The sequence below is a fragment of the Mycobacterium sp. NPDC003323 genome (genome assembly GCF_053589535.1).
This window is the reverse complement of record NZ_JBSFSB010000003.1, coordinates 449,378-505,349: the sequence shown is the minus strand read 5'-3', so window position 1 is coordinate 505,349 and position 55,972 is coordinate 449,378. Positions and strand designations below refer to the sequence as shown.

Annotated in this window: 55 protein-coding genes, 2 tRNA genes and 1 other RNA gene (2 of these 58 cut by a window edge); 36 read left to right on the top strand and 22 right to left on the bottom strand. The window is 67.8% G+C overall.

All coding sequences use genetic code 11. From position 1 onward, the window contains the following. Positions 1 to 2,292, bottom strand: the 5' portion of a protein-coding gene (locus tag ACWDUN_RS12060; RefSeq protein ID WP_449928752.1) for a putative bifunctional diguanylate cyclase/phosphodiesterase. Its footprint begins 42 nt before the window's first position; only the first 2,292 of its 2,334 coding nucleotides appear in the window; its start codon is at positions 2,290 to 2,292; its stop codon lies off the left edge, out of view. 99 nt (positions 2,293 to 2,391) lie between these two features. On the opposite strand from ACWDUN_RS12060, the gene ACWDUN_RS12055 reads away from it, so the two are divergent. Then, positions 2,392 to 2,898, top strand: a complete 507-nt coding sequence (locus tag ACWDUN_RS12055; RefSeq protein WP_449928750.1) for a metallophosphoesterase family protein — start codon at positions 2,392 to 2,394, stop codon at positions 2,896 to 2,898. Here ACWDUN_RS12055 and ACWDUN_RS12050 read toward each other — a convergent pair. Continuing rightward, positions 2,895 to 3,233, bottom strand: coding sequence for a winged helix-turn-helix transcriptional regulator (locus tag ACWDUN_RS12050; RefSeq protein ID WP_449928748.1), 339 nt, complete (start codon positions 3,231 to 3,233; stop codon positions 2,895 to 2,897). The genes ACWDUN_RS12055 and ACWDUN_RS12050 overlap by 4 nt on opposite strands. Before the next feature lie 100 nt (positions 3,234 to 3,333). Between ACWDUN_RS12050 and ACWDUN_RS12045 the strand changes: the two genes are divergently transcribed. From ACWDUN_RS12045 to ACWDUN_RS12035, 3 genes are read left to right on the top strand one after another with little or no spacing between them, the layout of a single operon-like run. Further along, a complete protein-coding gene (locus ACWDUN_RS12045) occupies positions 3,334 to 4,176 on the top strand; it encodes an NAD(P)-dependent oxidoreductase (RefSeq protein WP_449928746.1) in 843 nt (280 codons plus the stop codon). Continuing rightward, positions 4,173 to 5,015: an NAD(P)-dependent oxidoreductase gene (locus ACWDUN_RS12040; protein WP_449928744.1), complete on the top strand. Its 843-nt coding sequence runs from the start codon at positions 4,173 to 4,175 to the stop codon at positions 5,013 to 5,015. Before ACWDUN_RS12045 ends, ACWDUN_RS12040 begins: the two co-directional genes overlap by 4 nt. A gap of 35 nt (positions 5,016 to 5,050) precedes the next feature. Continuing rightward, the gene (locus ACWDUN_RS12035; protein WP_449928742.1) at positions 5,051 to 6,934 is read left to right on the top strand and encodes an alkyl/aryl-sulfatase; all 1,884 of its coding nucleotides are present in this window, start codon (positions 5,051 to 5,053) and stop codon (positions 6,932 to 6,934) included. On the opposite strand, the gene ACWDUN_RS12030 is transcribed toward ACWDUN_RS12035, so the two are convergent. After that, positions 6,931 to 7,740 (bottom strand): SDR family NAD(P)-dependent oxidoreductase, encoded by an 810-nt coding sequence (locus tag ACWDUN_RS12030; RefSeq protein ID WP_449928740.1) that lies wholly within the window; start codon positions 7,738 to 7,740, stop codon positions 6,931 to 6,933. The genes ACWDUN_RS12035 and ACWDUN_RS12030 overlap by 4 nt on opposite strands. Here ACWDUN_RS12030 and ACWDUN_RS12025 point away from each other — a divergent pair. Further along, on the top strand, positions 7,717 to 8,316 hold the full coding sequence (locus ACWDUN_RS12025; RefSeq protein WP_449928739.1) for a histidine phosphatase family protein: 600 nt from the start codon (positions 7,717 to 7,719) through the stop codon (positions 8,314 to 8,316). The two genes, ACWDUN_RS12030 and ACWDUN_RS12025, sit on opposite strands and share 24 nt — an antisense overlap. 21 nt (positions 8,317 to 8,337) lie before the next feature. Then, the gene (locus tag ACWDUN_RS12020; RefSeq protein WP_449928844.1) at positions 8,338 to 9,351 is read left to right on the top strand and encodes a phosphotransferase family protein; all 1,014 of its coding nucleotides are present in this window, start codon (positions 8,338 to 8,340) and stop codon (positions 9,349 to 9,351) included. Here ACWDUN_RS12020 and ACWDUN_RS12015 read toward each other — a convergent pair. Next, on the bottom strand, positions 9,348 to 9,710 hold the full coding sequence (locus tag ACWDUN_RS12015; RefSeq protein ID WP_449928737.1) for a lipopolysaccharide assembly protein LapA domain-containing protein: 363 nt from the start codon (positions 9,708 to 9,710) through the stop codon (positions 9,348 to 9,350). The genes ACWDUN_RS12020 and ACWDUN_RS12015 overlap by 4 nt on opposite strands. A 132-nt stretch (positions 9,711 to 9,842) precedes the next feature. Here ACWDUN_RS12015 and ACWDUN_RS12010 point away from each other — a divergent pair, with 132 nt between their 5' ends. From ACWDUN_RS12010 to ACWDUN_RS11990, 5 genes are read left to right on the top strand one after another with little or no spacing between them, the layout of a single operon-like run. After that, complete coding sequence (locus tag ACWDUN_RS12010) at positions 9,843 to 10,784, top strand: ABC transporter substrate-binding protein (RefSeq protein ID WP_449928735.1); 942 nt, start codon at positions 9,843 to 9,845, stop codon at positions 10,782 to 10,784. A gap of 8 nt (positions 10,785 to 10,792) precedes the next feature. Next, positions 10,793 to 11,899 (top strand): ABC transporter ATP-binding protein, encoded by a 1,107-nt coding sequence (locus ACWDUN_RS12005; protein ID WP_449928733.1) that lies wholly within the window; start codon positions 10,793 to 10,795, stop codon positions 11,897 to 11,899. Beyond that, positions 11,900 to 12,547 (top strand): ABC transporter permease, encoded by a 648-nt coding sequence (locus ACWDUN_RS12000; RefSeq protein WP_449928731.1) that lies wholly within the window; start codon positions 11,900 to 11,902, stop codon positions 12,545 to 12,547. Beyond that, a complete protein-coding gene (locus ACWDUN_RS11995; RefSeq protein WP_449928729.1) occupies positions 12,544 to 13,302 on the top strand; it encodes an ABC transporter permease in 759 nt (252 codons plus the stop codon). The genes ACWDUN_RS12000 and ACWDUN_RS11995 overlap by 4 nt, the downstream gene beginning before the upstream one ends. A 4-nt stretch (positions 13,303 to 13,306) precedes the next feature. Further along, positions 13,307 to 13,891 (top strand): putative glycolipid-binding domain-containing protein, encoded by a 585-nt coding sequence (locus ACWDUN_RS11990; RefSeq protein ID WP_449928727.1) that lies wholly within the window; start codon positions 13,307 to 13,309, stop codon positions 13,889 to 13,891. On the opposite strand, the gene ACWDUN_RS11985 is transcribed toward ACWDUN_RS11990, so the two are convergent. Continuing rightward, a complete protein-coding gene (locus ACWDUN_RS11985; protein ID WP_449928842.1) occupies positions 13,854 to 14,798 on the bottom strand; it encodes a prephenate dehydrogenase in 945 nt (314 codons plus the stop codon). The genes ACWDUN_RS11990 and ACWDUN_RS11985 overlap by 38 nt on opposite strands. A gap of 92 nt (positions 14,799 to 14,890) precedes the next feature. On the opposite strand from ACWDUN_RS11985, the gene ACWDUN_RS11980 reads away from it, so the two are divergent. The 3 genes from ACWDUN_RS11980 to ACWDUN_RS11970 all read left to right on the top strand — a co-directional run bounded on the left by ACWDUN_RS11980 (position 14,891) and on the right by ACWDUN_RS11970 (position 15,991). Further along, positions 14,891 to 15,409 carry a tRNA adenosine deaminase-associated protein gene (locus tag ACWDUN_RS11980; RefSeq protein WP_449928725.1) on the top strand — a complete coding sequence of 173 codons (519 nt, stop codon included), beginning with the start codon at positions 14,891 to 14,893 and terminating at the stop codon, positions 15,407 to 15,409. After that, positions 15,406 to 15,858 carry a nucleoside deaminase gene (locus ACWDUN_RS11975; protein ID WP_449928723.1) on the top strand — a complete coding sequence of 151 codons (453 nt, stop codon included), beginning with the start codon at positions 15,406 to 15,408 and terminating at the stop codon, positions 15,856 to 15,858. The genes ACWDUN_RS11980 and ACWDUN_RS11975 overlap by 4 nt, the downstream gene beginning before the upstream one ends. Positions 15,859 to 15,900: 42 nt before the next feature. Further along, positions 15,901 to 15,991: transfer RNA gene (locus ACWDUN_RS11970), tRNA-Ser, on the top strand. 124 nt (positions 15,992 to 16,115) lie between these two features. On the opposite strand, the gene ACWDUN_RS11965 is transcribed toward ACWDUN_RS11970, so the two are convergent. Next, positions 16,116 to 17,720 (bottom strand): alpha/beta hydrolase, encoded by a 1,605-nt coding sequence (locus ACWDUN_RS11965; RefSeq protein ID WP_449928721.1) that lies wholly within the window; start codon positions 17,718 to 17,720, stop codon positions 16,116 to 16,118. A gap of 113 nt (positions 17,721 to 17,833) precedes the next feature. Here ACWDUN_RS11965 and ACWDUN_RS11960 point away from each other — a divergent pair, with 113 nt between their 5' ends. Then, positions 17,834 to 18,997, top strand: a complete 1,164-nt coding sequence (locus tag ACWDUN_RS11960; protein ID WP_449928719.1) for a zinc-binding dehydrogenase — start codon at positions 17,834 to 17,836, stop codon at positions 18,995 to 18,997. 189 nt (positions 18,998 to 19,186) lie between these two features. On the opposite strand, the gene ACWDUN_RS11955 is transcribed toward ACWDUN_RS11960, so the two are convergent. Next, on the bottom strand, positions 19,187 to 20,554 hold the full coding sequence (locus tag ACWDUN_RS11955) for a PE-PPE domain-containing protein (RefSeq protein ID WP_449928717.1): 1,368 nt from the start codon (positions 20,552 to 20,554) through the stop codon (positions 19,187 to 19,189). Positions 20,555 to 20,667: 113 nt separating this feature from the next. Between ACWDUN_RS11955 and ACWDUN_RS11950 the strand changes: the two genes are divergently transcribed. Then, positions 20,668 to 21,006, top strand: a complete 339-nt coding sequence (locus ACWDUN_RS11950) for a DUF732 domain-containing protein (protein ID WP_449928840.1) — start codon at positions 20,668 to 20,670, stop codon at positions 21,004 to 21,006. 63 nt (positions 21,007 to 21,069) lie between these two features. On the opposite strand, the gene ACWDUN_RS11945 is transcribed toward ACWDUN_RS11950, so the two are convergent. Both ACWDUN_RS11945 and ACWDUN_RS11940 read right to left on the bottom strand, forming a co-directional pair. Continuing rightward, complete coding sequence (locus ACWDUN_RS11945) at positions 21,070 to 21,591, bottom strand: lipoprotein LpqH (protein WP_449928715.1); 522 nt, start codon at positions 21,589 to 21,591, stop codon at positions 21,070 to 21,072. A 119-nt stretch (positions 21,592 to 21,710) separates the two neighbouring features. After that, complete coding sequence (locus ACWDUN_RS11940) at positions 21,711 to 22,148, bottom strand: lipoprotein LpqH (protein ID WP_449928713.1); 438 nt, start codon at positions 22,146 to 22,148, stop codon at positions 21,711 to 21,713. Between the two features lie 60 nt (positions 22,149 to 22,208). On the opposite strand from ACWDUN_RS11940, the gene tgt reads away from it, so the two are divergent. From tgt to ACWDUN_RS11910, 6 genes are all read left to right on the top strand, one after another. Beyond that, positions 22,209 to 23,447 carry a tRNA guanosine(34) transglycosylase Tgt gene (gene tgt, locus ACWDUN_RS11935; RefSeq protein ID WP_449928711.1) on the top strand — a complete coding sequence of 413 codons (1,239 nt, stop codon included), beginning with the start codon at positions 22,209 to 22,211 and terminating at the stop codon, positions 23,445 to 23,447. A 19-nt stretch (positions 23,448 to 23,466) separates the two neighbouring features. Further along, positions 23,467 to 24,684 (top strand): cytochrome P450, encoded by a 1,218-nt coding sequence (locus tag ACWDUN_RS11930; RefSeq protein WP_449928709.1) that lies wholly within the window; start codon positions 23,467 to 23,469, stop codon positions 24,682 to 24,684. 79 nt (positions 24,685 to 24,763) lie between these two features. Continuing rightward, positions 24,764 to 25,969: a saccharopine dehydrogenase family protein gene (locus ACWDUN_RS11925; protein WP_449928707.1), complete on the top strand. Its 1,206-nt coding sequence runs from the start codon at positions 24,764 to 24,766 to the stop codon at positions 25,967 to 25,969. A 102-nt stretch (positions 25,970 to 26,071) separates the two neighbouring features. Continuing rightward, positions 26,072 to 27,403: an acetyl-CoA hydrolase/transferase family protein gene (locus ACWDUN_RS11920; protein ID WP_449928705.1), complete on the top strand. Its 1,332-nt coding sequence runs from the start codon at positions 26,072 to 26,074 to the stop codon at positions 27,401 to 27,403. A gap of 41 nt (positions 27,404 to 27,444) precedes the next feature. Next, entirely contained in the window at positions 27,445 to 28,806 is a 1,362-nt protein-coding gene (gene hpnE / locus ACWDUN_RS11915) for a hydroxysqualene dehydroxylase HpnE (protein ID WP_449928703.1), read from the top strand. Beyond that, the gene (locus ACWDUN_RS11910; protein ID WP_449928701.1) at positions 28,803 to 29,408 is read left to right on the top strand and encodes a TetR/AcrR family transcriptional regulator; all 606 of its coding nucleotides are present in this window, start codon (positions 28,803 to 28,805) and stop codon (positions 29,406 to 29,408) included. The genes hpnE and ACWDUN_RS11910 overlap by 4 nt, the downstream gene beginning before the upstream one ends. Here the strand turns inward: ACWDUN_RS11910 and ACWDUN_RS11905 are convergent. The 4 genes from ACWDUN_RS11905 to ACWDUN_RS11890 are packed head-to-tail and all read right to left on the bottom strand — an operon-like array spanning position 29,344 to position 33,162. Beyond that, on the bottom strand, positions 29,344 to 30,111 hold the full coding sequence (locus ACWDUN_RS11905; RefSeq protein WP_449928699.1) for an amino acid ABC transporter ATP-binding protein: 768 nt from the start codon (positions 30,109 to 30,111) through the stop codon (positions 29,344 to 29,346). The genes ACWDUN_RS11910 and ACWDUN_RS11905 overlap by 65 nt on opposite strands. After that, positions 30,108 to 31,610: an ABC transporter permease subunit gene (locus ACWDUN_RS11900; protein ID WP_449928697.1), complete on the bottom strand. Its 1,503-nt coding sequence runs from the start codon at positions 31,608 to 31,610 to the stop codon at positions 30,108 to 30,110. The genes ACWDUN_RS11905 and ACWDUN_RS11900 overlap by 4 nt, the downstream gene beginning before the upstream one ends. A gap of 44 nt (positions 31,611 to 31,654) precedes the next feature. Then, positions 31,655 to 32,521, bottom strand: coding sequence for a tRNA glutamyl-Q(34) synthetase GluQRS (gene gluQRS, locus ACWDUN_RS11895; RefSeq protein ID WP_449928695.1), 867 nt, complete (start codon positions 32,519 to 32,521; stop codon positions 31,655 to 31,657). Continuing rightward, on the bottom strand, positions 32,518 to 33,162 hold the full coding sequence (locus ACWDUN_RS11890; protein WP_449928693.1) for an MBL fold metallo-hydrolase: 645 nt from the start codon (positions 33,160 to 33,162) through the stop codon (positions 32,518 to 32,520). Before ACWDUN_RS11890 ends, gluQRS begins: the two co-directional genes overlap by 4 nt. 115 nt (positions 33,163 to 33,277) lie before the next feature. Between ACWDUN_RS11890 and ACWDUN_RS11885 the strand changes: the two genes are divergently transcribed. Further along, positions 33,278 to 35,479: a molybdopterin-containing oxidoreductase family protein gene (locus ACWDUN_RS11885; protein WP_449928691.1), complete on the top strand. Its 2,202-nt coding sequence runs from the start codon at positions 33,278 to 33,280 to the stop codon at positions 35,477 to 35,479. On the opposite strand, the gene ACWDUN_RS11880 is transcribed toward ACWDUN_RS11885, so the two are convergent. Continuing rightward, positions 35,466 to 36,542: an ATP-dependent DNA ligase gene (locus ACWDUN_RS11880; protein WP_449928689.1), complete on the bottom strand. Its 1,077-nt coding sequence runs from the start codon at positions 36,540 to 36,542 to the stop codon at positions 35,466 to 35,468. The genes ACWDUN_RS11885 and ACWDUN_RS11880 overlap by 14 nt on opposite strands. A 19-nt stretch (positions 36,543 to 36,561) precedes the next feature. On the opposite strand from ACWDUN_RS11880, the gene ACWDUN_RS11875 reads away from it, so the two are divergent. Beyond that, positions 36,562 to 37,875, top strand: coding sequence for an aspartate aminotransferase family protein (locus tag ACWDUN_RS11875; protein WP_449928687.1), 1,314 nt, complete (start codon positions 36,562 to 36,564; stop codon positions 37,873 to 37,875). On the opposite strand, the gene ACWDUN_RS11870 is transcribed toward ACWDUN_RS11875, so the two are convergent. Both ACWDUN_RS11870 and ACWDUN_RS11865 read right to left on the bottom strand, forming a co-directional pair. After that, entirely contained in the window at positions 37,864 to 38,934 is a 1,071-nt protein-coding gene (locus ACWDUN_RS11870) for a threonine aldolase family protein (RefSeq protein ID WP_449928685.1), read from the bottom strand. The two genes, ACWDUN_RS11875 and ACWDUN_RS11870, sit on opposite strands and share 12 nt — an antisense overlap. A gap of 29 nt (positions 38,935 to 38,963) precedes the next feature. Continuing rightward, entirely contained in the window at positions 38,964 to 40,316 is a 1,353-nt protein-coding gene (locus ACWDUN_RS11865; RefSeq protein WP_449928683.1) for an MFS transporter, read from the bottom strand. 218 nt (positions 40,317 to 40,534) lie between these two features. On the opposite strand from ACWDUN_RS11865, the gene ACWDUN_RS11860 reads away from it, so the two are divergent. Both ACWDUN_RS11860 and ACWDUN_RS11855 read left to right on the top strand, forming a co-directional pair. Further along, entirely contained in the window at positions 40,535 to 41,689 is a 1,155-nt protein-coding gene (locus tag ACWDUN_RS11860) for an acyl-CoA dehydrogenase family protein (protein WP_449928681.1), read from the top strand. Positions 41,690 to 41,722: 33 nt separating this feature from the next. Continuing rightward, positions 41,723 to 42,577 (top strand): MaoC/PaaZ C-terminal domain-containing protein, encoded by an 855-nt coding sequence (locus ACWDUN_RS11855; RefSeq protein ID WP_449928679.1) that lies wholly within the window; start codon positions 41,723 to 41,725, stop codon positions 42,575 to 42,577. Here the strand turns inward: ACWDUN_RS11855 and ACWDUN_RS11850 are convergent. Continuing rightward, the gene (locus ACWDUN_RS11850; RefSeq protein ID WP_449928677.1) at positions 42,572 to 43,240 is read right to left on the bottom strand and encodes an alpha/beta fold hydrolase; all 669 of its coding nucleotides are present in this window, start codon (positions 43,238 to 43,240) and stop codon (positions 42,572 to 42,574) included. The two genes, ACWDUN_RS11855 and ACWDUN_RS11850, sit on opposite strands and share 6 nt — an antisense overlap. 31 nt (positions 43,241 to 43,271) lie before the next feature. After that, positions 43,272 to 43,997 (bottom strand): GntR family transcriptional regulator, encoded by a 726-nt coding sequence (locus ACWDUN_RS11845; RefSeq protein WP_449928675.1) that lies wholly within the window; start codon positions 43,995 to 43,997, stop codon positions 43,272 to 43,274. A gap of 94 nt (positions 43,998 to 44,091) precedes the next feature. On the opposite strand from ACWDUN_RS11845, the gene ACWDUN_RS11840 reads away from it, so the two are divergent. From ACWDUN_RS11840 to ligD, 7 genes are all read left to right on the top strand, one after another. Next, a complete protein-coding gene (locus ACWDUN_RS11840; RefSeq protein WP_449928673.1) occupies positions 44,092 to 44,874 on the top strand; it encodes an HpcH/HpaI aldolase family protein in 783 nt (260 codons plus the stop codon). Further along, positions 44,871 to 45,668, top strand: coding sequence for a carbon-nitrogen hydrolase family protein (locus ACWDUN_RS11835; RefSeq protein WP_449928671.1), 798 nt, complete (start codon positions 44,871 to 44,873; stop codon positions 45,666 to 45,668). Before ACWDUN_RS11840 ends, ACWDUN_RS11835 begins: the two co-directional genes overlap by 4 nt. A gap of 10 nt (positions 45,669 to 45,678) precedes the next feature. Then, complete coding sequence (locus ACWDUN_RS11830; protein WP_449928669.1) at positions 45,679 to 46,749, top strand: C4-dicarboxylate TRAP transporter substrate-binding protein; 1,071 nt, start codon at positions 45,679 to 45,681, stop codon at positions 46,747 to 46,749. Further along, on the top strand, positions 46,746 to 47,264 hold the full coding sequence (locus tag ACWDUN_RS11825; RefSeq protein WP_449928667.1) for a TRAP transporter small permease subunit: 519 nt from the start codon (positions 46,746 to 46,748) through the stop codon (positions 47,262 to 47,264). The genes ACWDUN_RS11830 and ACWDUN_RS11825 overlap by 4 nt, the downstream gene beginning before the upstream one ends. Then, positions 47,261 to 48,628 carry a TRAP transporter large permease gene (locus tag ACWDUN_RS11820; RefSeq protein ID WP_449928665.1) on the top strand — a complete coding sequence of 456 codons (1,368 nt, stop codon included), beginning with the start codon at positions 47,261 to 47,263 and terminating at the stop codon, positions 48,626 to 48,628. Before ACWDUN_RS11825 ends, ACWDUN_RS11820 begins: the two co-directional genes overlap by 4 nt. Positions 48,629 to 48,689: 61 nt before the next feature. Beyond that, on the top strand, positions 48,690 to 49,742 hold the full coding sequence (locus tag ACWDUN_RS11815) for an ATP-dependent DNA ligase (protein ID WP_449928838.1): 1,053 nt from the start codon (positions 48,690 to 48,692) through the stop codon (positions 49,740 to 49,742). Continuing rightward, positions 49,742 to 50,794 (top strand): non-homologous end-joining DNA ligase, encoded by a 1,053-nt coding sequence (gene ligD, locus ACWDUN_RS11810; protein WP_449928663.1) that lies wholly within the window; start codon positions 49,742 to 49,744, stop codon positions 50,792 to 50,794. The genes ACWDUN_RS11815 and ligD overlap by 1 nt, the downstream gene beginning before the upstream one ends. On the opposite strand, the gene ACWDUN_RS11805 is transcribed toward ligD, so the two are convergent. The 4 genes from ACWDUN_RS11805 to ACWDUN_RS11790 form a co-directional block, all read right to left on the bottom strand. Continuing rightward, positions 50,791 to 51,054, bottom strand: coding sequence for a hypothetical protein (locus ACWDUN_RS11805; protein WP_449928662.1), 264 nt, complete (start codon positions 51,052 to 51,054; stop codon positions 50,791 to 50,793). The genes ligD and ACWDUN_RS11805 overlap by 4 nt on opposite strands. Before the next feature lie 769 nt (positions 51,055 to 51,823). Further along, a complete protein-coding gene (locus ACWDUN_RS11800) occupies positions 51,824 to 52,846 on the bottom strand; it encodes a S1C family serine protease (RefSeq protein WP_449928660.1) in 1,023 nt (340 codons plus the stop codon). Positions 52,847 to 52,931: 85 nt separating this feature from the next. Next, complete coding sequence (locus ACWDUN_RS11795; protein WP_449928658.1) at positions 52,932 to 53,678, bottom strand: hypothetical protein; 747 nt, start codon at positions 53,676 to 53,678, stop codon at positions 52,932 to 52,934. An 85-nt stretch (positions 53,679 to 53,763) separates the two neighbouring features. Next, positions 53,764 to 53,849: transfer RNA gene (locus ACWDUN_RS11790), tRNA-Ser, on the bottom strand. An 81-nt stretch (positions 53,850 to 53,930) separates the two neighbouring features. On the opposite strand from ACWDUN_RS11790, the gene ffs reads away from it, so the two are divergent. The 3 genes from ffs to ACWDUN_RS11775 all read left to right on the top strand — a co-directional run. Continuing rightward, an RNA gene (ffs, locus tag ACWDUN_RS11785) (signal recognition particle sRNA small type) lies at positions 53,931 to 54,025 on the top strand. A 43-nt stretch (positions 54,026 to 54,068) separates the two neighbouring features. Continuing rightward, positions 54,069 to 55,349: an aminotransferase class I/II-fold pyridoxal phosphate-dependent enzyme gene (locus tag ACWDUN_RS11780; RefSeq protein ID WP_449928656.1), complete on the top strand. Its 1,281-nt coding sequence runs from the start codon at positions 54,069 to 54,071 to the stop codon at positions 55,347 to 55,349. Positions 55,350 to 55,377: 28 nt separating this feature from the next. After that, on the top strand, positions 55,378 to 55,972 hold the beginning of the coding sequence (locus tag ACWDUN_RS11775; protein ID WP_449928654.1) for a DNA polymerase III subunits gamma/tau. It continues 1,349 nt past the right edge of the window; the window shows 595 of its 1,944 coding nt (coding positions 1–595); it begins with the start codon at positions 55,378 to 55,380; the stop codon falls past the right edge of the window.

Genomic DNA, 55,972 nt, shown 5'->3' with positions numbered 1-55,972 from the left:
GGTGCCGGTGAAGCTCAGCTCATCGGCGAAGACCGGCTCACCGAAATAGTTGCCCTGGGCCACCGAGCACCCGTACCCGCGCAGCAGTTCCGCGGTGTCGGCGTCCTCGACGCCCTCGGCGACGCTGGTGACGCCCAGCGTGTGGGCCAGCTTGATGACCGCGTGCACGATGGCCGCCGCGCGCGGATCGGTCAACATCGGCGCCACGAAATGCCGGTCGAGTTTCAACTCGTCGATCGGCAGATCGCGCAGATAGCTCATGGTCGCGTAACCGCTGCCGAAATCGTCGATGGATACCCGGAATCCGGCCGCGCGCAACTGTTCGATGACTTGGCGGGCCTGCAGCACGTTGGCCAGCAGATAGTGCTCGGTGATCTCGATGGTGACCGCGGTCGGGGGCAGCCCGTGATCGGCCAGCACCGCACCGATGCGTGCGGGCAGCGTCGCATCGTTGAAGGACGGCGCGAAAAGGTTGATGGCGACCGGGATCTCCCGGCCGCCGCGCCGGTACCAGGTGGCCGCGTCGCGCACCGCCTGCTCGACCACCAGATCGGTGACGGCCCCCATCAACCCGCTGCGCCGGATCAACGGCAGGAACTGGTTCGGCGTCAGCACACCCAGTTCGGGGTGCGGCCAGCGCACCAGCGCCTCGACGCCGACCACCTCGCCGGTGGCCAGCGAAATCTGCGGTTGATAGGCCAGCCGGAGGTCCCCGCCGTCGACGACGCGTCGCAGCTGGCCCAGCAGCTTGATCTCCGGTACCGGCGCGACGGGTGCCGCGCCGTCGTCCCACACCGTATCGGTGTCGCCGATCTGCATGCCGGGCGCGAAGACCTGCACGCCACCGGTGTCGGACCGCTTGGCCACGTACATCGCGACATCGGCGTGCTTGAGCAGCTCCTCGGTGCCGATCGGGGCGCCCCACGGCCCGGGCGCGATGGCCAGCCCGATGCTGGGGCGGATGTAGACGTCCTCGCCGTCGAGGATGAACGCCTCGTCGAAGGCGCGGACGACCCGTTCGGCGATGTCCTCGGGCGGCTCGATACCGGACTCGATGATAATCGCGAATTCGTCGCCGCCCAGACGCGCAACGGTGTGACCGGCCGGCACGGTGTGCACCAACCGGGCTGCGATATCGCGCAGCAGTTCGTCACCCCAGTGGTGACCGAGGTTGTCGTTGACCAGCTTGAAATCGTTGAGGTCCAACGAGAGCACCGCCAACGGCCGGCCGTCGCGGTGCTGCAGCTCGATGGCGTGCTCGAGGCGGTCGGTGAACAGCAGCCGGTTGGCCAGCCCGGTCAGGGAATCCTGGAAGGCGTGCGCGGCCACCTCGTCGAGCAGGCGCCGGTTCTCCACCAACACCGTGAGCTGGCGGATCAAGGCGGCGATCACCAGGGTCGCGGCGCCCACCAGCACCGGTCGGATGTCCACGTCCGACCACAGATGCGCCACCGACGCGATGACCGCCAAGGGCATCGGCGTGTACGGCAGCCACATGATGGTGGTCGGTAGCGGTCGATCGTCCTCGGTGCCCGCGGTACGCATGATCCTGGACAACTGCGCGCCGGCAGCGATCATCACCAGCCCGGTGACCTTGGCGATGACGGGGAAGGGGCTGGCCGCCCAGTCGTCGTGCAGCTGGACGTACACGGCCGCCACATCGCCCATCGCGATGGCGGTCAGGCCCGCGGTGACCAGCCCCAGGATCGGTCGCCGCCCCGGCGGCACCATGGTCAGGACCAGCGTCGACATCGTCACCATGGCCAGTGCGGTGATGGGGTAGAGCGCGGTCAGTGCCGCGGTCTGCGGGTCGTGACCGTTGTCGAAGAAGAGGTCGTCGAGCACGGCGGCCCAGACCAACAGAAACAGCGCCGAGGCGATCACCAGGCCGTCCATCAGCTGCCGGAATCCCGACAGCCTGCCGGTTGCGGTGCGCATCACCCAGACCGCGGTGACCGCCGCAGGCAGCGCCAGATAGCCGATATCGGCGACGGAGAACAACGGCGGCGCGGACTGTCGGATCACCGCGTGGTAGGCCGAGATCGCGCTGCCGGCCACCCAGCCGAAGAAGCCGACCGCCAGCGCGCTCCAGCCGATGCGGATGCTGCCGCGTGCGGCCACGGCGGCGGCAACCGCGCACGCGCACGCGCCCGCGCTGAACGCAACGAAGCCGACCGATCCGACGATCGTCGTCACCTGCGTGCCACCCCAGCCGAAGATCAACCAGCAAACGAACAGCAGGTAAACCGCCATGCCGGTGGCATAGCTGACGTTCGGCCTGATCATGCGCATCACATGCAGCTTAGTGGGCGTGTCCGACGCGGCAACAGCGAATGCGCCCAGTCCATCCAGCAACGCCCGTCACAGAAGGCTGCGATAACCTTGTCTGCGATGCGTCTGCTGTTGATCTCCGATACCCATCTGCCGACCCGGGCGCGGGACATGCCTGCGCAGGTGTGGGCGGCCGTGGAGGCGGCCGATGTGGTGGTGCACGCCGGTGATTGGGTGCACGTCGATCTGCTGGACCGCCTGGAGCAGCGGGCGCACCGGCTGATCGCGTGCTGGGGCAACAACGACGGTGACGATCTGCGGGCGCGACTGCCCGAACGCGCCGACGTCGCCCTGGAGGGCCTGCGATTCACCGTCACCCACGAGACCGGCGCGGCCGCCGGACGCGACGAGCGGATGGCCCGGCTGTACCCGGACACCGATGTCCTGGTCTTCGGGCACAGTCACATCCCGTGGGACGCCACCGCCTCGACCGGACTGCGGCTGCTCAATCCCGGCTCGCCGACCGACCGCCGGCGGCAGCCGCACTGCACCTACATGACGACCGAGGTGGCCGACGGCGCATTGAGTCCGGTGCAACTGCACCGGATCCCGCGGGCAGGGGTCTAACCCGCCTTGTCGGCGCAGATCTGGTCGATGTGCTGTTCGGCCCAATCGCTCAACGGTTCCAGCGCCTGCAGCAGTTTCACACCCGCCGGGGTCATCGAGTATTCGACCCGGGGCGGCACCTCGTGGTAGCTCTCGCGATGCACCACTCCGTGGCTCTGCAATTCCTTGAGGTGCTGGGTCAGCATCTTCTGGGAAACGCCGGGCAGGCTGCGGTGCAGGGCGTTGAAGCGTTTGGCACCGCCCTGTAACTCCCACAGGATCAACGGTTTCCATTTACCGTCCACGACGGCGAAGGCGGCATCCAGTCCGCAGGTGAACCCTCCCAACCCGGTCACGGCATCCCTCCTGTTCGACGGCATTACTTACCAAAAAGTGCGTACCGCACTTCAAAGTGGGTACTTGTCCAGAACTCCGCGTCGCACCAACGATGGTGCCATGAACATCAGCTTTCTGGGACTGGGAGAAATGGGTTCGGTGCTGGCCCGGACCGCCGCCGACGCCGGCCACCGCGTCACCGTATGGAACCGCAACGCAGCCAGGACGGCCGGATTCGAGCGGGTGGCCGGCACCGTCGGCGATGCCCTCGAGGCGGATCTGGTGGTGGTGTGCCTGTTCGACCACCGCTCGGTGCACGAGGTGCTGGATCCGGTGGCCGAGCACCTGGCCGGCGTGCGGATGCTCAATCTGACCACCACCTCGCCGGCCGGTGCACGCGAATTGGCGGACTGGGCGGCCGACCTCGGTGCGGTCTACCTCGACGGCGGCATCCTGGCGACCCCCGAGATGATCGGCACCCCGCATTCCCGGATTTTCTACAGCGGTGCCGGGCAGGTGCTCGACGATCACCGGCAGCTACTCGAACTTTGGGGTGCGGCAGAGTATTTCGGCCCCGACGCGGGAATGGCCTCGTTGTACGACCTGGCGCTGCTGTCGGCCATGTACGTGATGTTCGCCGGTTTCTTCCACGGCGCGGCGATGCTGAGTCGGGTGGGGGTGGGTGCACAAGAGTTCGCCGCCATGGCCGTGCCCTGGCTGCAGGCGACCGCCGCGGCGCTACCGGAGTTCGCCACCGTGATCGACGGCGGTGACTACGCGGCCCCCGGCCAGCAGAGCCTGCTGTTCTCCGATATCAGCGAGATCGTGGAGGCAAGCCGCGAACTGGGCGTCAGCACCGAGATCGTCGACGTGGTGCAGCGACTGATCCACCGCCAGATCGACGCCGGCCACGGCAGTGAGGGATTCGCCCGGATCATCGAGGGTCTGAAGGTGGCGGCATGAACGTCTCGGTGCTCGGGCTCGGCCCGATGGGACAGGCGCTTTCCGGGGCCTTGCTCGATGCCGGGTATCCCGTCACGGTGTGGAACCGCACCGCAGGCCGGGGTGAGGCATTGGCGGCCCGCGGTGCGGTGGTGGCCCCCGACCCGGCCACGGCCGCGGCGGCAGCCGACCTGGTGCTGGTCAACGTCGTCGACCATGACGCGGTCGACGCGGTGCTCACCGCCGCCGGTGCCGCCATCGCCGCAAAGTGCGTGGTGGGTCTGAGTTCGGACACTCCCGAACGTGCCCGCCGGACCGCCGCGCTGGTCGACGGACTGGGTGGGCGCTACCTCGACGGCGCCATCATGACGCCGACGACGACCATCGGAACGCCGGACGCCCGCATCCTCTTCGCCGGACCGCGCGGCGTCTTCGACGCCGGCCGTGCGGTGTTCGAGGCGCTGGGCGCGCCGACCTGGCTGGGCGCCGACCACGGCCGCGCCGCGGCCCATGACATGGCGCTGCTCGACCTGTTCTGGAGTTCTGTCGCGGGTTTCCTGCACGCCGCCGGGATCGCCGAGGCGCACGGTATCGGGATCGCGGAGTTGCTGCCGCATGCCACCGGCATCGTCGACATCCTCACCCCGGTCCTCACCGAGATCGTCGAACGGGTTGAGACCGGCCGGCACGATGACGCCGGCGCACCGGTGTCATCGGTGGCGACGTCGCTGCGACACCTGATCGCCACATCGCGGGACGCAGGCCTGGATACCGGTGCGCTTGAGGCCTTTGCGCGCACGGTCGATGAGGCGATCGCCGCCGGACACGGTGCGCGGGAGATCAGTGTGCTGGCACCGTGATACCGCTGCGCTGATCGGCTCCCCGTGGCAGGGTCGTGGGTATGGAGCAGAAGCAGCCCACCGCCACCATCGCCGCCGCCAACCGGGCTCACCGCAACGCGCTGCCGTTCGAGGACACCCGGGATTTCGCCGATGCCGACCGCGGTTTCCTCGGCGCTCTGGATCCCTGCGTGGTGACCGCTGCCGATGGAAGGACGGTGTGGGACAACGATTCCTATGCGTTCCTGGCCGCCGAAGCGCCCGACAGCGTCCACCCCAGCCTGTGGCGGCAGTCCCAGCTGAGCGCGAAACAGGGCCTCTACGAGGTGGTCCAGGGTATCTACCAGGTGCGCGGCCTGGACCTGTCCAACATCAGCTTCATCGAGGGGGACACCGGGATCATCGTCATCGACCCGCTGGTGTCCACCGAGACGGCCGCTGCGGCGCTCGCGTTGTACCGCGCGCACCGCGGCGACCGGCCCGTCGCCGCCGTCATCTACACCCACAGCCATGTCGATCACTTCGGCGGCGTGCTCGGGGTGACCTCGCAGGAGGAGGTCGACGCCGGCACGGTGGCCGTCATCGCCCCCGAGGGCTTCACCGAGCATGCCGTGCAGGAGAACGTCTACGCCGGCACCGCGATGGCCCGCCGGGCCGCCTACATGTACGGCGCGGTGCTGGCCCGTGGACCGCAGGGACAGGTGGGTTGTGGCCTGGGACAGTCGCCCTCACTCGGCGAGGTGGCGCTGATCGTGCCGACCATCGATGTGCGCAGCACCGGTGAGACGCACACCATCGACGGCGTCGAGATCGAGTTCCAGATGGCGCCGGGCACCGAGGCGCCTGCCGAGATGCATTTCTATTTCCCGAAGTTCAAGGCGCTGTGCATGGCCGAGAACGCCACGCACAATCTGCACAACCTGTTGACGTTGCGCGGGGCGCTGGTCCGCGATCCGCACGGCTGGGCCGGTTACCTCACCGAAGCCATCGACGCGTTCGCCGACCGCACCGACGTGGTGTTCGCCTCGCACCACTGGCCGACGTGGGGCCGCGACAACATCGTCGAATACCTGTCGGTGCAACGGGATCTGTACGCCTATCTGCACGACCAGACCCTGCGTCTGCTCAACCAGGGTTACACCGGGATCGAGATCGCCGAGAACTTCGCGATGCCGCCTGCGCTGGAGAAGGCCTGGCATACCCACGGCTACTACGGTTCGGTCAGCCACAACGTCAAGGCCGTGTACCAGCGCTACATGGGCTGGTTCGACGGAAATCCCGGCCGGCTGTGGCAGCATCCGCCGGAGGCCATCGGGCCGCGGTACGTCGCGGCGATGGGTGGGCCGGACAAGGTCGTGGCGCTGGCTCGCAGTGCCTTCGACGACGGTGATTACCGCTGGGCGGCAACGCTGCTGGACCATGTGATCTTCACCGATGAGAACCATGGCGGCGCCCGCGAACTCTATGCCGACACCCTCGAGCAGTTGGCCTACGGCGCCGAGAACGCGGTGTGGCGCAACTTCTTCCTGTCCGGCGCCACCGAACTGCGCGACGGCAAATTCGGCACTCCGACCCAGACCGCGTCGCCGACGATGCTGGCCCAGCTGACCCCCGAGCAGATGTTCGACACCTTCGCCATCAGCATCGACGGCCCGGCCGCCTGGGATCTGGACCTGACCATCGACGTCACCTTCGTCGACGTGGGGGCCGACTACCGGCTGACCCTGCGCAACGGAGTGCTGGTGCACCGCAAGGTGGCGGCGGATCCGGCGACCGCGACGGCGACGGTCACCTTCGCGACCAAGGCACGGCTGCTGGCGTTCGCCACCGGTGACCGCGACTCGCCGGGGGTCGAGTTCACCGGCGACTCGGGTGCCCTGGCCACCCTGCTCGGGGCGCTCGACCGGCCCGACCCCGACTTCGCCATCGTCACTCCCTAAGGCAGGCCGCCGTCGGCGCGGATGATGGACCCGGTGGTGAAGCTCGACGCATCCGACATCAGAAAGAGTGCGGCGCCGACGATTTCGGGTGGATCGCCGGCCCGCTGCAGCGGGAAGTGGGCAAACGGGTTCGCCTCGGCGAAGTTCCAGGCCTTGCTGATATCGGTGAGGAACGGCCCGGCCATCAGGGTGTTGACCCGCACCGTGGGCCCGAACGCCTTGGCGAATCCCTCGGTGAGGGTGTTGAGTCCGGCCTTGGCGGCCGCGTAGGGCAGCATGTGGGCATCCGGGCGCAGCGATCCGGACGAGCTGACGTTGATGATGGACCCGCCGCCCGCGGCGAACATCCGTTCACCGACCAGCGCGGTCAACCGGAACGGGCCCTTGAAGTTCAGGTTCACCACCGCGTCGAACAACTGCTCGGTCACCGATCCCAGCGAGTCGTACAGCGGTGACATGCCGGCGTTGTTCACCAGCACGTCGACCTTGCCGAAGTGGGCGTAGGCGGCATCGACCAGCGGCTCGAGCTGATCCCAGCGCCCGACGTGGACCGCATGGGCCAACGCGGCCCGTCCGGTCTCGGCGGTGATGGCCTCGGCGGTGGCGACACAGGAGTCCAGATTGCGGCTGGCGATCACCGCATCGGCACCGCACCGCGCCGCCGCGAACGCCATCTCGCGGCCCAGGCCACGGCTGCCTCCGGTGATCAACACCACCCGGTCGGTCAGATCGAACAGTTCCTCGGGATACGAGCGCTGCGGCACGAGCCATATGGTGTCACGGTGCAACTGCTTCTGGTCCGACATGCGCTGCCCTTGCGCAGCGAACCCGGTGAGGGATCTGATCCGCACCTGTCCGCCGACGGCGTCGCGCAGGCCGCGCGGCTGCCCGATGCGCTCAAGCGCTTCCCGATCACCCGCCTGGTCAGCAGCCCGCAACGGCGCGCCCGGCAGACCGCGCAGCCGGTGGCCGACGCGCTGGGCCTCGGCGTGGACATCGACGAGCGGCTGGCCGAATACGACTATGGCCTGTCCCACTACACGCCGATCGAGGAGGTCTCCAAGGAGGACCTGCAGCGGCTCATCGACGGTCACCTGCCCGGTGATGTCGACCCCGACGCCTTCCAGGCCAGGATCTGGGCGGGGATCGACGATATCGTCGCCGACGCCGACCACGATGACACCGTGGCGGTGTTCAGCCACGGCGGGGTGATCAACGCGGTGGTGCACCGGGTGATGCAGACGCAGCGGCTGCTGTGCGTCCAGGTCGACTACGCGGGCATCACCCGGGTGCTGTCCTCGCGCAGCGGCCGAGTGTCGGTGGCGGCGATCAACGGCACCGAACACGTATGGGACCTGCTGCCGCGAAACGCGCAGTGGTAAACAATTCGCGTGACGAATCGCGTGACCCATCTGGACGGCCTCGACCTGGACGCCCTGGACCGCCACCTGCGTGCCGAGGGGGTGGCCCGCAGCGGTGAGCTGCGTGCCGAACTGCTCTCCGGCGGACGTTCGAACCTGACGTTCCGGGTGTCCGACGACGCGTCGGCGTGGGTGCTGCGCCGTCCGCCGCTGCACGGGCTGACCCCGTCCGCGCACGATATGGCCCGCGAATACAAGGTGGTGGCCGCGCTGGCCGGCACCGCCGTGCCGGTGGCCCGCGCGATCACCATGCGCGATGACGACTCGGTGCTCGGGGCACCGTTCCAGATGGTCGCCAACGTCGAGGGCAGCGTGATCCGCAGCGCGGACGAACTCGAGGCGCTCGGCGGTCAGGAGGTGATCGACGGGTGCGTCACGTCGTTGATCCAGGTGCTCGCGGATCTGCACGCGGTGGACCCGCAGGCCGTCGGCCTCGGCGATTTCGGCCGCGCGGAGGGCTATCTGGAGCGGCAGGTGCGTCGCTGGGGTTCGCAGTGGGACCACGTCCGGTTGCCCGAGGACACCCGCGACGGTGACGTCAAGCGGTTGCATTCGGCGCTGGCCGAACGGATACCGGCAAGCCCGCGCGCCTCGATCGTGCACGGCGACTACCGCATCGACAACACCATCCTGGACGCCGCCGACCCGACCGTGGTGCTGGCCGTACTGGACTGGGAGCTGTCCACCCTCGGCGATCCGCTCTCGGATGCCGCGCTGATGTGTGTGTACCGCAACCCGAATTTCGACGATGTCCTGGGTATGCGCGCGGCGTGGACGTCCGAACTGCTGCCCGGCGCCGATGAGCTGGCCCAGCGCTACGCCGTGGCCAGCGGGCAGGAACTGCAGAACTGGGACTTCTACATGGCGCTGGCCTATTTCAAGCTGGCCATCATCGCCGCGGGCATCGACTTCCGCGGCCGCGAGGGCGGCGATTCACCGGCACGGGTCGGTGCGGCGGTGGCACCGCTGCTCGCCGAGGGACTCAAGCTGGTCTAGAGCCCCGACCGCCGGGCGGCCTTGAGGTTCTTGCGTGCGGCGATGCGCAACTGCACGATGCGCGCCGCGCCGACGAGCACCGTCAGCAGGCCACCGCCGACGGCGGCCAGCAGCAGCGCCACGCCCAGGGGCAGCGTCCAGTTCCAGCCCAGGAAGTGGAAGGTGCCCGGGTCGGTGTTCTGGGCAATGAAGATCAGCAGCACGATCAGCACCAGGAAGCCGATGATCAGCGAGGACCACAGTGCTGCGGCCCTGGTGAACTTCACGTTGTCTTCCGGCGGCGGTGCAGGCTCCGACGTACCCAAGGGTTCGTACGGCTGCTCCGGCTCGAAGGGCGCCGCGTGCGGGTCGGTCGTCATGGCGTTCATTTTGCCCGTTCCGGGGCGTTTGCAAACCCCCGCACGGTGAATCAAATCCGGGCAGGACACGGCGACTCCGGTTACTGTCGACAGAATTGCCAGGCAGCACGAGCCACACGCCGAGGGGACGGTATGCGCGGGAGTCACAGATGGATTGCCGTGATCGCGGCCTTTCTCGCCCTGGTCGGCACCGGGTGCGGCAGCGTCAACCCACTGGGCGGCGGTGAGATATCCGGTGATCTGAAGACGATCGCGGTCGGCTCGGCCGATTTCACCGAGTCGAAGATCATCGCCGAAATCTACGCGCAGGCGTTGGAGGCCAACGGGTTCGATATCAGGCGTCAGTTCGGCATCGGCAGCCGCGAAACCTACATCCCCGCGGTACAGGATCATTCGATCGACCTGATTCCCGAGTACACCGGAAATCTGCTGCAGTACTTCGACAAAGACGCCAGCGCCACCACGTCGGACGAGGTGCTGCTGGGGCTGCTCAAGGTGCTGCCCGGCGACCTGTCGATCCTGTATCCCTCGCCGGCCGAGGACAAGGACACCCTGGCGGTGTCGGAGACCATTGCGCGGCAGTGGAACCTCAAGACCATCGCCGACCTCGCCGCGCGATCACCGGAGGTGAAAGTCGGTGGCCCGTCGGAGTTCCAGACCCGCCAGACCGGCCTGGTCGGGTTGGAACAGAAGTACGGACTCAAGATCGCGCCGGCCAATTTCATCGCGATCAGCGATGGCGGTGGCCCCGCCACCGTGCAGGCACTGACCAGCGGTGCCGTCACCGCCGCCAACATCTTCAGCACTTCCCCGGCCATCGAGAAGGACAATCTCGTCGTCCTCGAGGACCCCGAGAACGTCTTCCTGGCCGCCAACGTGGTTCCGCTGGTGGCCTCGCAGAAGATGTCCACCGAACTCAAGACGGTGCTCGACGCGGTCAGTGCCAAGTTGACCACCGACGGGCTGATCGCGCTGAACAGTTCGGTCGAGGGCAACCAGGGTGTCGATCCCGACGAGGCGGCCCAGAAGTGGATCGCCGACAACGGATTCGACCAACCCCTGCCGAGTAAGTGAGTGGGCCGATGATCACCTTCAGCAATGTCACCAAGACCTATCCCGACGGCACCGTCGCCGTCGACGATCTGACGCTGGACATCCCGGAGGGCAAGCTGGCCGCCTTCGTCGGCCCCTCGGGCTGCGGCAAGACGACGTCGATGCGGATGATCAACCGGATGATCGACCCCACCTCGGGCACCCTGACCGTCGACGGCGCGGACGTCACCAAGGTCGACCCGGTGAAACTGCGACTCGGCATCGGCTATGTCATCCAGAGCGCCGGGCTGATGCCGCACCAGCGGGTGGTCGACAACGTCGCCACCGTCCCGGTGCTCAAGGGGCAGTCGCGCCGGGAGGCGCGCAAGGCGGCCCTGAGCGTGCTGGAACGTGTCGGCTTGGATCCCAAACTGGCACAACGGTATCCGGCCCAGCTCTCGGGTGGTCAGCAACAACGCGTCGGGGTGGCCAGGGCGCTGGCCGCCGACCCCCCGATCCTGCTGATGGACGAGCCGTTCAGCGCCGTCGACCCGGTGGTGCGCGAGGAATTGCAGACCGAGATCCTGCGGCTGCAGAGCGAACTGCGCAAGACGATCGTGTTCGTCACGCACGATATCGACGAAGCGGTGAAACTCGCCGATGTGGTCGCGGTGTTCGGCCGCGGCGGCGTGCTGCAGCAGTTCGACGCGCCCCAGCGGCTGCTGTCCAATCCCGCCAACGATTTCGTCGCCGGATTCGTCGGCGCCGATCGGGGATATCGCGGGTTGCAGTTCCTGCGCGACACCGGATTGCCGCTGCACGATATCCACCACATCGGCGAGGAGGGTATCGACGCCCTGGATCTGGCGCCGGGGCAGTGGGTTCTGGTCACCAAACCCGATGGGACACCGTACGGCTGGATCGATGTCGACGGGGTGGCCCTGCACCGGGGCGGCAGTTCGCTCTACGACAGCACCACCGCAGGCGGTTCGCTGTTCCGGCCGGACGCCACGCTGCGCCAGGCCTTGGACGCCGCCCTGTCCTCACCGGCCGGCCTCGGCGTCGCGGTCGACGAGAACGAGCAGGTGCTCGGCGGGATCCGGGCCACCGATGTGCTGACCGCCATCGAGGATCAGCGCAATCGGCGGACCGGATAGATGGATTATCTGCTGACCCACCTCGACGACGCGTGGACGCTGACGCTGATCCACCTGCGGTTGTCGCTGGTACCCATCGTGCTTGGGCTGCTGATCGCGGTGCCGATCGGCGCCCTGGTGCAGCGGACCACGGTGCTGCGCCGGGTCAGCACCGTGACCGCGAGCATCATCTTCACGATTCCGTCGCTGGCACTGTTCGTGGTGCTGCCGCTGGTGATCCCGACCCGGATCCTGGACGAGGCCAACGTCATCATCGCGCTGACGCTGTACACCACCGCGTTGCTGGTGCGCGCGGTGCCCGAGGCGCTGGACGCCGTTCCGCCCGCGGTTCGCGACGCGGCCACCGCCGTCGGTTACCGGCCGTTCACCCGGGTTGTGAAAGTCGAACTGCCGCTGTCCATCCCGATCCTGGTGGCCAGCCTGCGGGTCGTCGCGGTCACCAACATCTCGATGGTGTCGGTGGGCTCGGTGATCGGCATCGGTGGGCTGGGAACCTGGTTCACCGAGGGGTATCAGGCGAACAAGAGCGGTCAGATCATCGCGGGCATCATCGCCATCTTCATCGTCGCGGTGGTCGTCGACGGGCTGATCCTGTTGGCCGGTAAGGCCATCACACCGTGGACCAGGGCACAGGCGGGTGCGACATGAACTTTCTGCAGCAGGCGCTGAGCTTCATCTTCACCGCGGAGAACTGGTCGGGCCCGGCCGGTCTGGGCATCCGGATCATCGAGCACCTGCAGTACACCGCGATCGCGGTGCTGCTGTCCGCGTTGGTCGCCATCCCGGTCGGGCTGATCATCGGGCACACCGGGCGGGGGACGTTCCTGGTGGTCACCGGGGTCAATGCGCTGCGCGCGCTGCCGACGCTGGGCGTGCTGCTGCTCGGTGTGCTGTTGTGGGGACTGGGCCTGATCCCTCCCACGGTCGCGCTGATGCTGCTGGGCATCCCGCCGCTGCTGGCCGGCACCTATTCCGGCATCGCGGCCGTCGAACCCGCCGTCGTCGACGCCGCCCGGGCGATGGGGATGACCGAGCGGCAGGTGCTGCTGCGCGTCGAGGTGCCCAATGCGCTGCCGCTGATCCTCGGCGGTCTGCGCACCGCGACGCTGCAGGTCGTCGCGACCGCCACCGTCGCGGCCTACGCCAGTCTCGGCGGGCTCGGCCGCTACCTGATCGACGGCATCAAGATCCGCGAGTTCTACATCGCGCTCGTCGGCGCGCTGATGGTCACGCTGCTGGCGCTGATCCTCGACGGTCTGCTGGCGACGGCGGTGTGGCTGTCGCAGCCCGGCGCCGACCGGTTCGGCCGCACGGCCGGATTACCGCAACCGCTGCTCAGTGACGAGGTCGCGCTGGAATCGACCAACGCGGCTACGCAGCCGGCGGACCGTCGCATACGGTAGAAGGGTGACTGAACCAGCTGAAGCGTGGCCGGCGATCCTGACCTGGCGGGCACATGACGTGCCGCGGATGGAGTCGGTTCGGGTACAGCTGTCCGGCAAACGGATCAAGGCCTACGGCCGCATCGTGTCGGCGGCGACGTCCACCGATCCCGCCTTCAGCGCGTCGTACGACCTGGTCACCGACGAGTCCGGGGCGACCAAACGGCTGTCGCTGACCATGACGCTGGCCGAACGCGAACGCCAGCTGTCCATCGCCCGCGACGAAGAGGGCATGTGGCTGGTGCGTGATCACCAGAACCAGACCAGCCGGGAGGCGTTCGACGGGGCACTGGATGTCGACGTGGTGTTCAGCCCGTTCTTCAACGCGCTGCCGATCCGGCGGACCGGGCTGCACCAGGGCGGTGCCGAGTCGTTGACGCTGCCCGTGGTCTACGTGCGGCTGCCGGATCTGACCGTGAATCCGGAGACGATCTCCTACACCCCGCAGGCCGGCGGTATCGGACTGAAGTCGCCGGTGGCCGAGACCATCGTCACCGTCGACGACGACGGATTCATCCTCGACTACCCAGGACTGGCAGCGCGGATCTGATCACGCCGCCCGCCCGTCCGGCCGCGGCCAACTCCTCGCGCCACTGCGGCGCGCCGATCGTGACGTGCAGGATGTCGGGCCGGCTGAAGCTGTCGTAACGGATGCGCGCGGCGTGTCCGGCGTCGACCAGGTCGGCCACCGAGGCGTGCGTGGCCAGATGCGCGCGGGCCTGGGTGAGGAGTTCGATGGTGCGGTCCAGACCCGTGACCAGTTGATCGGCGTTGGCCTCGCACATGGCGCGCACCAGATCGGGGGCGGTGGCCGCGACCCGGGTGCCGTCCCGGAACGAACCGGCCGCCAGCGCGAAGGCGAGCGGGACATCGGCCGCGGTGACCGCGAGCGCCTCGGCCAGCATGTGCGGCAGGTGCGAGATGGCGGCGGCGGCCGCGTCGTGCTCATCCGAGCGGGCGGGCACCACCACTGACCCACAGTCCAGGGCCAGGTGCAGCACCCGGTTCCACACATCGGCGTCGACGTCATCGTCGACGCTGATGACCCACGGCGCGCCCACGAACAGACGGGCATCGCCGGCGCTCCACCCGGAGAACGCCGTCCCGGTCATCGGGTGGCCCCCGACGAAGCGCGGCCGCAGCCCGAACTTCTGCACCTCACCCAGCACCGCGCCCTTGACGCTGATCACATCGGTCAGCGCGCACTGCGGTGCGATGGCGCGGATGTGTCCCAGCATGGTCGCCAGCGCCGGCATCGGGACCGCCAGCACGATCAGCGCGTCGGCCGCGGCGGCCCGCGTCAGCGCCTCGTCGAGTTCGGTGGTGGCGTCGAATCCGTCGGCCAGCGCGGCGTGCACGCCGTCGACCGAGCGGTTGTACCCGAACACGGTCCGGCCCGCCGCGGCGGCGGCCCGCACCACCGAACCGCCGATCAGTCCCAGCCCCAGCACGCACACCGGTGTGTCGGTCACCGTTATAGGTTGGCACATCGCGGACGCTGTCCGTGACCGCTGGTCAAGCCCCCTGCGTGCGACTAGCGTTAACGCCCATGGGAGCACAGCGTGCTACGGCGCCCGAGGCTGCCGACCTGCCCGGCGGGTTCGGCGTCGCGGTCGTCCGCGAGGACGGTAAATGGCGCTGTACCGCGATGCGCAAGGCCGCACTGAACAGTCTGACCACCGCCGAGACGGAGCTGCGCGAACTGCGCAGTGCCGGTGCGGTGTTCGGCCTGTTGAATGTCGACGAGGAGTTCCTGGTGATCCTGCGGCCCGCGCCGGCGGGCACCCGGTTGCTGCTCTCGGATGCCACCGCGGCGCTGGACTACGACATCGCCGCCGAGGTGCTCGACAAGCTGGACTCCGATATCGACGACGAGGATCTGGAGGACACCGATCCGTTCGAGGAGGGCGATCTCGGCCTACTGGCCGATATCGGCCTGCCCGAGGGCGTGCTCGGGGTGATCATCGCCGACGACGAATGCGAGATCGACGAGCAGATCGCCGCGATCGCCGAGCGGATGGGCTTCGACAACGAGCTGTCCTCGGTGCTCGACAAACTCGGTCGGTGAGATCCGACGCCGACCTGATCCGGCTGGCGTTGGAGGCGTCGCGGCTGGCCGGCCCCGACGATGTCCCGATCGGTGCGGTGGTGTTCGGGCCCGACGGCGCCGAGCTGGCCCGCGCCGCCAACGCCCGCGAGGTGCTCGGTGACCCCACCGCGCACGCCGAGATCCTCGCCATGCGCGCGGCGACCGCGGTCCTGGGTGACGGCTGGCGATTGGCGGACTGCACGCTGGCCGTCACCGTCGAGCCGTGCACCATGTGCGCCGGCGCGTTGGTGATGGCGCGGATCGGCCGGTTGGTGTTCGGGGCGTGGGAACCCAAGACGGGGGCGGTCGGCTCGCTGTGGGATGTGGTGCGCGACCGGCGGCTCACACACCGCCCGCAGGTGCGCGGCGGGGTGCTCGCCGACGAGTGCGCGGCGCCGCTGGAGGAGTTCTTCGCGCGGCAGCGTTGACGCGATTAGGGCTCGGGGCCCGCTGCCGGTAAGCTCTCCGCCGGTGGCGTGTCCGAGCGGCCTAAGGAGCACGCCTCGAAAGCGTGTGACGGGTAACCCCCGTCCGAGGGTTCAAATCCCTCCGCCACCGCCAACAGAACCGCCCGCCTGCTCGTCAGGTACGGGCGGTTTCTGGGTTATGCCGCACACAATGTCGGCCTGACAGCGTCGATGTCGCCGTATACGGGATGACGCGCGTGTCAGCCCGACATTGCGTCTCAGACCGCGAGCGTGACCGTGCGCAGGGCCGGCGCCGACCCGACCACGATGCCGGTCGCGGTCCCGTTCGACGTGGGGATCGAGATGGTGGACCCGGGTGCCAGCTCGTCACCGTTGTCGGTGTCACCTTCGAACCACTCGTTGAACCACTGCGCGCTCAGCAGCGCCACCGCCTGCTGGTTCTGCGGTTTCGGGAATCCGGCCAGCGCGGAGGCCAGGAACTGGATCAGCGGGTTGCCGCCGCGCATCGAGTCCATGTGCTGACCGCCGGTGAGCACCACACCGTTGAAGCGGCCCGGCCGCGCGGCGTTGAGCGCCTGCTTGACGTTGCTGATCGAGTTGAAGGCATTGTTCGGTGCCCCGATCTCGCGGACGGGGATGTAGCGGTCGGTGTCGTCCTGGTAGGCCTGCAGTTTGGCCAGCGTCACCGACATCACGGATCCGGTCGGCACACCGTCGAGGGTGATCACCCCGACCAGATCCTCGACGGCCCCGTTGTCGACCAGATAGCCGGCGGTGCCGGCGACCAGCTGACCACCGGCCGAATGACCGGCCAGACCGAATTTCTCGGGCAGCGCACCGACGAAGCCGGCCGCGCGGGCACTGTCGTTCAACGCCGCGCGGTCACCGACGAACAGATCGGCGATATTGCTCCACATGCCCGCACCGTTGAGCCAGGCGTCATCGGCGGCAAAGAAGTTCGACGACAGGGTCGGGGTCACCACGATGCTGTTGGTGCTGATCGCCAGGTCGGCCGCGGTGTAGCTGTACATCGGGCCGAGGGCGAAGAAGCCGTGCTGCAGCAGGATCAGCCGGTCCGGCGGTTCGGCACCCTCGGGGACGTCCGGGAAGTACCAGTTCGCCTGCACCCGTTGACCGTTGGCCAGCAGGATCGAGGACGTCCGGACCGTCACCGGATAGCTGGCGGGCACCGCGGGCGGGCCGGTCAACAGGGCCTCCAACGCCTGGATGGTGTTGATCACCAGCGACCCGACGCCCTTGACGATGTTGTCGGCGACCCCCTGCACCCAGCGCAACAGGTTGGGAATCCGCGGCGCGGTGGCCTTTTCGACGACGGGTTGCTCGACGGCCATCGCCATCGACACGGTGGGCTGTGCGGTGATGCGCGCGCGGGTATCGGCGGTCTCGACCGGCGTCGCGGGCGCGGTGTCGATCACCGTCTCGGTCACGTCTGCGGGCTCGGTGGTCTCGACGAGCGGTTCGGGATCGGTGTCCGGTTCGGTCGCGGTGAGCTCGGCGGCCGCGGAGCGCTTCTTCTTCTCGGGCGCCTGCGGCCTGTCGGACGCGGCGGGTTGCTCCGCGGCGTCATCGCCGAGCGGCAATTCGGGCTCCTGCTCGGCGGCGGTGTCCTCGGTCTCGGTCTCGGTCTCGGCATCGATGTCCGGCGTGCCCTCGGGGGCGGTGTCGGGCTGGGTGTCCGGATTGGGGTCCGACGCGGTGTCGGATGCCGGACTCGACGAGGATCCGGAATCGGAACCCGCCGTCGCCTCGTCGGCCACCGCCACGCCCGCGCCGGCGAGCACCGCCGCCGACACCCCGGCCGATAACAGGCCGGCACTCACCCACGCCGCAAGCCGCTCCATGAAATCCCCTGACCCTATTCCTGCACAATCGCGTCAAATATTGACACTGGCGACAGCGTAACGGGCGATTTCGGCCGACAGCCATACTCGAATACTGACGAAGGGAAATAGTGATGAAGGCTGTCAGTTGTTTGTCCGGCGAACTGTCGGTGATCGACCTGCCCGCTCCGCGACCTGCCGCCGGACAGTTGCTGCTCGATGTACGTCGGTGCGGTATCTGCGGGTCGGATATGCACGCCAAGGATCACGCCGATGAGCTGACCGAGGTCATGCGCAACGTCGGGTATCCGGACTTCATGCGCAGTTCGACACCGGTGGTTTTGGGCCATGAATTCTGCGGAGAGGTCGCAGAAAAAGGCCGCGGCACCGGCAAAGAATTCAAGACCGGCACCACCGTGGTGTCATTTCCTCTCGTCCGCGCCGCCGGCGGGGTCCACCTGACCGGGCTGTCACCGCTCGCGCCCGGCGGCTACGCCGAGCAGGTGCTCGCCGAGGCCTCGATGAGCTTCGTGGTTCCCAACGGCCTCGATGTCGACACCGCGGCCCTGACCGAACCGATGGCGGTGGCGCTGCACGCCGTGCGGCGCAGTGAGATCGGCCGCCGCGACACCGCGGTGGTCATCGGTTGCGGGCCGGTGGGCCTGGCCGTCATCTGCCATCTGAAGGCCAAGGGCATCGGCACCATCATCGCCAGTGACTTCTCGCCGGGGCGTCGCGCCCTGGCCGCCGAATGTGGTGCGCATGTCGTGGTGGACCCGGGGTTCGAGTCTCCCTATGCGCAGTTCACCGATCAGAAGGGGGTCATCACCGCCGCGCCGCAGCTGTACGAACTCGGCGTCGGGTCGATGGAGAAGCTGCGCAAGGTGCCGGGCTGGGCCCATCTGTACCGGGTCGCCGAGGCATTGGGCGCGGCCGGCCCGAAGCGGCCGGTGATCTTCGAATGCGTCGGCGTCCCGGGCATGATCGACGGTGTGCTGGCGGCGGCGCCGGTGCAGTCGCGGGTGGTGGTGGTCGGGGTCTGCATGGGCGAGGACCGTTTTCGACCGACACTGGGTACCGGCAAGGAGATCGATCTGCGCTTCGTCTTCGGGTACACCCCGTTGGAGTTCCGCGACACCCTGTACCTGCTGGCCGACGGCAAGGTTGACGCGTCGGCGCTGGTGACCGGGACCGTGGGACTCGACGGGGTCGACGCCGCCTTCCGGGCGCTCGGTGACCCGGAGGCACACGCCAAGATTCTCATCGATCCGCGCAGCCGAGCCGTCGAACCCGGTTAGCCGGAAAATCCGGAGTTGTTCACCGCGGGTTTGTTCCGCTGGTTCGGGGGCGGCGGCCGACCTGTGTCACAGTTGAATCATCATGCGTAGCAACGTGAAAAAGGCGACGGGGTGGCGCGACCCGCTGTCGCTGTCGTTCGAGATGCACCGTCGGGTGCTGCTGGCCAGGCTGAAGCGACGCCAGCGTCGTCAGGCGGCCTCGGCGCCGGCGTCGCGATCGTCCTGACCGCCGTCGCTGGGCTTGTCGTCCGCGCGGGCGGGTCCGTCGGACGTGGTGGTCGCGCTGCGGACCGAGGAGGGTTTGCGCACCGACGGCACGGTGCGCGGACCCTTCCTGAGGGGTTCGGTGTCGGCGGTCTCGTCCGGCTCGGAAGCCTGCTCGGGATCTGACTCGGTATCCGGCTCCTCGGCGTCGACGCTGGGCACCGGGTCGGCGGTGGCGGCGGGTTGCGAGGTTGTGGGCTCCTGCAAGGATGCGCCGTCCTGCGTCTCGTGTGCGGCGGCACGCACATCGGCTGCCTCGTCGGGCTCCGGTGCGGCCGCCGACGCGGTGCCCGGTGTGCGCGGCCCGTGCACCAGATTGTGCAGTCCCTCGCCGATGGCAGCCGGTATGGCGCGCAGCGCCTCGGCGATCTTGTGCGGTGGGGTGAACAACGAGAGGGCTTGGCGTTTCTCGGGATTGAGGTTCAGCCGGTCGGTGTAGCCCATGTCGACGATCACCTTCAACAGCGGCTCGACCGCCCCCAGCAGCCGTTCGGCCAGCGGTGAGATGCCCAGGTGGTAGGCGATATCGCGCAGCGGTCCGAGCAGGGGCAGACGCTGGTTCGGCACGAGGATGTAGGTGTCGGTGCCGCCCGCGGAGTTGGTGAGCACCTTGACGTGGTTGGTCTCACCGGACGGGTCGACCGGATCGTAATAGGCATCCACATGCGCGTATTCGTGTCCGAGCACGGCGTTCAGGATCGAGATCGGGTTGACGTAGGCGGGGAAGTCACCCCACAGGTCGTATTCGTTGACGATATAGGTGGTGTCGTACTGCGATGGCTGGCCAGGGCCCATCGCCGACACCACATCAGGGATGAAGAACCCGGGGAAGCGGGCGAAGATGCCGCCGTTGGGAATGAACGGCGTCGCAATCTGCAGGAAGCTGAGATCCTGCGGCGCAGGCGGATCCGCCGAGGCCACCACATCGCGCTTGAGCTGCTCGACCAGCAGTGCGCCCAAGGAGTAACCGGCGACGAGGACCTTGCCCGAGGTGGTGACCAGATGCTGATGCAATACCGGCATGCCGATGCGCACACTCCGGTCGAGATTGAGTGAGGCCGGGTATTCGGTGGCGATATACGCGTAGTCCGGTGGCACCACGGTGTTGTTGAGCTTGAGCGGCAGACGTTCCGACAGGGGGTCGCTGCTGCCGCCGATGCCGATGACCGTGTTGACCAGTCCGATCAGCGGGCGGAATCCGGTGGCACCGACGGCATGACCGCAGATCAGCGCTATTGCCAACCCGAAGGCGAACACCGCCGTGCCGAGCCGTCTGAACTGTGTTCCCGCCATCTCGCCCCCTCGACGAAGTGGACGGTACCCCGGTATTGCCGGCCGCAACGGGGATTTGCCACGTTCATATCGGCGGGGGATTAGAGTCAGCGCGCATGAAGGTGTTGCGCGCCATGATCGCGGCGGGGATGGTCTCGGCAGGGCTGACGGGCCTGGCCGCCACGGCGGCACCGGCGGCCGGCGCCGATGTGGTGGCCTACCTGGTCAACGTCCACGTCCGGCCCGGCTACAACTTCCCGAATGCCGACGCCGCGATCGCCTACGGCAACACCGTGTGCGACCGGGTCGCCGCCAAGATGCCCTATGCCGAACTGGTCAACCAGCTCAAGGGCGATTTCCGCACCACTGACTACTACCAGGCCGGATATCTGATCAACCAGGCCGTCAACGAACTGTGCCCGGCGCAGATCTGGCAGCTGCGCGAGTCGGCGGCGGGCTACACCGGTCGGTAGGCCGCCGCGGCACGACAACGGCGGTGCCCCGCGCAGGGACACCGCCGTCGGATGTGGTTGTGCCTAGGAGGCGGGGCAGGTGACCACGAGTTCGAAGGGCTTGTTCACCGGCGTCATCGGGTTGGCCATGTCGACACCGGTCGCGGTCCCGCTGATGGTGTAGGTGTTGCCGTCCTTGGAGCCGGTGGCCTCACCGCCGGCGCCCTGGGTGAAGCCCAGTGTCACGCCGTTGACGTTGCCGAGCCCGACCGAGGTGACGGTGGTGCCGTCCTCACTGACGACGGCGGCGATGCCGGTCGCGGTGTCGCCGATCGCGATGTTCATGTTGCCGCCCATGGACGCGCACACCACATTGCCATCGACAGCCTGGTCCTGGCCGTCGATGGTGACCTTGGTGGTGCCCGAGCCGGTGGCTGCGGTGGGCGATTCGGAGGCGGCCGTGGTGGTCTCCTCCGCCGAGGTGGCCGCGGCGCTCGTCTCCGAGGTTGCCGATTCCGATGCCGAGTTGTCGCCCGAGGAGCAACCGGACAGGCCTGCGATGACCAGAGCTGCGCCGCCGATGGCGACTACGAACCCACGCTTCACGACAGATCCCCATTCTGTAGTGCGACCGATCAAGATCGCCCGATAATCCTCCAGCAGTATGGTGCGCAATTCGGATAGAGGAAACGGTTTGCGCGAAAATCTTGACAGCCTGCGACAGGTCAGCAGGCGACCCGCAGCGTGAACTTCCCGTCGGCGGTGAAACTGGCGGCATCGGTGCGGAACCCGGTCGCGGTTCCGGTGATGACGAATGTCGGCCCGACCATGCTGACCTCGGCATCCGGTTCGCCCAGACCGGCGTTGTAGCTGCCGGTGAAGCCGGCGATATCGCGAATGGACACCGACTGGGCGGTCAGGTCCCCGCCGCCGGACACCAGCGCGTTCACCCCCGAGGTGTCCGTTCCGGTATTGATATCGGTGGAGAAACCCATCGGTGCGCAGCGCACCTGATGGGTGGTGCCCCCGTCGCGCCCGTCGATGGTGATGTGGGCGGTCCCGGCCGGCAGGCCTCCGTCGGGCACCGGCGCCGCGACCGGTTCGGACGAACATGCGGCACAGGCGGCGGCCACCGCGGACAGGACCAGCGCGACAATCCTCATGGGTAGTGAATGTAGCGGCGGGGCGCAGGTGGCAACACCGGCTTGGTTGAATGTTCTCCCGTGAGTGAGCAGTTCTTCGACGTGCAGGCGGAGTTGCCCGGACGTCCCGGCCGGGTCGGCACCATCCATACGCCGCACGGTGATATCCAGACCCCCGCGTTCATCGCGGTCGGCACCCAGGCCACCGTCAAGGCGGTGTTGCCCGAAACCATGAAAGAGATTGGCGCGCAGGCCGTTCTGGCCAACGCCTACCACCTGTATCTGCAGCCGGGCCCCGATGTCGTCGACGAGGCCGGCGGCCTGGGCGCGTTCATGAACTGGCCCGGGCCGACGTACACCGACAGCGGCGGGTTCCAGGTGCTGTCGCTGGGCGTGGGGTTCAAGAAGGTGCTGTCCATGGACGCCACCCGGGTGCAGGCCGATGACATCATCGCCGAGGGCAAGGAACGGCTGGCGCACGTCGACGATGACGGGGTGACGTTCCGGTCGCACCTGGACGGGTCGACCCACCGGTTCACTCCCGAGGTGTCCATCGGGATCCAGCATCAGCTCGGTGCGGACATCATCTTCGCGTTCGACGAGCTGACCACCCTGGTCAACACCCGCGGCTATCAGGAACGGTCGGTGCAGCGCACCCATGAGTGGGCGGTGCGCTGTCTGGCCGAGCACCGCCGCCTCACCGAGGTGCGCCATGACAAGCCGTACCAGGCGCTGTTCGGGGTGGTACAGGGCGCGCAGTACGAGGATTTACGTCGCGAGTCCGCCCGTGGGTTGGTCGGCATCGTGGATGCCGACGGTCGCGGTTTCGACGGGTACGGCATCGGCGGTGCGCTGGAGAAGCAGAACCTGGCCACCATCGTGGAATGGGTGACCAGTGAGCTGCCGGCCGACAAGCCGAGGCACCTGCTGGGCATCAGCGAACCCGACGATCTGTTCGCGGCGGTCGCCGCCGGTGCGGACACCTTCGACTGTGTGTCACCGTCGCGGGTGGCCCGCAACGCCGCGGTGTACTCGGTGAACGGGCGCTACAACATCACCGGCGCGCGGTACAAGCGGGACTTCACGCCCATCGACGCCGAATGTGACTGCTACACCTGCGCGCACTACACCCGCGCCTATATCCACCACCTGTTCAAGGCCAAGGAGATACTGGCCTCCACGTTGTGCACGATCCACAACGAGCGGTTCACCATCAGGCTGGTCGATCGCATCCGGGCCGCGATCACGGCCGGTGAGTTCGACGAGTTGCGCGAGGAGGTGCTGGGCCGGTACTACGGCGCCGACCAGCGGTCTTCTTAGACGTGTGCACAATAAGGGCATGACGGCCGATGCCCAGATGCTGCTGGTCCAGATGCTCGACCCGGCGATCCGGTCCGACCCCTACCCGTTGTTCGGCCAGATCCGCGCGCACGGTCCGCTGGTGATGCCCGAGGCGCACATGGTGGTGCTGTCCTCGTTCGCCGACTGCGAAGCGGTGCTGCGTCACCCCGATTCGTGCAGCGACAGCATGAAATCCTCGGTGGTGCAACAACAGTTGGCATCCGGCGCGGTCCCGCCGCGGGGCACCACGCCGGGTTTCCTCTTCCTGGACCCGCCCGATCACACCCGGCTGCGCAAGCTCGCCCAACAGGCCTTCTCGCCGCGGGCGGTGCGCGCGCTGGAATCCGAGATCGACGCGATGGTCGACCGGTTGCTCGACGATATCGCCGAGGCGGGATCGGCCGACCTGATCACCGATCTGGCCTATCCGCTGCCGGTCGCCGTCATCTGCCGCATGCTCGGCGTGCCGGTCGCCGACGAGCCGCAGTTCAGTAGCGCCGCCGCGCTGGTGGCCCAGTCGCTTGACCCGATCATGTCGATCACCGGTGCGCCCGATCCGCAGGCCCAGGCCCGCATCGACGCCGGTGACTGGCTGCGCGGCTATCTGGGCGAACTCGTCGAGGCGCGCCGCGCAAAGCCTCGCGAGGACATGATCTCGGCGCTGATCGCCGCCGAGGAGGACGGTGATCAGCTCACCGCGGACGAGATCGTCGCGACGTGCAACCTGCTGCTGATCGCCGGCCATGAGACGACGGTCAACCTGATCGCCAATGCCGCTCAGGAGATGTTGCGCCAGCCGCAGCTGTGGGCCGACCTGGCCGCCGATCCCGAGCGGGCAACCGGAATCGTCGAGGAGACATTGCGTTTCGACCCGCCGGTGCAGCTGGTGATGCGGATCGCCGGTGCCGATATGCGCATCGGAGAGCTGACCGTGCCCCGCGGCGACACCATGCTGCTGTTGCTGGCCGCCGCCCAGCGCGATCCGGCCATGTACGACCGACCCGACGAGTTCCTGCCGTCGCGCGAGACCACACGGCACCTGTCCTTCGGGATGGGTCCGCATTTCTGTCTCGGGGCGCCGCTGGCCCGGTTGGAGGCCCGGATGGCGTTGAGCAAGCTGACCGCCCGGTTCCCGAGCGCCAAACCGGCCGCCGAACCGGTGTACAAACCCAACGTGACACTGCGGGGCCTGGCTTCGCTTTCAGTCGCCGTTTGACGCCCAAACGATCAAATCGGTGTAAAACTACGAGAAGAATCCACCATTTCGTCAGTCTCGGCACCGTATGGTGTCCGTCATGCGAATTCTTCTGGTGGGTGCCGGCGGTGTCGGCGCGGCCTTCTGTGCCATCGCGGCGCGACGTGACTTCTTCGAGCGGATCGTCGTCTCCGACTACGACCTGGGGCGCGCCGAGCAGGCCGCCGCGGCGGTCGGCGACGCCCGGTTCAGCGCCGCCCGCGTCGACGCCACCTCCGCCGACGCCGTCGCCGAGTTGGTGCGCGAGCACGGCATCACCCATGTGATGAACGCCGTCGACCCGCGTTTCGTGATGCCGATCTTCAACGGCGCGCATGCCGGCGGCGCCGACTACCTGGACATGGCGATGAGCCTGTCGGCCCGTCACCCCGACAAGCCGTACGAGCTGACCGGGGTCAAGCTCGGCGACGAGCAGTTCGAGGCCGAGCAGTCCTGGCGCGACGCCGGGCGGTTGGCGCTCGTCGGGATCGGCGTCGAACCCGGGCTCTCCGACGTCTTCGCCCGCTATGCCGCCGACCACCTGTTCTCCGAGATCGACGAACTCGGCACCCGCGACGGCTCCAACCTGACCGTCGACGGATACGACTTCGCGCCGTCGTTCTCGATCTGGACGACCATCGAGGAATGTCTGAACCCGCCGGTCATCTGGGAGGCCGACAAGGGCTGGTTCGTCACCGAACCGTTCAGTGAGCCCGAGGTTTTCGACTTCCCCGAGGGCATCGGACCCGTGGAGTGCGTCAATGTCGAGCACGAAGAGGTGCTGTTGATGCCGCGCTGGGTCTCCTGCAAACGCGCAACCTTCAAGTACGGCCTCGGCGAAGAGTTCATCGACGTCCTCAAGACGCTGCACAAGCTCGGCCTGGACCGCACCGAGAAGGTCAAGGTGGGGCAGGTGGAAGTGAGCCCGCGTGATGTGGTGGCCGCCTGCCTGCCGAATCCGGCCGAACTCGGCCCGAAGATGAAGGGCAAGACCTGTGCGGGCCTGTGGGTGACGGGCACCGGCAAGGATGGGGCGCCCCGGTCGACCTACCTCTACCACGTGGTGGACAACGAGTGGTCGATGGCCGAGTACGGGCATCAATGCGTCGTCTGGCAGACGGCCATCAATCCCGTTGTGGCGCTGGAACTTCTGGCCAACGGCACCTGGACCGGCACCGGCGTGCTGGGCCCGGAGGCCTTCGATGCGGTGCCGTTCCTGGAACTGCTGACGGCCTACGGCTCGCCCTGGGGTGTCAAGGAGCTCTAGGGGTCTAGTCCCCGCCGCGAGCGTGCGTGAACTCTTCGGGACGTGCGGCGTGTCGCCCGCAGACACGCACGGTCGCCGGGAAGGGGACGTAGCGTCGGGGGTATGCCGGAAGAGCTCACCGCCGAGCAGGCCGCCGCACGCCTGCGGCCCGCCGACACCTTGGGAATCCCGCTGGGTCCGGGGCAACCGCCGACGCTGCTGCAGGCCCTCGGGCAGCGCGACGACTGGACCGACCTACGCGTCTACGGCGCGCTGCTGGCAGTGCTCACCGAGTTGTTCTCCCGCACGGGCGTGCATTACGTGTCGGGGTTCTTCGGTCCGCTGGAGCGCGCCCTGCGCGACAGCGGCGCCGATGTCGAGTTCGCCCCGGCCGACTTCCGGCGCTTCGGACCGCTGCTGCAGCGCCAGGCCCCGCGGGTGATGACCACCGTGGCGGCGGCCCCGGATGACGACGGCTGGTGCTCGCTGTCGCTGCACGCCGGCGGCACCGTCGACGAATTGCGCCGTGCCGGAACCGATCCCGACCGGCTGCTGATCGTCGAGGTGTCGCAGAACTTCCCGCGCACCCATGGTCTCGGTGAGAACTACCGCCATGCACTGCATCTCGACGAAATCGACATCCTGGTGCATTCGGATGCCGAGCCGCTGGCCCTGCCCGGCGGCGATGCCGAGCCCACCGATGTGGACCGGGCCATCGCGAAGAACGCCGTTGCCCATATGCCCTCGGGTGTGACCCTGCAGACCGGGATCGGCTCCATCCCCAACCAGATCGCGACGCTGCTCGCCGAGGGCGACGGTGGCGAGTACGGCCTGCACAGCGAGATGTTCACCGACGGCTGCATGAAACTGCACCGCGCCGGCAAGATCACCAACGCACACAAGGGGCAGTACCCCCACCGGAGCGTCACGACGTTCGCCTTCGGATCCCCGGAACTGTATGCCTGGCTGGACGACAACCGGGATGTCGCGTTCCTTCCGGTCGAGGTGGTCAACTCACCCGAGGTGATCGCCGACAACCATCGGATGGTGACGATCAACGGTGCGTTGGCCATCGACATCCACGGTCAGGTGGTCGCCGACACCATCAACGGCGGCCAGTTCAGTGGCATCGGCGGCGCCGAGGATTTCGTGGCCGGTGCCGGGCTCGAACTGTCCGACCGCTCCCTGATCTGCCTGCCGTCGACGTATGAGAAGGACGGCCAACTGCAATCGCGCATCGTGCCGTGGTTCGGACCCGGTGCGGTGATCACGACACCGCGCCATCATGTCGACGTCATCGTCACCGAGTACGGCACCGCCGAGCTGGAGGGCCTGACGGTCCGGGAGCGCGGCGAGGCGCTGGCGGCCATCGCGCACCCACAGTTCCGTGACGACCTGCTGCGCGCCGCCGAGCGCGCCGCCCACGGACGCTCGCCGGTGATCCGACTGGTCTGACGATCTTGCTCAACTAACATTTTGTAAGTTAGCGTCTGGCCATGGTGCAGGACGCGCGACGGTTCGTGGTGATCGGCGGTGGACTGGCGGGTCTGGCCTCGGCGGTCTGGCTGGCCGAGGCGGGCAAGACCGTCACGCTGCTGGAACGGCGCGGCAGCCTGGGCGGCCGCACCCACGCCATGCGCGCCGAGATCGGCAGCAGCGGGCCCGCCGATGTGCCCGACAACGGGCAGCACGTCATCGCCAGCGGCTATCACCATCTGTACCGCTACCTGGCCAGCGTCGGCACCCGCGAGCATGTCGCCTTCCCGAAATCGTCGACGCTGCGCTGGCCCGACGGGCGCAAGGTCACCATGCACACCACCGGACTCGGTGCCATCCGCACGCTGTTCGGAGTGCACCCCGATGCGAGTTGGGCCGACAAGTTGCGGGCAGCGCGCGCGACACTGCTGCTGGGTTGGCAGGCGGTCCGCCAGCCCGACGACCTGGCCGATCTGACCACCGAGCAGTGGTTCGACCGGGTCGGCATGCCCGCGCCGGCCCGAGAGGCGTTGTGGGACTGGCTGGCTCTGGGTATCGCCGCCGAACCGGTGGCGCAGGAATCGGCGAAGGTGTTCGCCAACGTGCTGGGCACCGGCATCCGGTTGGGCCTCAAACACCGCATCCCCGTCACGATCGGCTACCCGACGGTGGACCTGGACACCCTCTACATCCAGGGCGCCATCCGGGTTTTCGAGGAGTACGGAGTCGACGTGCGCTATCGCGCCGTGGCACGCAAGGTGCGGATCGAGAACGGCGCGGTGACCGGCGTGCTGCTGGCCGATGGCTGCGAGATACCGGCCGACGCCGTCATCTGTGCGGTGCCCAACTCGCGGATCGCCGGACTGCTCGACGACCTGCCCGAGCATCCCGAGATCTATGCCGCCGCAGATAAACTGGGCTACACCCCGATCGTCAGCACCAACCTCTACCTCGACCGGCCGCTGGGCACCGAATCGGCCTTCGAGGGATTGATCGGCGGCAGCGGCGTCATCGACGAGGTCTTCGACCGCCAGATCATGCACGGGCGCAGTACCGCGAAGTCATGGCTGTACTGCCTGACCACCAGCGGCGCCTACGAGCAGATCCACAAGAGCAACGACGAGATCGTCACCGAGCAGATGGACCTGTTGCGCCGCTATTACCCGGGCGCCGCCGCGGCGAACGTCGTCGAGGCGCAGGTCGTCAAGATGCCCAAGGCCACCTTCTCCCAGGTGGTGGGCCTGGACGCACTGCGTCCCGATCAGCGCACATCGGTGCCCTCGCTGGTCCTGGCCGGGGACTGGACGGCCACCGATTGGTCGGCCACCATGGAGAGCGCCGTGCAGAGCGCGGCCAAGGCCGTCGATCTGCTGCTGCGATGACGCGGCGCCGGCTCAGCGGTGCCGATCGCCGCGCGCAGTTGCTCGACGTGGCACGCGATATCGTTGCCGCCGACGGCTATCCGGCGCTGACCATCGAGCGTGTCGCCGCCGAATCGGAGGTGACCAGAGCCGTTGTGTATCAACAGTTCATCGACCTCGACGGGCTGACGACGGCACTGCTGGACCGCGAGTCCGCGATCGCCTTCGCCGGGATGGGCACGGTCGCCGACCTCGACGATGCCGACGAGATGGCCCGCGGCATCCTGGCCTACTTGCAAGCCGCACCGACGAGTTGGCGGATCACCCTGCGCCCACCCGATGGCGCGCCGGCCGGCGTGCGGCAGCGCATGGAACTCGGACGTTCCTACGCACGCCGGGTGGCAGCACGTCACCTGGGCGCCGACCCGGATGACACCGCGGTTCGAGTCCTGTTGGCCGCCATCGAGGAACTGGCCCGGCTGCACCTGGAAGACCCCGCGGCCCATCCCGGTCAGACGGTGCTCGAACACCTGCGATCGTTGACGGCGTGGGCGGGCGCTACAGCGGGTTCAGGATCCGGTCGAGGAACTGACGGGTACGGTCCTGCTTCGGGTCGCCGATGACCTCGGCCGGGCTGCCGTGCTCCAGGATGACCCCTTGGTCGAGGAACAGCACCTGACTGGAAACCTGTTTGGCGAACAGGATCTCGTGGGTCACGACGACCAGCGTCCAGCCGTGATCGGCCAGATCCCTGATCACCGAGAGCACCTCGCCGACCAGTTCCGGATCCAGCGCCGAAGTCGGTTCGTCGAACAGCACCACCTTGGGTTTGAGCGCCAGCGCCCGCGCGATGCCGACGCGCTGCTGCTGACCGCCCGACAGCTGGAACGGGTACTGGTCCTGTTTGGCGGCCAGGCCCACCTGCTCGAGCAGCGTGACCGCCTCGGCGACCACCTCATCGCGCGGCCGCTTCTGCACGATCACCGGACCCTCGATGACGTTCTGCAGCACCGTCTTGTGCGGGAACAGGTTGTGGGACTGGAAGACGAAACCGCTGCGGGACTGGAACCGCCGCACCTCTGCCTTGGGGGTGGGCGTGCCGAAGTCGATCTGGACATCATCGACGCGGATCACCCCGGCATCGGCGCGGTCCAGGGCGTTGAGCGTGCGCAGCAGCGTCGTCTTGCCCGAACCCGACGGCCCGATGACCGCGGTGGCGGTGCCTCGCGCAACCTTGAAGGACACATCCTTGAGGACCGTGTTGTCACCGAAGGACTTCTCGACGCCGTCGGCTTCGATGCGGTATTCGACCTCAGCTGCGGTCATCGCGCCACATACCTTTCCAGTCGGTGCTCGAGTCTGGCCTGACCGAAGGACAGCACCAGACAGATCACCCAGTAGTAGATCGCCGCCGTGCCGTACAGCGCGAAGAACTCGAACGTGGGGGCGGCCACGATCTGGGCCTGGCGCAGCAGTTCGGTCACCAGGATGGTCGAGGCCAGCGACGTGTCCTTGACCAGTGATATCAACGTATTCGACAACGGCGGCACCGCCACCCGGGTGGCCTGGGGCAGGATGATCCGCCGCAGTGCGCCGGTGTAGTTGTAGCCGATGGTCTCGGCGGCCTCCCACTGGCCCTTGGGCACGCTGAGGATCGCCGACCGGATGATCTCGGCCGCGTACCCGCCGACGTTGAGACTGAACGCGATGACCGCCGCCGGGAACGGGTCGATGCGCACCCCGAACTCCGGCAGCGCGAAGAACACGATGAACAGCTGCACCAGCAGCGGCGTGCCGCGGATGATCGAGATGTAGAACCGGGCGATGTTGCTGACCACCACATTGGAGGACAACCGGGCCAGTGCGACCGCCAATGCGATCACCAACCCGATGGCGAAGCTGATGACGGTCAGCGGAATGGTCATCGTCAGCGCGGCCTTGGCCAGCGGCCAGAGGTTGTCCAGGATCAGCTGCCCGGTCGAACGCACCTCGGGTGGCTGTTGATCGCTGCCCTGCGCCGGTGGGCCCGGTGCACCGCCGGTCGCGTCGGCCTTCAGATAGCGCTGCGAGATCTCGGTCAGCGTCCCGTCGGCGCGCAACTCGTCGAGTGCGCGGTTGAGTTCGGGCAGATAGCCGCTGTCCTTGCGGGCGGCGAATCCCTGTTCGCTCTTCTCGCCGACGGTGCCGGCGATCTTGACCGATGTGTCACCGGTTTCGGCGAGGTAGGCGTAGACGGCGATGCTGTCGTTGATGACGACGTCGACGCGCCCCTGGCTGAGCAGCGTGATGGCCTGGGTGAAACCCTCGACGGCTTCCACCCGGGCACCGGCGTCGCGGGCCACCTGCGACCAGTTGCTGGTGGCGTTCTCGGCTGCGGTCTTGCCGCGGACATCGGCCAGCGTCGTGATCGAGTCGTCCCCGGCACGGGTGACGATCACCCCCTCGCCCACGGTATAGGGCTGCGACAGGTCGTAGCGGGCCTGTCGCTCCGGGTTGATGGTCACCTGATTGGCGACGATGTCGAATCGGTTGGCCTCCAGCGCCGCGAAGATCGAGTCCCACGGCGTCTCGACGAATTCGACCGGCACGCCCAGCTTTTCACCGACCGCGCGGGCCACGTCGACGTCGTATCCGACCAGTTCACCGGTCGCCGGATCGTGATAGCTGAACGGTGAGTAGACGCCCTCGGTGCCGACCCGCAGCACACCGGCCGACTTGATCGGGTCGCTACCGGTATCACCGCTGGATCCGCAGGCGACGACGCCGGCAAGGGCGACAGCGCCGAGGAGGACGGCGAGCAGCACGCGCCGCAGATTTCTACGCACGGGCGGACGGTAGCAACGGACGTCGGCCGAGCATAGGGTTTCCCTCACACAGGCCGGTATACCCACGGTTGACGCGGAAGAGTCGATGCATCGAACTCGGCGAGCATCTCGGACACGGTGCGGGCCCGGTAGCCGAGCGATTCGGCGATGAGTTCGAGCGCGTGCGGCACGCCCAGCTCGGCCAAGGTCACCGCGCCGTCGCGTTTGGCCAGGCGCTTACCTTCGGCGTTGAGGACCAACGGGACGTGCGCATAGGTCACCGGGGCGTAGCCGAGCAACCCGGCCAGATAAGCCTGCCGCGGCGACGAGGACAGCAGGTCGTCGCCGCGCACCACCTGGTCCACACCCGCGGCGGCGTCGTCGACGACCACGGCCAGGTTGTAGGCGGTCACACCGTCACCGCGGCGCAGCACGAAATCGTCGACGAGGCCGGTGAACTCACCGTGCAGGATGTCGGTGACGGTGTAGGAGTAGGTGTCGCTGCGCAACCGCAGCGCCGGTGGGCGGTCGGGGTCCGGCGGTGGGTCCCTGTCCCGGCAGGTGCCCGGATAGGCGCCCTCCGGTGCGTGCGGAGCACGCGGCGCGGCCAGGATGTCCTTTCTGCTGCAATAGCATTCGTACACCAGACCGCGCCGGCTCAGGTCGTCGATGACGGTGTCGTACCGGCCCGCGTGTGCGGTCTGGAATTCCGGTTCGGCATCGGAGGTGACACCGATGGCGACCAGGTCGGCGAGCTGACGACCGGCGATATCGGTGAAGGTGCGGTCGTCGAGATCCTCGACGCGGATCAGGAACCGGCGACCGCTCGACCGGGCGAACAGCCAGGCCAGCACCGCGGTGCGCAAATTGCCGATGTGCAGGTCGGCCGACGGGCTCGGCGCGAACCGGCCCGCACCGGGTGGGCGGATCACGCCAGCAATTTAACCCCGGTCCGGGCCTGTTCGGCACACTCGGCCCAGCGGTGCGCCCCGGGCGCGTGCACACCGGACTGACCGGTGAATGCACTCGAGATCACCAGATCGGGGCGTTCGTGGCCCAGGACGCGCAGGCTGCTCGACAGCGCGGCGGCGTCGCTGTGGCCGGGCAGGTATCCGGCGAACCATGTGCCGTCCTCGCCGAGCAGCACGGTGTCCCCGGTGAACAGGTAGCTCTGCCCGTTGGCGCCGGGCACGAGGTAGCAGGTGCTGCCGGGGGAGTGGCCCGGGGTCGGGATGACCTCGACGCCGTTGCCGTCGACGTGCCGGCCCGACAGTGGCACGTCGATGGCGGCATGCTCGCCGATGTCGGCGGCTTCGGCGGCCGGTGCGTGCAGCACCGACCCGAACCGCGCCTTGATGCGGGCCAGCTGCGGGCCGGCCTCGTCGCGATGGGACAGGTACTGGTGGGCCACCCCGCCGAGCGCGGACATCTCGTCGAACTCATCCGCGGTGGCGGTGCTGTAGAACAGCACATTGCCCGCGGGTGCTCCGGTCCACAGGTAGGCGTGCGTGGTCAGGCCGGGGAATGGATTGTCGACCCGGGTCTCCCACAGGTCGGTGCGGATCTGGCGCATGGTGCCTCCTTCTGGTCGTGACACCCAGCCTGCGACCTGAACCATTGTTGAGGTCAAGGGGCCGGTTCCGGCAAATCGTGCCGCCGATGCTGTGCGGTCGCTTAGCATCGTGCGGGTGAGCACCACGACCACCAAGCCGGGCATCTGCCGCATCTGCTCCGCGCACTGCGGTGTGCTCGCCACCGTCGTCGACGGCAAGCTCGTCAAGGTCACCGGCGACCCGGACAATCCGATGTTCGGCAGCTACACCTGCGACAAGGGTCGCGCGCTGCCCGAAATCCACAACAACCCGCACCGGCTGCTGCACAGCCAGAAGCGCGCGGCCGACGGCAGCTACGCACCGATCGAGTCCGAACGGGCCACCGACGAGATCGCGACGAAGCTCGCAGAACTCATCGCCGAGCACGGTCCGCGGTCGGTCGCGATCTATCTGGGCACCAACGGGTTGCCGTACCCGGCCTCGGCGCTCACCGCCAACGCCTTCATCCGCGCGATCGAATCGCCGATGTTCTTCACCGCCAACACGATCGACCAACCCGGCAAGCAGATCGCGCTCGCCGCCCACGGGCACTGGCTCGGGGGCGACATCCCGTTCGACGAGGCCGACAGCTGGCTGCTGATCGGCACCAATCCGTTGGTGTCCAAGGCCATCGGCATTCCCGGGCAGAATCCGTCGCGCAATCTGCGCGAGGCCATCAACCGTGGGATGAAGCTGATCGTCATCGACCCCCGCCGGTCCCAGACCGCCGCACGTGCGGCCATCCATCTGCAGCCCCGCCCCGGTGAGGATGCCACCATCCTGGCCGGGATCATCAACCTGATCATCACCGAGAAGCGGTATGACCGGGACTTCGTCGAGCAGAACGCCACCGGATTCGCCGCGCTCGCCGACGCGGTCGCCGACTTCACCGTCGACTATGTCGCCGAGCGCGCCGACATCCCACGCGAGCAATTGATAGACGCGGCACGGATATTCGCCTCCTACGGCGACAGAGGGGGCATGGTCAACGCCGGCACCGGCGCCAACTTCGGCCTGCACGGCAGCCTGGTCGAATACCTGTGCCTGTGCCTGACCACCCTGTGCGGGCGCTGGCAGCGCGCCGGTCAGCGGGTCACCCGGCCGAACACGCTGATGCCCGCGTTCACCGCCAAGGCCCAGCCGCACCCGCCGTACGAGGGTTGGGGATACGGCGAGCGGCTGCGGGTGCGCGGGCTGACCGACACGGTCAGTGGGATGCCGACCGCCGCGCTGGCCGACGAGATCCTGCTGCCGGGGCAGGGTCAGGTCAAGGCGCTCATCTGCATCGGCGGCAATCCGATGGCGGCGTGGCCCGACCAGCGCAAGACCGAACGCGCCCTGCAGTCACTGGAGCTGCTGGTGACCCTGGACACCGAGATGTCGCTGACGTCGCGGCTGGCCCATTACGTGCTGGCGCCCAAGATGCAGATGGAAACGCCGGCGATGACGCAGGGCAGCGAGCTGATCAAGTACTACACCAGTGGCACCGGCATCCCGGCCGCCTATGCGCAGTACACGCCTCGATTGGTCGATCCGCCTGCCGGCTCGGACCTGATCGAGGAATGGCAGTTCTTCCTCGGACTGGCCAAACGGATGGATCTGCAGATGTTCTTCGTCAACTTCTTCGGCGGAGGCGGTGGCCGGTTCATGGAGTCCCCGCCCGTGGTCGTCGTCATGGACAAGGACACCGAGCTGACCACCGAGCAACTGTTCGAGCAGATGTGTGCCGACTCCCGTATTCCGTTGCAGGAGGTGGCCCGCCACGAACACGGACACATCTTCGACGTCGACGATGTGGTCGCCGAACGCGACGCCGACTGCGAGGCGCGGCTGGACATCGGCAACGCGCTGCTGCTGGGTGAACTGACCGCGATGTTCGGCGAGGACTTCCGCGCGGCACGCACGGACCGCGACCACCCGTTCCGTCTGATCCCCCGCCGGCACAAGAACTTCATGAACTCATCGGGGACCCGACTGCCGAAACTCAACGGCGGCAAGGCATACAACCCCGCCTACATGCATCCGGATGCCATCGCCGAACTCGGCCTGGACACCGGCGCCCTGGTCACCATCACCTCACCGCACGACTTCATCCCCGCCGTCGTGGAGGCCGATGACACCCTGCGCCGCGATGTCATCGCCATGCACCATGCCTTCGGCGGGCTGACCACCGAGGACGGCCAGGTCCGTGACCGCGGCAGCAATGTCGGGCGCCTGGTGCCCACCGACATCGAGTTCGACGCGATCACCGGTCTGCCCCGCCAGGGCGATATCCCGGTGCGGGTCACCCCGGCGTGAGTCGGAGTCCGGGCAGGATTTCGCCGAGCCGGAAGGCCGCCGGCACCTCGAGCTGAGCGAACGTGCACGAGCGCGGGTCCCGGTCCGGGCGCCAGCGGCTGAACTGGGCGGTGTGCCGAAACCTGCTTGCCTCCATGTGGTCGTAGCGCACCTCGACCACCCGCTGGGGTCGCAAGGGAACGAAGGACAGGCTCTTGTCGGGATTCCAGCGTGAGTTCGCGGTGCGCCGCACCGTCGGCTGCACCGGGATGTGCTCGGCCCAGTTCCACGGATGGTCATCGAAAGTGGTCACCAGTGGCTGCAATTCGGCGAACAACTCGCGGCGCCGCGCCATCGTGAACGCCCCGACGACACCGACCGAGGCCAGTGCGCCGTCGCGGTCGTAGAGCCCGAGCATCAGCGACCCGATGGCGTCGTCGCCGGATTTGTGCAGGCGGTAACCGGCCACCACACAGTCGGCGGTCCGCGCGTGCTTGACCTTGAACATGACCCGCTTGTCGGGTTGGTAGACACCGTCGAGCGGTTTGGCGATCAGCCCATCCAGCCCGGCGCCCTCGAACTCGGTGAACCAGCGCGCCGCGGTGGCCGCATCGGTGGTGGCCGGAGTCAGCTGAAACGTCGGCCCGCAGCCGGACAGCGCATCCACCAGGACCGCCCGCCGCTCGGCGAACGGCCGCCCGGTGAGGTCATCGTCGCCGAGGGCCAGCAGATCGAAGGCGACGAAAGCCGCCGGAGTCTCGACGGCCAGCTTGTTCACCCGCGACGCCGCCGGATGCAGTCGCAGCTGCAATGCCTCGAAGTCCAGTCCGGTGGACGTGGCGATCACGATCTCGCCGTCGACGACGCAGCGGGCCGGTAGTTCGTCGTGCGCCGCGGTGACGAGTTCGGGAAAGTAGCGCGTCAGCGGGCGCTCATTGCGGCTTCCGAGCTCCACCTCGTCACCGTCGCGGAACAGGATGGAGCGGAAACCGTCCCATTTGGGCTCGTAGGAGGCCCCCGCGGGAATCTGCGCAACGGGTTTGGCCAGCATCGGCGATACCGGAGGCATGACGGGAAGTCTCATCGTGATCCAAGATAGGGCAATGAACCCGGACCTGGATCCCGCCGACTTCTGGTCGACGGCCGACCGTCACCTGGTGCGCTACGGCGCGTCCTTCGTCCCGCGGATCATCGGCCGTGCCAAGGGCTCTCATGTGTACGACGAGAACGGTGCGGCGATCCTGGACTTCACCTCGGGCCAGATGAGCTCGGTGCTGGGCCATTCGCATCCCGAGGTGGTGGCCACCGTGAATGCGTCGATGACCACCCTGGACCACCTCTACAGCGGCATGCTGAGCAGGCCCGTCGTGGAATTCGCGCAGGCGCTGGCCGGCACGCTCCCCGCGTCGCTGGACAAGGTTCTGCTGCTCACCACCGGAGCCGAATCCAATGAGGCCGCCATCAAGCTGGCCAAGCTGTACACCGGACGCTACGAGGTGGTGTCCTTCGACCGGTCCTGGCACGGAATGACCTCCGGGGCGGCATCGGCGACCTTCAGCGCGGGCCGGCGGGGATACGGACCGCCGCTGCCCGGCAACCTGACGCTGCCCACGCCGAACGCCTACCGCTCACCGTTTCGCCGTCCCGACGGCAGCTATGACTGGCGCGCCGAACTCGATTACGGATTCGCGATCGTCGATGCGCAGTCCGCGGGCAGCCTGGCGGCCTGTCTGGTGGAGCCGATCCTGAGCTCCGGCGGCATCATCGAACTGCCCGAGGGGTACCTGCGCCGACTCAAGGAGTTGTGCGCCGAACGCGGCATGCTGCTGATCCTCGACGAGGCGCAGACCGGGCTCGGCCGCACCGGCACGATGTATGCCTTCGAACGCGATGGTGTGGCGCCGGATCTGCTGACATTGTCCAAGACGCTCGGCGCCGGCCTGCCGGTCGCCGCGGTCGTCACCAGTGAGGAGATCGAAAGCGCCTGCCATGAGCGGGGATTCCTGTTCTTCACCACCCACGTCTCCGACCCGTTGGCCGCGGCCGTCGCGCTGACCGTGCTCACCGTCGTGGAACGGGACGGCCTGGCGCAGCGGGCCGCCCGGCTCGGGCTGCGACTGCGCGCCGGTCTGCAATCCCTGCAGCAGCGCTACGAGCAGGTCGGCGACATCCGCGGACGCGGACTGCTGCAGGGCCTGGAACTGGTCACCGACAAAACCAGCAAGACGCCCGCGGACGCGCTCGGCGCCGATGTCACCGCGGCGTGCCTGAAGCGCGGTTTGCACATGAACATCGTGCAGTTGCCCGGTATGGGCGGCATCTTCCGGATCGCCCCACCGCTGACCATCTCCGAAGGCGACCTCGACGAGGGCCTGGGAATCTTGGACGACGCGTTGGCCGCGGTGCTAGCGCCGTAGCTCCGCGCCGATGACGGCCGCGAAAGCGTCGACATCCTCGGACGTGGTGTCCCAGGCCGTCATCCAGCGCACCTCGCCGCGCGCTCGGTCCCAGTCGTAGAACCGCACCCGTTCGCGGATCCGGTCGGCGACAGCATTGGGGATGGTGGCGAAGATCGCATTGGCCTGACTGGGCTGGGTGAAGCTCAACCCGGGTGGTGAATCGGCCTGCAGCGCAGCACGTAGCCGCCGCGTCATCGCGTTGGCGTGCCGGGCGCTGCGCAGACCGAGGTCATCGTCGAACAGGCTGAGCAGTTGCGCGGAGGCGAACCGCATCTTGCTGGACAGCTGCATCATCAGCTTGCGCAGGTACACCAGACCCTCGGCTCGGTCGGGGTCGAGCACCACCACCGCCTCGGCGCCGAGCAGCCCGTTCTTGGTGCCGCCGAGGCTGAGCACGTCGACTCCCGCGTCGGTGGTGAAATCGCGGAACGGAAGTCCCAGCGCCGCAGCCGCATTCCACAACCGGGAGCCGTCCATGTGCACCGCCATGCCGCGCGCATGCGCGTGATCGGCGATGGCGCGGATCTCCTCCGGGGCGTACAGCGTGCCCAGCTCGGTGGTCTGGGTGAGGCTGACCGCCAGCGGCTGCGCGCGGTGTTCGTTGCCCCAGCCGTAGGCCTGGCGGTCCACCAGATCGGGGGTCAGCTTGCCGTCCGGGGTGGGCACCGTCAGCAGCTTGAGCCCGGCCACCCGTTCCGGCGCGCCGCCCTCATCGGTGTTGACGTGCGCCGTCTCGGCGGTGATGACCGCACCCCAGCGTGGCACCATGGCGGTCAGCGACAGGACGTTGGCGCCGGTGCCGTTGAACACCGGGAACGTCTCGGCGTCGGCACCGAAGTGCGCGCGGACGACCTCACGCAATTCGGCGGTGTAGACGTCCTCACCGTAGGACACCTGATGACCGCCGTTGGCCGCCGCGATGGCCGCCAACGCCTCGGGGTGGGCACCGGCATAGTTGTCGCTGGCGAAGCCTCGCCACTGCGGATCGTGGAGCGTGGGGACTGGCACGCACGCCATCCTCCCAGCCCGGCCTGCCCGCCCTGGACTCAGCGCGCGGCGGGTTCGGGGGTGTCGGGTAGCACCTGGTCGGTCACGTCCAGCGACTTCCGGCGGATCAGCAGGACCGAACCGGCGGCGATCAGGCTCGCCGCGGCCAGCGCGTACAACCCGTAGGTGACCTCGCCGGTGGCCTCCTTGAGCACCCCGAAGCCGAACGGCGCGACGAATCCGCCCAGGTTGCCCAGCGAGTTGATGATCGCGATCGCCGGGGCCAGCACCATCGGGTGCAGCGTCGACTGCGGGATGGACCAGAACAGCGGGCTGGCACTCTTGAAGCCCATCGCGGCGATGCACAGGAACAGCAGCGCCAGCAGCGGTGACGTGATGGCCGCGAAGTAGGTCCCGACGGCGGCGGTGATCAAAGCCAGCACCAGCAGCGGACGGCGCAGCGACGGATTGTGGTCGCCGAGGCGCGAGGACAGGTACATGGCGACGACGGCACTGATCCACGGCAGGCTCGACAGCAGGCCGACGGTGATGTCGTTGAGCCCGTCGATGCGGCGCACGATCGACGGCAGCCAGAAGGTGTTGGCGTAGATCGACAGCTGGATGGCGAAGTAGATCCAGCAGAACAGCAGCAGCTTGGGATCGGCGAGCATCCTCCAGCGGCTGCCCTTGCCCTCGACACCGGAGGACTTGGCCTTCTCGGCCTCTTCGGTCTCGATGGCCTCGATCAACGCGTCCTGTTCGCCGCGGCTCAGCCATTTCGCGTCCCGGATATGGGAGTTCAGGATGAAGTAGGCGATGATGCCGACCAGCACCGAAACCAGTCCCTCGATGAGGAACAGCCACTGCCAGCCACGCAACCCGGCCTGCCCGTGCATGGACAGCAGTGGTCCCGACAGCGGTCCGGAGATCGCCGCGGCGATGGACGAACCCGCGATGAACAGTGCGGTGGCGCGCCCGCGGTGGCTGTTGGGCAGCCACTTGGCCATGTAGTAGATGACGGCCGGGAAGAAGCCCGCCTCGGCGGCACCGAGCAGGAACCGCAGCACGTAGAACATCTCGGCGCTGCTGACGAACATCATCGACGCGGAGATCAGGCCCCAGCTGACCATGATGCGGGTCAGCCAGACGCGCGCCCCGAACTTCTCCATCAGCACATTGCTCGGCAGTTCGAACAGCGCGTAGGCAACGAAGAACACGCCCGCACCGAATCCGTACGCCGCTGCCCCGATGCCCACATCGGCTTCCAGGTACTCCTGGGCGTAACCGATGTTCGACCGGTTGAGCTGATTGCAGATGAGCATGAGGACCAGCAGGGGCACGACGCGCCGGAAGAATTTCGACACCGCGGACTGCAGGTCGGTCGGCGTCTGGTGAGTGATCGGCACCCTCACTCCTTTTCGATCGAGCGCACCGCGAACAGGGCGGTCGGACAACACAGCGCAATGTATGTGTCGGCATTGATGCTCGTCCAAGAGCGTATCGGCATCGAATGATCCACCAAAGGTATCGACGACGGGTGGGTGCAGGTGGGCGCGGGCACGGGCGCCGATCCCGCGTGACAGTCGCTCCATAGAGTGTCTTCATCGACGGCGAGCTCACAGGAGGCGCGGTGAACCTCACGGCCGAGGAACAGGCCATGGTCAGTACGGTCCGGGAGTTCGTGGACCGGCAGGTACGGCCGGTGGTACGCGACCTGGAGCATGCCGACACCTACCCCGAAGAGCTCATCGAGACGATGAAGGAAATCGGGATCTTCGGGTTGGCCATCCCGGAGCCCTATGGATTCGGGGCCGTCTCCATGCCCTGTTACGTGCAGGTCGCCGAGGAATTGGCCCGCGGCTGGATGAGTCTGGCCGGCGCGATGGGTGGCCACACCGTCGTCTCCAAACTGATCCTGCTGTACGGCACCGAGGAACAGAAGCAGCGCTACCTTCCGCGGATGGCGACCGGCGAACTGCGCGCCACCATGGCGCTGACCGAACCCGGCGGCGGATCGGATCTGCAGGCCATGCGCACCGTCGCCCGTCGGGACGGGGACTCCTACGTCATCAACGGCAGCAAGACCTGGATCTCCAACGCACGCCGGTCCGACCTCGTCGCGCTGCTGTGCAAGACCGACCCCGAGGCCGCACCCGCGCACAAGGGGGTCTCGATCCTGCTGGTCGAGAAGGTGCCCGGATTCACCATCTCCAAGGATCTGCACAAGCTCGGCTACAAGGGGGTCGAGGCGTGCGAGCTGAACTTCGCCGACGCCCGGGTGCCGGTGGCGGCGCTGCTGGGCGCCGACGAGGGACGCGGGTTCGCGCAGATGATGAAGGGCCTGGAGGTGGGTCGGTTGCAGGTCGCCGCCCGTGCCACCGGTGTCGCGCGGGCTGCCTTCGACGACGCCCTGCAGTACGCACAGGATCGACAGAGCTTCGGCAAGCCGATCTGGCAGCATCAGGCCGTCGGCAACATGCTCGCCGACATGGGGACCAAGCTGGCCGCAGCGCGGGCGCTGTTGCTCTCGGCCGCAACCAAATTCGACTCCGGTGAGCGCGTCGACATGGAGGCCGGCATGGCCAAGCTGTTCTGCTCGGAGGCGGCCATGCAGATCGCCCTGGACGCGGTGCGGGTGCACGGCGGGTACGGCTACTCCACCGAGTACGACGTCGAGCGCTACTTCCGCGATGCGCCGCTGATGATCGTCGGGGAGGGCACCAACGAGATCCAGCAGGGTGTCATCATCAAACAGCTGGTCAAACGCGGTGGGCTCGACATCTGATCCGTTGCCGAACACCATGATTCGAGGACTCCCATGACAGAGCTGTTGGCCGGCCACATCGCCGGGTGGAATCCCGCGCCCGTCAGCGCCACCGACGTCATCTCGGCAGGGCGCGTCGGTGACCTCGCCGCGACACTCGATGTCGGACAGCGCTTCGCCGACGGTGACCCGCTACCGCCGCTGTGGCAGTGGATCTTCTTCCTCGACTGGCCGGCCACCGCCGCGCTCGGGGTCGACGGGCATCCCCGCGACGGTCATTTCCTGCCGCCGATTCCGCACCGGCGCAGGATGTTCGCCGGTGGCAGGGTCACGGTGCACGGCCCGCTGAGCATCGGTGCGCCCGCCACCCGGGATTCCGAGATCGTCGGCTCGACGATCAAGCAGGGCCGCACCGGGGAGATGTTGTTCGTCACCGTGCGGCACAGCTACCGGCAGGCAGATGCGTTGCGGCTCATCGAGGAACAGGATCTGGTCTACCGCAGTGATGACGGCAGCATGACCGCCTTCGCCCGCGCCGACGCCGACCTCGGAGAGACCGTCGCGCCCTGGACGGCGCAGCCGAGGCCGAATCCCGCGCTGCTGTTCCGGTTCAGCGCGCTCACCGGCAACGCGCACCGCATCCATTACGACCAGGATTACACGACCGGCACCGAGGGTTTTCCGGCCCTGGTCGTGCACGGGCCACTGCTGGCGATCTACCTTGCCGAACTGATCAGGGCCCGGGCTGCCGACCGCGCGGTGCGCGAATTCCGGTTCCGGTTGCAGCGCCCGGTATTCCTCGGGGACACCATCCGCGTCGAGGGCACCCCGGGCCCCGGGGGCGTCGATCTGGCGGTGACCTCCGGTGCCGGGGCGGTGCACGCGACCGCTACCGCCGTGCTGTCATGAGTGGCCGGCGACCAGACGATCGGTGAGTTCGGTCGGGTGGGACAACATGGCCATGTGCCCGCCGGGCATCACCTCGGGCTCGATGCCGAGGCGTTCGGCGACGAGTGCGCGCATGAACTGTTCGGGAAAGAACCGGTCGTCGCCGAACAGGATGAACCGGGTCGGCAGCTGCGGCAGCGACTCCGCGGGCCACGGCGCGATCATCGGGGTGTCCGATTGCGCACGCTCGCGGACGCCGGCCACGACCGCCGGGTCGACGCCGTTGTAGAACACCGCATCCATGTCGTCGGGGTCATAACCGCCCGCTTCGGCCGCGTCGTGTTGCGCCTGCACGCATCCGGTGGCCTCCCACCAGTCGCCGGGACGTTCGCCGGGGCGCGGGATCATTGCCGATACGTAGACCAGTTCGCCGGCGTCGACCCGCGCACAGGCCAACGGCCCGGTGAACCCGCCGAGTGAGTGCGCGACCACCACCGGCCGGGTTCCGTCGTGACGGTGTTGTGCCGCGACGGCGTCGGCGTAGGCGTGCAGGTCGGCGCCGTCATCCTCACAGGGCAGATCGATCGGGACACCCCGGTGCCCGCGAGCGGCCAGCTCGCCGGCCACGAACTGCCAGTAGGACGGATCGCACCCGCCGCCCGGGATCAGCAGGAAGGTCGTCATGGCGCCCACCCTGCCAGAAATGACGGCCGAACTACATGACCTGATCCGTCCGGTTCACCGCATCGTCGTTCGCCTGAATTCCGTTGCCACCGAACGCGTCCACCAGCTCCGGGACCTCGCGCAGGTGCGTCCGGAGCACCCGGACGCAGGTTTCCGCGTCATGGGCCTGCATGGCGGCGATGAGCTCGCGGTGTTCGTTCTCGATGGTCAGCAGGCGCCCCGGCGCCTCCACCAGGGTGCGGGTGCCCAATCGCACCTGACGGGGTTGCAGCGCGTCGTACAGGTCGGCGATCACGGCGTTGCGTTGGTGGCGCACGATGTCCGCGTGGAACATCTGGTCCAGCTGGGCGAACCTGTTCCAGTCGCGCGCCTCACCCGCTTGCTCCATCTCGGCGAGCAGTGTCGCGGCGGATCCGGGCACCCCGGCGCGGCGCTGGCAGATGGTGCGCAGCGCGTCGGATTCGAGCAGGAACCGCGCCTGATAGATCTCGCGCATCTCGACCGCGGTGACCACCCGCACCTGTGCGCCGCGCCGGGGCAGTAGTTCGATGTAGCGCTCGACCTGGAGTCGCTGCAGGGCTTCCCGGACCGGTGTGCGCGAGGTGTTCACCCTGGCGGCCAGGGCGACCTCGTCGATGAACTCGCCTTCGGCGAAGTCGCCCCGCAGGATCGCCTCGCGAATCCATTCGTACGCCCGTTGGCCGGCCGAGATCTTGGCCGGCCGCGCGTCGGTGCGCGGCGACAGGGGCGAGGACATGACAAGCATTCAACCATTTACACGCCATGCATTTTTGTTGTATACAACTTGTCTACACGTTGTGTAAGTAACACATGCCAGGAAAGGGTGCCGAATGTCATCACCACTCGAAAGCGGCGCGGCCGCCTCGGGTCCGCACGTCGCGATCTGGCTCACCGAGCCCTCGGCGGCGGCCGTCGAGATGGGTTCGCTCGCGGGTTACGACACCGTCGTCCTCGACATCGAGCACGGCTGCTTCGACCTGCGTGAACTCGACGCCCTCATCCCGTTCATCCGGGCGAAGGGCATGCGTGTGATCGCCAAGGTGCTGGGCCCGGAGCGCGGTCCCATCCAACAAGCACTCGACTTCGGTGCCGATGCCGTCGCGATCCCGCATATCGCCTCGGCCGAGCATGCCGCCGAGGTCTGCGGATTCGCCAAGTTCCCGCCGTTGGGTGACCGGTCCTTCGCCGGCGGCAGGACCACGGATTACCGCGGCTTCACCGACGACTGGGTGGCAGCGCAGGACCGCAACACCCACTGCTACCCGATGATCGAGGACGCCTCGGCATTCGACGAGATCGAGGCGATCCTGGACCTTCCGGTCGTCGACGGGATCTTCATCGGCCCGTCCGATCTGTCGCTGCGCCGCGACCGTGGCGCCTACTCGGTCACCGACGCCGACCTCGCGGACCTGCGCCACCTGGCGCGTGCCGCCACCGCCGCGGGCAAGCCGTGGGTGCTGCCCGCGTGGAGCGCCGCCGAACAGCGACTCGCCGTCGCCGAGGGGGCGCACACGATCGTCGCCGCCATGCAGTACGGCGCCATGCTGGCCGGGTTCACCGCCACGCGAGAGAATCTGCGCGAAATCCACGCCGAGGTTGTGAGCGCCCGATGAACCTGACCGTCGCCATCGCACAGTTCGCTCCGTCGCAGGACAAGACGGCGAACATCCAGACCATGCTCGGTCTGCTCGAGCAGGCCGCCGCGCGCGGCGCCGAACTCGTGGTCCTGCCCGAATACGCGGTGTTCACCGTGCCCTCGATGGATGAACGGTTCGTCACCACCGCCGAACCGCTCGACGGCCCGTCGGTGACCCGGCTGGCCGAGGCCTCGGCCGATCTCGGGCTCAGCATCATCGCCGGGGTCAACGAATCCGCCACCGACGGCCGGATCCACAACACGCTGGTGGCGCTGCAGGACGGCGCCATCGCCGCCGTGTACCGCAAGGTCCACCTGTATGACGCGTTCGGTTACAAGGAATCCGATCGCGTGATCGCCGCGGACCCGTCGACACCGGAATTGCTCGAACTGAGCGGCTTCAAGATCGGCATGCAGACCTGCTATGACCTCCGCTTCCCGGAGACCTCCCGGGCGCTGGTCGACGCCGGCGCCGATGTCATCGCGCTACCGGCGGAATGGGTTCCCGGGCCGCTCAAGGAGTACCACTGGAACACCCTGCTGCGCGCGCGGGCGATCGAGAACACCGTCTACGTCGTGGCCGCCGACCAGATCGCCCCCGCCGGTTCGGGTAACAGTGCCATCCTCGATCCGATGGGTATTCCGATCGCCGCCCTCGGCGAGGCGACCGGCATCGGTGTTGCTGTGCTGGAACGGGATCGGCTGACTGCCGTCCGTACCGTCAACCCGGCCCTGACGCTGCGGCGTTACCGGGTCACGCCGGGGAACTGAGGTGTCTGCGGTGCGGCGAATCGCCGCAGCGGTGCTCGCCGCACTGACCGCGTCCGCCCTGGTGTCCTGCGCGCAGGACGACGGGCGGTACGTGCTGCACTACACCACGTACTCCTCGCCGACCTCGGATCAGTCCCTGACGGTGCAACGGTGGGCCGAGGAAGTCGAGGAGCTCACCGACGGTGGGGTACAGGTGCGGTTCCACTACTCCCAGAGCCTGGTCGGGGCCGACGAATCCGTACAGGCCACCCTGGACGGGCGGGCCGATCTCGCTCAGGTCGGATCCCTCTACGCCGCATCGGATCTGGCGATGTACACGGTGATCGAGTTGCCGTTCGAGACCAAGAACCCCGAGGTCCAGATGACGGCGATCGAGCGTCTCTACGACGAGAACGACACCTACCGTGACGATTTCGACCGCCAAGGTGTCCACCTGCTGTTCCCGCTCCCGCTGGGCATCGCCGTCGTCGGTCTCAAGCAGCCCGCCGCGGTTCCCGGTGATCTGGCCGGCCGCAGCATCCGGTCGGGCGGCCTGACCTCGCAGGCGTTGCTCACCGTCGGCGCCAACCCGGTCGCCATGACGGCCACCGATGTCTACGAGTCGATGGAGCGCGGTGTCGTCGACGGTTATACGTCGCTGGCCATCGCGAATCTGCCGACGTTCGGGCTGGCACGGAACACGCCGTACCTGACCGATCCCGGCATCGGGAGCTACGGCTCGTCGATCGTGGTGATCAACTCCGAACTGCTGGCGCGGATGCCGCAGGAGTATCAGGACGCCCTCGCCGAGGCGTCCGAGAACGCGATCGCCAACGGGCTGCAGGAGATGGACGCGCTCGGCGACCGCGCCTGCACCGAGCTCCGGGAATCGGGCACCACGCTGTCGGAGATGCCCGACGATGCCGTGCAGGCATGGAAGGAACAGGCCGGCATCGCCGAGCAGTGGGTCGATCGCTACACCGAGCGCGGCTATGACGCCGAAGGCGTACTGGCCGATTACCGCCGCATCATCGACGAGGAATCGGCGCGCTCGACCTATGCCGATCCGTTCATCGAATGTCTGAGAGGACAGGGCCGATGAGTTCAGAAATCGTCCTGCCGAGACCGCTGACCCTGGTCATCCGCGGCCTCGGTGTGCTGGCGGGCGTGCTGCTGCTGCTGATCATTCTGCTGACCGTCGCCGACGTGGTGAGCCGCAATCTGCGTGACCGTTCGATCGTCGGGACCGTCGACATCACCACGATGCTGCTGGTGGGCACGGCGTATCTGGGGTTGGCGGCGGCAGAAGCCGACGGGCGACATGTTTCGGTGGAACTGGTGGAGAGCCGGCTGGGTGCTCGGGCACGGCTCGTGTTCTCGGTGCTGCGCGCAGCGCTGTTGGTCGGTCTGGGTGTGCTGATGACCTGGGGGCTGACCGAGGTGCTGATCAGTGCGGCCGAGCGCAGCGAGACGACCAACGACATCCTGCGGCTGCCGACCTGGCCGGCGAAGGTGGTGCTGCTCATCTCGTTCGCCGCCTTCTTCGTCGTCGCCATCTGGCGTGAGCTGCTGACCTTCGCGGCCGCGCGCGCCGAACAGAAAGGGGCACAACGATGACCGCGGCCACCATCGGCGCACTCGTCGTCGTCCTGGTGCTGTTCTTCGCGCTGCTGTCGATCCGTCTGCACGTCGGGCTCGCGCTGATGGTGTCGGCACTGGCCGGTGTCCTGATCCTGCGCGGCACCGGTGCCGGTGTCAGTACCGTGGCCAATCAACCGTTCTCGACCGCGGCGGATTACTCGCTGACGATCATCCCGCTGTTCATCGTGATGGGTGTGTTCGCCGTCCGGGCCGGCCTGGCCCAAGCAGCATTCGACCTGGCGACCTCGGCGTTCCGACGGCTGCCCGGCGGTCCGGCGCTGGCCTCGCTGGCCGGGTCCGGGATGTTCGCCGCGGTCACCGGGTCCAGTGTCGCGACCGTGGCAACCATGGCCCGGGTCTCGACCGACGCGATCGTGCGGGCCGGCTACAACATCCGGCTGGCGGCCGGCGTGGTGTGTGCCGGCGGCACGCTGGGCGTGCTCATTCCACCGTCGATCGTCCTGGTGCTCTACGGCGTGGTCACCGAGGAGAGCATCGGACAGCTGCTGATCGCCGGCATCGGGCCCGGACTGCTCACCATCGCGGTGTACGCGCTGACGATCGTGGCGCTGGTGGCCTGGCAGCGACGCCGGGCCACTGATCGGGTGGCAGCGCAGGCGGGAGACGTATCCGATTCGCCCACGAGTGAAATCGCTGACGAACCGGGTGAGCCGAACGGTCGTGACATCACCGGATTCCTGTATCTGGTGGTCATCTTCGCGGTGTCGGTCGGCACCATCTATCTGGGTGTCGCCACCCCCACCGAGGCCGCATCGTTCGGCGCCTTCGCCGCGCTCGTCATCCTGCTGTTGCGCAGCCGGCCGTCGGCGTGGCTGCGAAACATCGAGGAGTCGCTGCGCGAGGCGGTCGGTCTGACCGCGATGACCTTCCTGCTGATGGTCGGTGCGGGGGTGTTCACCTACGTCCTGGCGCTCAGCGGTGCCAGCACCGCGCTCGTCAATGCGGTCACGGCCGCGGATCTGCCTCCGTATGTCGTGCTGGTGGCCTGCCTGGCGGTGCTGCTGCCGCTGGGCATGTTCCTCGACGGCATCTCGATGATCCTGATCGCCGCGCCCCTGCTGCACCCGATCCTCACCGGGTACGGCTTCGACGGTATCTGGATCGGTGTGCTCATCGTGAAGGTCGCCGAGATGGCGCTGATCACCCCGCCGGTGGGCATGAATGCGTTCGTCTACTCCGGCGCGGTCCGAGAGGCCGGTCTGGACCGGGTGTTCCGCGGCATCGTGCCGTTCGTCGTGGCCGACCTCGTGGTGGTCGCCCTGCTGATCGCCTTCCCCGGCGTGGTGACGTTCCTGCCCTCGATGTCCGGCGCGCAGTAGCACGCTCACGACGACCCGGGTGCCGCGATGACATTGTCGGGGTACCCGGGTCTACGTGAGTATGGATCGCATGAACCTGCCGGTGCAGCCCCCGCTGGAGCCGATGCTGGCCAAGGCCGCCACCACGGTGCCCACGGGCGCCGGCGCGTGGTCGTATGAGCCGAAATGGGACGGCTTCCGGGCACTGGTGTTCCGCGACGGTGACGCGGTGGTGCTGCTGTCGCGCAGCGGCAAGGATCTGGGCCGCTACTTCCCGGAGGTCATCGACGCCGTGCGGGCCGAACTCGCGCCGCGCTGCGTGCTGGACGGCGAGATCGTGGTGCCCCGTGATATCGCAGGCCGCACCCGGCTGGACTGGGAGTCGTTGAGCCAGCGCATCCATCCGGCCCAGAGTCGCATCGCGAAGCTGTCGAAGGAGACCCCAGCTCATTTCATCGGTTTCGATGCGCTCGCGATCGGCGACACCTCGCTGCTGAAAGCGCCGTTTCGGGAACGCCGGGTTGCGCTGCTGGACGCCGTCGACAAGAAGCAGTGGTGTCACGTCACCCGCACCACCGAGGACCCGGTGATGGGCGCCGGCTGGCTGCAGGAATTCGAGGGCGCGGGACTCGACGGTGTAATCGCCAAACGGCTGGACGGACCATACCTGCCCGGCAAGCGCGAGATGGTCAAGGTCAAGCACCACCGTGACGCCGACTGCGTGGCCATCGGCTACCGGATCCACAAGAGCGGACAGGGAATCGGATCCATCCTGCTGGGTCTGTACGGGGATGACGGTGAACTCCAGATGGTCGGCGGTGCAGCCTCTTTCACCGCCAAGGCTCGGTTGACGCTGCTGGCCGAGCTGGAACCGCTGCGGATCGGCGATGATGTCCGCGACGGCGAACCGAGCCGGTGGAACTCGGCCGCGGACAAGCGCTGGATCCCGGTACGGCCGGAAAAGGTCTGCGAGGTCGCCTATGACCAGATGGAGGGCAACAGCGGGGCGCGGCGCTTCCGGCATGCCGTGAAGTTCCTGCGCTGGCGGCCCGACCGGGAACCGGCCAGTTGCACCTTCGACCAACTCGACGTACCGCTGACCTATGACCTCTACGATGTGTTGGAGAACGCGTGATGGCAAGTGCCGCAGAAGAACTCGATGTCGACGGGGTCAAGGTCCGGTTCACCAGCCCGGACAAGGTGTACTTCCCGAAACTCGGCGACAGAGGCACCAAGCGCCATGTCATGGACTACTACCTGGCCGTCGCCGACCCGATGGTGGCGTTGTTGCGTGACCGGCCGGTGCACCTGCAGCGCTTCCCGGACGGTATCGACGGGGAGGAGATCTACCAGAAGCGGGTTCCGCAGAAGCACCCCGACTATCTGCAGACCTGCACGGTCACCTTCCCGTCGGGTCGCACCGCCGACGCGCTCAAGATCACCCACCCATCGGCGATCGCCTGGGCGGCGCAGATGGGCACCATCACGCTGCATCCCTGGCAGGTGCGGTGCCCGGACACCGAACACCCCGACGAACTGCGCATCGATCTGGATCCGCAACCCGGGACCGGGTTCCCCGAGGCTCGCCAGATCGCCGTCGACGTGCTCAAACCGGTTCTCGACGAACTCGGCTTGACCGGCTACCCGAAAACCTCGGGCGGTCGTGGTGTGCACGTATTCGTGCGGATACGGCCCGACTGGGACTTCATCGCCGTGCGCCGCGCCGGTATCGCGCTGGCGCGCGAGGTCGAGCGGCGCGCCCCGGACGCGGTGACCACAGCCTGGTGGAAGGAGGAACGGGGTACGCGCGTCTTCGTGGATTACAACCAGAACGCCCGCGACCGCACGTTCGCCTCGGCGTACTCGGTGCGCAAGACCCCGATCGCGACGGTGTCGATGCCGCTGGATTGGCAGGACCTGGCCGGTGCCGACCCCGACGACTACACGATCGAAACGGTGCCTGGCATCGTTGCCGGACGCAACGACCCGTGGGCGGGGATCGACGACACCGCGCATTCGCTGGAGGGGTTACTGCAGCTGGTGGCCGCCGACGAGCAGGAGCGCGGTCTGGGCGATCTGCCGTACCCGCCCAGCTATCCCAAGATGCCGGGCGAACCGCCGCGGGTGCAGCCGAGCAAGAAGGTCGCCGAGCATTGGGACGCCGACGGCAACCGCGTCGCCGACTAGCGCAGCGGGACGACGCCGGCACCGACGAGTTCGGCCGGCTCGGACTTGAGGTGGTTGGCGGCGCTGGAGGCCACCGCCACCGAACTGAACTCGACCGCGCCGATCAACAGCAGTGGCCACATGGTGCCGGCCACCGCGCTGAGCAGCAGACCGTGCGGCGCCGGGCTGTTGGGATCGTTGAGACGCCGGCTGGCCACATAGACGATTGCTGTGCTGACAACCCACCCGATGAGGTATGCGACGACTGTCGTCTGGACCACGGTGTCTCCCCCTTTCACCGGCGGATCGGATTGTGCGGGCCACAAGCCTGGGCGCTGATGTTCAGCTAAATGTAACCTCCCCCCGATCATGGCGGAAGCCTTTGCGCGGGCTCACGTTTGCCATCATTTGCCAGGTCAACGGCCATAATCGGATCCCAGCAACTTCACAGGAGGTTGCCAGTGGGTGGCGGTTCGTCAGCCGGGGCTAACCGGCCGGAGATCGCTGCCGCGGTGCTGTGCAGACGGGATCGCCGCCGCGGCGATGGCGCCGACCGGGCCCGCATGGCAAGGTCCGCCGCGGCAGTATCGCCCGGCGGCGGGGACGGGTGCGCGGCGTCGGAAGCGACCATGGTCCCACGGACCGACCGGCGCCCAGGTCGCCACGATGGCGGCACCGCACCCGGCCGGCCATAGCGGTTCTGCGGCAACGACTTCGCTGACGGGCCGGTGTGCCACGATCTGTGACGGCCGGTCGCCGCCCGCGCGGCCGATGCCGCGCTTGCTCGTACCGGCCGGCCGCGGCCCGCGCGCCGTGTCACCCGCGACGGGAACGGGATCGGTTCGGCGGGCCGAACCTCGAGTTTCCGGCGATGACGAACGTCTGCCCGCTTGCGCGCGCGTGTTAGCGAACACACCCCGGGCGCAGTTGTCGCGACGGTCACCGCGGGTCGCCGACGGCGCGGCGAGCAACGCCGGTGCGGCCGCGGCCGAAGGGGTCAGGAATATTGTTGAATCTCCATCACGACACGTGTCACGGCCGTGTCGCGCCTCAGGAACCGGCCGTCAGGGCGGCCTTACCGGTCCGATGCTGGCCGGCCCGGTCGACCCAGGTGAGATCCAGGACGTCGCCGGGATAGTGGCGGTCCAGCACCCTGGTGAGATCCGTGGCCGACTCGATCCGGGTGCCGTCGATGGTCAGGATGACATCGCCGTTGGCCAGCCCGGAGCCGGCGGCCGGCCCACCCGGCATGACCTCGTGCACCAGCACACCGGGGAACGATTCGTGCTGTTCGGCGCTGCTCACCCCGACGCCGAGCAGCGTCGGTGGGCCGATGTGCACGGTGTCCGACGGAGCGCGGGCCCGGATCTGGTTGGCGATGCCCAGCGCGTCGTTGATCGGTATGGCGTATCCCTCGCCGCCGGGACCCATGCGGAAGTTCACCGAGGCCGCCGTCGTCACACCGATGACCTCGCCCGCGGCATTGATCACCGGCCCGCCGGAATCACCGGCGCGCACCGGCGCGGCGAACTCGAACAATCCGGTCATCTCGGTGGCGGTGCCGGTCAGCTCGTCCTCGGCACTGATCGACCGCCCGAGGGCGGTGACGGAGCCGAACTCACGCGTCAGCGGGCTGCGGCTACCACCGGCATTGCCGATCGCCACGACGGGTTCACCGACGCCCAAGCGGGTCGAGTCGCCCAGCGGCGCCACCGGCAGACCGCCGGCGCCGCGAAGCTGCAGCACGGCGATGTCCCGGCCGCGGTCATAACCCAGGATGTCGGCACCGAAGGTGATGCCGCCCACCACGGCGTTGATGACATCGGCGCCCTGCACGACGTGGTAGTTGGTCAACACCTGACCGGCCGGGTCCAGGACGATCCCGGTACCGGTGCCCATCACGTGCTGATAGTCCACCACGGTGTCGAGTCGCACGACCGCGGGCTCGACGCGGTCGGCGGCCGGTGCCAGATTGGTCGGCTCGGCCCAGGCCGTACCGGGGGAGACGAGCAGGACGAGACACGACACCGCAAATACGGCCGTGGCCCATTGTCTGATCCGGACTATGCCCATGCGTCGCCTTCCGCCCTCCCCGACGTCTTCTATCAATACTGACGGTGACAGTGCGAACTGTCGACGTCATCAGGCGCAGGGCGCGTCAATTATCGGTGGCGACGCCACCGCGGCTGCGGGTCCGGCGGATCTTGCCCGTGGGGCGGCGATTACGCAGCTTGCCCTCGTCAGCGGGTTCTTCTGCCGTTTCCTCGGCGGATTCTTCGGCGGTCTGCTCGGCCTCGATCTCGACCGTTTCCCGCGGCTCATCGGATTCCGCATCGCCGGCGGAGTCGACGCCGTCGGCGGTCTCGGCCTCGGTGCTCTCGTCGGCCGGCGTGCTGTCCTCGGCCGCTGTGGGGGCCTGGTCGTCGTCGCGGCGGCGGCCGCGCTTCTCGGGCTTGGGCTTGAGCGGTTTCGGCGGCGGAGGTGGCAGTTCGGCGACGAACGCGAGGTAGAACCCGAACGCGCCGAGCAGGGCCAGCGCCGCGGCCGCGCCGTAGATGCCGAACAGCCATTGGCCGGCGTCGTCGAGATCCAGCCAGATCTCGCTGATGGCCGCCCCCAGGATCAACACACCCGCGGCGACGTGCCCGACGATCGACCAGACCCGCAGCTGCAGCGCGAGGGTGGGCGTCCCCAGCTCGGGCTTACGCGTGCGGCGCAGGGTCAGCAGCACCGGCAGCGCGGTCAGGGCCACCAGCACGCCGCACACGATGCGCATGACCGTGCCCAGCATCGTCGGCCACTGTCCGGTCAGTTCGAACCAGCGCGGCAGGACGAAGAGAAAATAGAGAGCTCCGGCGATAACCAGCGACGATGCATGCCACAGCGAGGCGATACCGCGTCGCATATTCCTCCCTTGACGTCCTGCTGGACGATCTTTGTGGTCCCGGGGCGTGACCTCGATGATCACCGGTCACGCCCCGGACCAACTGCGGAGGATAGGGGATTTGAACCCCTGAGGGCTGTTAACCCAACCCGCGTTCCAGGCGAGCGCCATAGGCCACTAGGCGAATCCTCCGTCGGCAATGGTAGCTGACCGCTGAGGCAGCTCCGACCAGCCGCCGGTCTCGCGGCTCCGCACGGGGTACTACACTCGTGACTCGGACCCCGCGCGGCGTCCATCCTGTGAACTCCCCCAGGGCCGGAAGGCAGCAAGGGTCAATGGGCTCTGGCGGGTGCGCGGGGTCCCCTTCATGTTCACGGCTTGTTGATAGCGCCCGTTGTTGAAAGGCCTGCAGTGTCGTTTGAGTCCCTCGGCCGTGACGAACTGTCTGCGCAGCACGAACTGCAGCAGCGCAACTACGCCGAGCTGAAGGCGCAGGGACTCAAGCTCGACCTCACGCGCGGCAAGCCCTCCCCGGAACAGCTCGACCTGTCCAACCGCCTGCTCGAGCTGCCCGGCGCCGACGGTTTCCGTGACGGTGAGGGCACCGACACCCGCAACTACGGCGGCCTGCACGGCCTGCCCGAACTCCGAGCGATCTTCGGCGAGCTGTTGGGCATCCCGGTGCCCAACCTGATCGCCGGCAACAACGCCAGCCTGGAGTTCATGCACGACGCCGTGGTGTTCTCGCTGCTGCACGGGGGCGTCGACTCGCCGCGGCCGTGGTCGCAGGAACCCGGTGTGAAGTTTCTCTGCCCGGCGCCCGGCTATGACCGGCACTTCGCGATCACCGAGAGCTACGGCATCGAGATGATCCCGGTGCCGCTGCGCGAGGACGGCCCGGACGTCGATCTCATCGAAGAGCTGGTCGCCCACGATCCGGCGGTCAAGGGCATGTGGTGTGTGCCGGTGTACTCGAATCCCACCGGCACGACCTATTCGTGGGAGATCGTGCGTCGCCTGGTGCAGATGCAGACGGCCGCACCGGACTTCCGGTTGTTCTGGGACAACGCCTACGCCGTGCACACCATCACCCCCGATTTCGTCCGGCAGGTCGACATCCTGGGCTTGGCCGCGGCCGCCGGTAACACCAACCGGCCGCTGGTGTTCGCCTCGACCTCGAAGATGACCTTCGCCGGCGCCGGGGTCAGTTTCCTCGGCGGCTCGCTGGGCAATATCGCCTGGTACCTGCAGCATGCCGGGAAGAAGTCGATCGGCCCGGACAAGGTCAACCAGTTGCGGCACCTGCGTTTCTTCGGTGATGCCGACGGCGTGCTGCTGCACATGCATAAGCACCGTGAGCTGCTGGCGCCGAAGTTCGCCCTGGTGGCGCAGATCCTCGACGACCGCCTCGGCGAGTCCAAGATCGCCTCCTGGACCGATCCCAAGGGTGGCTACTTCGTCAGCCTCGACGTCCTGCCCGGTACGGCGAAGCGCACCATCGCGCTGGCCAAGGATGCCGGTATCGCGGTGACCGCCGCCGGTGCGGCGTTCCCGTACGGAAAAGACCCGGAGGACAAGAACATTCGGATCGCGCCGAGCTTCCCCTCGGAGTCCGACCTGCGGTCGGCGATCGACGGTCTGTCGACGTGCGCGCTGCTGTCGGCCACCGAAGCGCTGCTGGCGCGCGACTAGTCGGTCCCGCTGGGTAACCTGGGCGACCGTGGCGCTCTACCGCAAGTACCGACCCGCAAGCTTCGCCGAGGTCGTCGGCCAGGAGCATGTCACCGCACCGCTGTCGACCGCGCTGTCGGCGGGACGGATCAATCACGCCTACCTGTTCTCCGGTCCGCGCGGCTGCGGTAAGACATCGTCCGCCCGCATCCTGGCCCGCTCGCTGAACTGTGAGCAGGGGCCGACCCCGACGCCGTGCGGGGTCTGCGACTCATGTGTGGCGCTGGCGCCCAACGGGCCGGGCAACGTCGACGTCGTCGAACTCGACGCCGCCAGCCACGGTGGTGTGGACGACACCCGGGAACTGCGTGACCGCGCGTTCTACGCCCCGGCCCAGTCGCGCTACCGCATCTTCATCGTGGACGAGGCGCACATGGTGACCACGGCCGGTTTCAACGCGCTGCTCAAGATCGTCGAGGAGCCACCCGATCACCTGATCTTCGTGTTCGCGACCACCGAACCGGACAAGGTGCTGCCGACCATCCGGTCCCGCACGCACCACTATCCGTTCCGATTGCTGGCACCCAAGACGATGCGTGGTCTGCTGGAGCGCATCTGCGCCGATGAGGGCGTGACGGTCGACG

Coding starts and splice junctions, on each gene's coding strand:
- ACWDUN_RS12055 (WP_449928750.1), top strand. CDS start 2,392: ATGCGTCTGCTGTTGATCTCCGATACCCATCTGCCGACCCGGGCGCGG.
- ACWDUN_RS12045 (WP_449928746.1), top strand. CDS start 3,334: ATGAACATCAGCTTTCTGGGACTGGGAGAAATGGGTTCGGTGCTGGCC.
- ACWDUN_RS12040 (WP_449928744.1), top strand. CDS start 4,173: ATGAACGTCTCGGTGCTCGGGCTCGGCCCGATGGGACAGGCGCTTTCC.
- ACWDUN_RS12030 (WP_449928740.1), bottom strand. CDS start 7,740: ATGTCGGACCAGAAGCAGTTGCACCGTGACACCATATGGCTCGTGCCG.
- ACWDUN_RS12015 (WP_449928737.1), bottom strand. CDS start 9,710: ATGACGACCGACCCGCACGCGGCGCCCTTCGAGCCGGAGCAGCCGTAC.
- ACWDUN_RS12010 (WP_449928735.1), top strand. CDS start 9,843: ATGCGCGGGAGTCACAGATGGATTGCCGTGATCGCGGCCTTTCTCGCC.
- ACWDUN_RS12005 (WP_449928733.1), top strand. CDS start 10,793: ATGATCACCTTCAGCAATGTCACCAAGACCTATCCCGACGGCACCGTC.
- ACWDUN_RS12000 (WP_449928731.1), top strand. CDS start 11,900: ATGGATTATCTGCTGACCCACCTCGACGACGCGTGGACGCTGACGCTG.
- ACWDUN_RS11995 (WP_449928729.1), top strand. CDS start 12,544: ATGAACTTTCTGCAGCAGGCGCTGAGCTTCATCTTCACCGCGGAGAAC.
- ACWDUN_RS11980 (WP_449928725.1), top strand. CDS start 14,891: ATGGGAGCACAGCGTGCTACGGCGCCCGAGGCTGCCGACCTGCCCGGC.
- ACWDUN_RS11965 (WP_449928721.1), bottom strand. CDS start 17,720: ATGGAGCGGCTTGCGGCGTGGGTGAGTGCCGGCCTGTTATCGGCCGGG.
- ACWDUN_RS11960 (WP_449928719.1), top strand. CDS start 17,834: ATGAAGGCTGTCAGTTGTTTGTCCGGCGAACTGTCGGTGATCGACCTG.
- ACWDUN_RS11955 (WP_449928717.1), bottom strand. CDS start 20,554: ATGGCGGGAACACAGTTCAGACGGCTCGGCACGGCGGTGTTCGCCTTC.
- ACWDUN_RS11950 (WP_449928840.1), top strand. CDS start 20,668: ATGATCGCGGCGGGGATGGTCTCGGCAGGGCTGACGGGCCTGGCCGCC.
- ACWDUN_RS11940 (WP_449928713.1), bottom strand. CDS start 22,148: ATGAGGATTGTCGCGCTGGTCCTGTCCGCGGTGGCCGCCGCCTGTGCC.
- ACWDUN_RS11930 (WP_449928709.1), top strand. CDS start 23,467: ATGACGGCCGATGCCCAGATGCTGCTGGTCCAGATGCTCGACCCGGCG.
- ACWDUN_RS11925 (WP_449928707.1), top strand. CDS start 24,764: ATGCGAATTCTTCTGGTGGGTGCCGGCGGTGTCGGCGCGGCCTTCTGT.
- ACWDUN_RS11920 (WP_449928705.1), top strand. CDS start 26,072: ATGCCGGAAGAGCTCACCGCCGAGCAGGCCGCCGCACGCCTGCGGCCC.
- hpnE (WP_449928703.1), top strand. CDS start 27,445: ATGGTGCAGGACGCGCGACGGTTCGTGGTGATCGGCGGTGGACTGGCG.
- ACWDUN_RS11910 (WP_449928701.1), top strand. CDS start 28,803: ATGACGCGGCGCCGGCTCAGCGGTGCCGATCGCCGCGCGCAGTTGCTC.
- ACWDUN_RS11905 (WP_449928699.1), bottom strand. CDS start 30,111: ATGACCGCAGCTGAGGTCGAATACCGCATCGAAGCCGACGGCGTCGAG.
- ACWDUN_RS11890 (WP_449928693.1), bottom strand. CDS start 33,162: ATGCGCCAGATCCGCACCGACCTGTGGGAGACCCGGGTCGACAATCCA.
- ACWDUN_RS11880 (WP_449928689.1), bottom strand. CDS start 36,542: ATGAGACTTCCCGTCATGCCTCCGGTATCGCCGATGCTGGCCAAACCC.
- ACWDUN_RS11875 (WP_449928687.1), top strand. CDS start 36,562: ATGAACCCGGACCTGGATCCCGCCGACTTCTGGTCGACGGCCGACCGT.
- ACWDUN_RS11870 (WP_449928685.1), bottom strand. CDS start 38,934: ATGGCGTGCGTGCCAGTCCCCACGCTCCACGATCCGCAGTGGCGAGGC.
- ACWDUN_RS11855 (WP_449928679.1), top strand. CDS start 41,723: ATGACAGAGCTGTTGGCCGGCCACATCGCCGGGTGGAATCCCGCGCCC.
- ACWDUN_RS11850 (WP_449928677.1), bottom strand. CDS start 43,240: ATGACGACCTTCCTGCTGATCCCGGGCGGCGGGTGCGATCCGTCCTAC.
- ACWDUN_RS11845 (WP_449928675.1), bottom strand. CDS start 43,997: ATGTCCTCGCCCCTGTCGCCGCGCACCGACGCGCGGCCGGCCAAGATC.
- ACWDUN_RS11840 (WP_449928673.1), top strand. CDS start 44,092: ATGTCATCACCACTCGAAAGCGGCGCGGCCGCCTCGGGTCCGCACGTC.
- ACWDUN_RS11835 (WP_449928671.1), top strand. CDS start 44,871: ATGAACCTGACCGTCGCCATCGCACAGTTCGCTCCGTCGCAGGACAAG.
- ACWDUN_RS11825 (WP_449928667.1), top strand. CDS start 46,746: ATGAGTTCAGAAATCGTCCTGCCGAGACCGCTGACCCTGGTCATCCGC.
- ACWDUN_RS11820 (WP_449928665.1), top strand. CDS start 47,261: ATGACCGCGGCCACCATCGGCGCACTCGTCGTCGTCCTGGTGCTGTTC.
- ACWDUN_RS11815 (WP_449928838.1), top strand. CDS start 48,690: ATGGATCGCATGAACCTGCCGGTGCAGCCCCCGCTGGAGCCGATGCTG.
- ligD (WP_449928663.1), top strand. CDS start 49,742: ATGGCAAGTGCCGCAGAAGAACTCGATGTCGACGGGGTCAAGGTCCGG.
- ACWDUN_RS11800 (WP_449928660.1), bottom strand. CDS start 52,846: ATGGGCATAGTCCGGATCAGACAATGGGCCACGGCCGTATTTGCGGTG.
- ACWDUN_RS11795 (WP_449928658.1), bottom strand. CDS start 53,678: ATGCGACGCGGTATCGCCTCGCTGTGGCATGCATCGTCGCTGGTTATC.